General features: G+C 67.8%; 50 protein-coding genes (1 of these 50 running past the window's edge). 23 read left to right on the top strand and 27 right to left on the bottom strand.

Translation table 11 applies throughout. The annotated features are described in order from the left end of the window. From tsaD to AC3DE2_RS08350, 4 genes are all read left to right on the top strand, one after another. Window positions 1–449: the 3' portion of a tRNA (adenosine(37)-N6)-threonylcarbamoyltransferase complex transferase subunit TsaD gene (gene tsaD / locus AC3DE2_RS08365; protein WP_488425819.1), read on the top strand. Its footprint begins 607 nt before the window's first position; 449 of the gene's 1,056 nt are visible here — the last part of the coding sequence; its start codon lies beyond the left edge, outside the window; it ends in the stop codon at window positions 447–449. Window positions 450–518: 69 nt separating this feature from the next. Further along, the gene (folB, locus tag AC3DE2_RS08360) at window positions 519–881 is read left to right on the top strand and encodes a dihydroneopterin aldolase (protein ID WP_295378955.1); all 363 of its coding nucleotides are present in this window, start codon (window positions 519–521) and stop codon (window positions 879–881) included. Further along, window positions 878–2,155 (top strand): mechanosensitive ion channel family protein, encoded by a 1,278-nt coding sequence (locus tag AC3DE2_RS08355; protein ID WP_295378956.1) that lies wholly within the window; start codon window positions 878–880, stop codon window positions 2,153–2,155. Before folB ends, AC3DE2_RS08355 begins: the two co-directional genes overlap by 4 nt. Then, window positions 2,152–2,541: a 2-amino-4-hydroxy-6-hydroxymethyldihydropteridine diphosphokinase gene (locus AC3DE2_RS08350; protein WP_488425818.1), complete on the top strand. Its 390-nt coding sequence runs from the start codon at window positions 2,152–2,154 to the stop codon at window positions 2,539–2,541. The genes AC3DE2_RS08355 and AC3DE2_RS08350 overlap by 4 nt, the downstream gene beginning before the upstream one ends. Here AC3DE2_RS08350 and AC3DE2_RS08345 read toward each other — a convergent pair. After that, window positions 2,534–3,274, bottom strand: coding sequence for a pteridine reductase (locus AC3DE2_RS08345; RefSeq protein ID WP_295378961.1), 741 nt, complete (start codon window positions 3,272–3,274; stop codon window positions 2,534–2,536). The two genes, AC3DE2_RS08350 and AC3DE2_RS08345, sit on opposite strands and share 8 nt — an antisense overlap. Window positions 3,275–3,378: 104 nt before the next feature. Between AC3DE2_RS08345 and AC3DE2_RS08340 the strand changes: the two genes are divergently transcribed. Together AC3DE2_RS08340 and AC3DE2_RS08335 are read left to right on the top strand one after the other, a co-directional pair. After that, window positions 3,379–4,563: a class I SAM-dependent methyltransferase gene (locus AC3DE2_RS08340; RefSeq protein WP_488425817.1), complete on the top strand. Its 1,185-nt coding sequence runs from the start codon at window positions 3,379–3,381 to the stop codon at window positions 4,561–4,563. Window position 4,564: 1 nt separating this feature from the next. Continuing rightward, the gene (locus AC3DE2_RS08335; protein ID WP_488425816.1) at window positions 4,565–4,966 is read left to right on the top strand and encodes a VanZ family protein; all 402 of its coding nucleotides are present in this window, start codon (window positions 4,565–4,567) and stop codon (window positions 4,964–4,966) included. Between the two features lie 92 nt (window positions 4,967–5,058). On the opposite strand, the gene AC3DE2_RS08330 is transcribed toward AC3DE2_RS08335, so the two are convergent. From AC3DE2_RS08330 to AC3DE2_RS08310, 5 genes are all read right to left on the bottom strand, one after another. Then, window positions 5,059–7,377, bottom strand: coding sequence for a family 20 glycosylhydrolase (locus tag AC3DE2_RS08330; protein ID WP_488425815.1), 2,319 nt, complete (start codon window positions 7,375–7,377; stop codon window positions 5,059–5,061). Between the two features lie 90 nt (window positions 7,378–7,467). Further along, window positions 7,468–10,158 (bottom strand): TonB-dependent receptor, encoded by a 2,691-nt coding sequence (locus AC3DE2_RS08325; RefSeq protein ID WP_488425814.1) that lies wholly within the window; start codon window positions 10,156–10,158, stop codon window positions 7,468–7,470. Window positions 10,159–10,259: 101 nt separating this feature from the next. Beyond that, window positions 10,260–11,291 carry a glucokinase family protein gene (locus AC3DE2_RS08320; protein ID WP_488425813.1) on the bottom strand — a complete coding sequence of 344 codons (1,032 nt, stop codon included), beginning with the start codon at window positions 11,289–11,291 and terminating at the stop codon, window positions 10,260–10,262. A 1,087-nt stretch (window positions 11,292–12,378) separates the two neighbouring features. After that, entirely contained in the window at window positions 12,379–15,075 is a 2,697-nt protein-coding gene (locus AC3DE2_RS08315) for a TonB-dependent receptor (protein ID WP_488425812.1), read from the bottom strand. Window positions 15,076–15,223: 148 nt separating this feature from the next. After that, window positions 15,224–16,222: a glucokinase family protein gene (locus AC3DE2_RS08310; protein ID WP_488425811.1), complete on the bottom strand. Its 999-nt coding sequence runs from the start codon at window positions 16,220–16,222 to the stop codon at window positions 15,224–15,226. Window positions 16,223–16,671: 449 nt separating this feature from the next. On the opposite strand from AC3DE2_RS08310, the gene AC3DE2_RS08305 reads away from it, so the two are divergent. The 6 genes from AC3DE2_RS08305 to AC3DE2_RS08280 all read left to right on the top strand — a co-directional run bounded on the left by AC3DE2_RS08305 (window position 16,672) and on the right by AC3DE2_RS08280 (window position 23,706). Then, the gene (locus AC3DE2_RS08305; protein WP_488425810.1) at window positions 16,672–17,943 is read left to right on the top strand and encodes a sugar MFS transporter; all 1,272 of its coding nucleotides are present in this window, start codon (window positions 16,672–16,674) and stop codon (window positions 17,941–17,943) included. A gap of 44 nt (window positions 17,944–17,987) precedes the next feature. Then, window positions 17,988–19,052, top strand: a complete 1,065-nt coding sequence (locus tag AC3DE2_RS08300) for a LacI family DNA-binding transcriptional regulator (RefSeq protein ID WP_488426138.1) — start codon at window positions 17,988–17,990, stop codon at window positions 19,050–19,052. Beyond that, on the top strand, window positions 19,049–20,113 hold the full coding sequence (locus AC3DE2_RS08295; RefSeq protein ID WP_488425809.1) for an SIS domain-containing protein: 1,065 nt from the start codon (window positions 19,049–19,051) through the stop codon (window positions 20,111–20,113). Before AC3DE2_RS08300 ends, AC3DE2_RS08295 begins: the two co-directional genes overlap by 4 nt. Continuing rightward, window positions 20,110–21,258, top strand: a complete 1,149-nt coding sequence (gene nagA, locus AC3DE2_RS08290) for an N-acetylglucosamine-6-phosphate deacetylase (RefSeq protein WP_488425807.1) — start codon at window positions 20,110–20,112, stop codon at window positions 21,256–21,258. Before AC3DE2_RS08295 ends, nagA begins: the two co-directional genes overlap by 4 nt. 31 nt (window positions 21,259–21,289) lie before the next feature. Continuing rightward, complete coding sequence (locus AC3DE2_RS08285; RefSeq protein WP_488425806.1) at window positions 21,290–22,366, top strand: acyltransferase family protein; 1,077 nt, start codon at window positions 21,290–21,292, stop codon at window positions 22,364–22,366. A gap of 83 nt (window positions 22,367–22,449) precedes the next feature. After that, window positions 22,450–23,706, top strand: coding sequence for a PQQ-dependent sugar dehydrogenase (locus AC3DE2_RS08280; RefSeq protein ID WP_488425805.1), 1,257 nt, complete (start codon window positions 22,450–22,452; stop codon window positions 23,704–23,706). A gap of 41 nt (window positions 23,707–23,747) precedes the next feature. On the opposite strand, the gene AC3DE2_RS08275 is transcribed toward AC3DE2_RS08280, so the two are convergent. From AC3DE2_RS08275 to AC3DE2_RS08265, 3 genes are all read right to left on the bottom strand, one after another. Further along, window positions 23,748–24,176, bottom strand: coding sequence for an organic hydroperoxide resistance protein (locus AC3DE2_RS08275; RefSeq protein WP_440472465.1), 429 nt, complete (start codon window positions 24,174–24,176; stop codon window positions 23,748–23,750). A gap of 111 nt (window positions 24,177–24,287) precedes the next feature. Next, a complete protein-coding gene (locus tag AC3DE2_RS08270) occupies window positions 24,288–24,761 on the bottom strand; it encodes a MarR family winged helix-turn-helix transcriptional regulator (protein WP_295378990.1) in 474 nt (157 codons plus the stop codon). A gap of 73 nt (window positions 24,762–24,834) precedes the next feature. Then, window positions 24,835–25,347 (bottom strand): DUF3224 domain-containing protein, encoded by a 513-nt coding sequence (locus tag AC3DE2_RS08265; protein ID WP_488425803.1) that lies wholly within the window; start codon window positions 25,345–25,347, stop codon window positions 24,835–24,837. Between the two features lie 100 nt (window positions 25,348–25,447). Here AC3DE2_RS08265 and AC3DE2_RS08260 point away from each other — a divergent pair, with 100 nt between their 5' ends. Next, window positions 25,448–26,263 (top strand): DUF6597 domain-containing transcriptional factor, encoded by an 816-nt coding sequence (locus AC3DE2_RS08260; protein WP_488425802.1) that lies wholly within the window; start codon window positions 25,448–25,450, stop codon window positions 26,261–26,263. On the opposite strand, the gene AC3DE2_RS08255 is transcribed toward AC3DE2_RS08260, so the two are convergent. Next, entirely contained in the window at window positions 26,260–27,498 is a 1,239-nt protein-coding gene (locus tag AC3DE2_RS08255) for a multifunctional CCA addition/repair protein (protein ID WP_488425800.1), read from the bottom strand. The genes AC3DE2_RS08260 and AC3DE2_RS08255 overlap by 4 nt on opposite strands. 31 nt (window positions 27,499–27,529) lie before the next feature. Further along, window positions 27,530–29,491, bottom strand: a complete 1,962-nt coding sequence (locus AC3DE2_RS08250) for a transglycosylase SLT domain-containing protein (RefSeq protein ID WP_488425799.1) — start codon at window positions 29,489–29,491, stop codon at window positions 27,530–27,532. Window positions 29,492–29,553: 62 nt separating this feature from the next. Between AC3DE2_RS08250 and AC3DE2_RS08245 the strand changes: the two genes are divergently transcribed. Then, window positions 29,554–30,354 (top strand): sulfite exporter TauE/SafE family protein, encoded by an 801-nt coding sequence (locus tag AC3DE2_RS08245; protein WP_295379000.1) that lies wholly within the window; start codon window positions 29,554–29,556, stop codon window positions 30,352–30,354. 27 nt (window positions 30,355–30,381) lie between these two features. Here AC3DE2_RS08245 and AC3DE2_RS08240 read toward each other — a convergent pair whose 3' ends face one another. The 4 genes from AC3DE2_RS08240 to AC3DE2_RS08225 all read right to left on the bottom strand — a co-directional run bounded on the left by AC3DE2_RS08240 (window position 30,382) and on the right by AC3DE2_RS08225 (window position 33,670). Continuing rightward, window positions 30,382–31,152: an endonuclease/exonuclease/phosphatase family protein gene (locus AC3DE2_RS08240; RefSeq protein ID WP_488425797.1), complete on the bottom strand. Its 771-nt coding sequence runs from the start codon at window positions 31,150–31,152 to the stop codon at window positions 30,382–30,384. 28 nt (window positions 31,153–31,180) lie between these two features. Next, on the bottom strand, window positions 31,181–32,014 hold the full coding sequence (locus AC3DE2_RS08235; protein ID WP_488425795.1) for a thiol:disulfide interchange protein DsbA/DsbL: 834 nt from the start codon (window positions 32,012–32,014) through the stop codon (window positions 31,181–31,183). 110 nt (window positions 32,015–32,124) lie between these two features. Further along, on the bottom strand, window positions 32,125–32,778 hold the full coding sequence (locus AC3DE2_RS08230; RefSeq protein WP_488425794.1) for a thiol:disulfide interchange protein DsbA/DsbL: 654 nt from the start codon (window positions 32,776–32,778) through the stop codon (window positions 32,125–32,127). A gap of 100 nt (window positions 32,779–32,878) precedes the next feature. Then, complete coding sequence (locus tag AC3DE2_RS08225; RefSeq protein WP_295379007.1) at window positions 32,879–33,670, bottom strand: c-type cytochrome; 792 nt, start codon at window positions 33,668–33,670, stop codon at window positions 32,879–32,881. Window positions 33,671–33,821: 151 nt separating this feature from the next. On the opposite strand from AC3DE2_RS08225, the gene yihA reads away from it, so the two are divergent. Next, on the top strand, window positions 33,822–34,424 hold the full coding sequence (gene yihA, locus AC3DE2_RS08220) for a ribosome biogenesis GTP-binding protein YihA/YsxC (RefSeq protein WP_295379010.1): 603 nt from the start codon (window positions 33,822–33,824) through the stop codon (window positions 34,422–34,424). A gap of 16 nt (window positions 34,425–34,440) precedes the next feature. On the opposite strand, the gene AC3DE2_RS08215 is transcribed toward yihA, so the two are convergent. The 3 genes from AC3DE2_RS08215 to AC3DE2_RS08205 all read right to left on the bottom strand — a co-directional run bounded on the left by AC3DE2_RS08215 (window position 34,441) and on the right by AC3DE2_RS08205 (window position 37,101). After that, on the bottom strand, window positions 34,441–35,427 hold the full coding sequence (locus AC3DE2_RS08215; RefSeq protein ID WP_488425793.1) for an MBL fold metallo-hydrolase: 987 nt from the start codon (window positions 35,425–35,427) through the stop codon (window positions 34,441–34,443). 107 nt (window positions 35,428–35,534) lie between these two features. Continuing rightward, the gene (locus AC3DE2_RS08210; RefSeq protein WP_488425792.1) at window positions 35,535–36,368 is read right to left on the bottom strand and encodes a helix-turn-helix transcriptional regulator; all 834 of its coding nucleotides are present in this window, start codon (window positions 36,366–36,368) and stop codon (window positions 35,535–35,537) included. A gap of 16 nt (window positions 36,369–36,384) precedes the next feature. Continuing rightward, complete coding sequence (locus AC3DE2_RS08205) at window positions 36,385–37,101, bottom strand: VIT1/CCC1 transporter family protein (protein WP_295379016.1); 717 nt, start codon at window positions 37,099–37,101, stop codon at window positions 36,385–36,387. A gap of 180 nt (window positions 37,102–37,281) precedes the next feature. Between AC3DE2_RS08205 and AC3DE2_RS08200 the strand changes: the two genes are divergently transcribed. Continuing rightward, a complete protein-coding gene (locus AC3DE2_RS08200) occupies window positions 37,282–38,646 on the top strand; it encodes a glutamate--cysteine ligase (RefSeq protein ID WP_488425791.1) in 1,365 nt (454 codons plus the stop codon). A gap of 27 nt (window positions 38,647–38,673) precedes the next feature. On the opposite strand, the gene AC3DE2_RS08195 is transcribed toward AC3DE2_RS08200, so the two are convergent. The 3 genes from AC3DE2_RS08195 to AC3DE2_RS08185 all read right to left on the bottom strand — a co-directional run bounded on the left by AC3DE2_RS08195 (window position 38,674) and on the right by AC3DE2_RS08185 (window position 43,077). After that, entirely contained in the window at window positions 38,674–40,362 is a 1,689-nt protein-coding gene (locus tag AC3DE2_RS08195) for a serine hydrolase domain-containing protein (RefSeq protein WP_488425790.1), read from the bottom strand. An 89-nt stretch (window positions 40,363–40,451) separates the two neighbouring features. Further along, entirely contained in the window at window positions 40,452–41,642 is a 1,191-nt protein-coding gene (locus AC3DE2_RS08190; RefSeq protein ID WP_488425789.1) for a helix-turn-helix domain-containing protein, read from the bottom strand. Between the two features lie 124 nt (window positions 41,643–41,766). Next, on the bottom strand, window positions 41,767–43,077 hold the full coding sequence (locus tag AC3DE2_RS08185) for an alpha/beta fold hydrolase (protein WP_488425788.1): 1,311 nt from the start codon (window positions 43,075–43,077) through the stop codon (window positions 41,767–41,769). A 244-nt stretch (window positions 43,078–43,321) separates the two neighbouring features. Here AC3DE2_RS08185 and AC3DE2_RS08180 point away from each other — a divergent pair, with 244 nt between their 5' ends. From AC3DE2_RS08180 to fghA, 3 genes are all read left to right on the top strand, one after another. Continuing rightward, window positions 43,322–43,597, top strand: coding sequence for a metal/formaldehyde-sensitive transcriptional repressor (locus tag AC3DE2_RS08180; RefSeq protein WP_295379074.1), 276 nt, complete (start codon window positions 43,322–43,324; stop codon window positions 43,595–43,597). 79 nt (window positions 43,598–43,676) lie between these two features. Further along, complete coding sequence (locus AC3DE2_RS08175) at window positions 43,677–44,786, top strand: S-(hydroxymethyl)glutathione dehydrogenase/class III alcohol dehydrogenase (RefSeq protein ID WP_488425787.1); 1,110 nt, start codon at window positions 43,677–43,679, stop codon at window positions 44,784–44,786. 24 nt (window positions 44,787–44,810) lie between these two features. Then, entirely contained in the window at window positions 44,811–45,641 is an 831-nt protein-coding gene (fghA, locus tag AC3DE2_RS08170; RefSeq protein ID WP_488425786.1) for an S-formylglutathione hydrolase, read from the top strand. Between the two features lie 60 nt (window positions 45,642–45,701). On the opposite strand, the gene AC3DE2_RS08165 is transcribed toward fghA, so the two are convergent. Both AC3DE2_RS08165 and AC3DE2_RS08160 read right to left on the bottom strand, forming a co-directional pair. Next, the gene (locus AC3DE2_RS08165; RefSeq protein WP_295379068.1) at window positions 45,702–46,046 is read right to left on the bottom strand and encodes a hypothetical protein; all 345 of its coding nucleotides are present in this window, start codon (window positions 46,044–46,046) and stop codon (window positions 45,702–45,704) included. Between the two features lie 75 nt (window positions 46,047–46,121). Further along, window positions 46,122–47,069 carry a DegV family protein gene (locus AC3DE2_RS08160; RefSeq protein WP_295379066.1) on the bottom strand — a complete coding sequence of 316 codons (948 nt, stop codon included), beginning with the start codon at window positions 47,067–47,069 and terminating at the stop codon, window positions 46,122–46,124. Between the two features lie 262 nt (window positions 47,070–47,331). On the opposite strand from AC3DE2_RS08160, the gene AC3DE2_RS08155 reads away from it, so the two are divergent. Next, window positions 47,332–49,050 carry a sensor domain-containing diguanylate cyclase gene (locus AC3DE2_RS08155; RefSeq protein ID WP_488425785.1) on the top strand — a complete coding sequence of 573 codons (1,719 nt, stop codon included), beginning with the start codon at window positions 47,332–47,334 and terminating at the stop codon, window positions 49,048–49,050. Between the two features lie 34 nt (window positions 49,051–49,084). On the opposite strand, the gene AC3DE2_RS08150 is transcribed toward AC3DE2_RS08155, so the two are convergent. The 3 genes from AC3DE2_RS08150 to AC3DE2_RS08140 form a co-directional block, all read right to left on the bottom strand. After that, entirely contained in the window at window positions 49,085–49,477 is a 393-nt protein-coding gene (locus AC3DE2_RS08150; protein WP_295379060.1) for a DUF1761 domain-containing protein, read from the bottom strand. A 102-nt stretch (window positions 49,478–49,579) separates the two neighbouring features. Then, window positions 49,580–50,848, bottom strand: coding sequence for an amidohydrolase family protein (locus tag AC3DE2_RS08145; protein WP_488425784.1), 1,269 nt, complete (start codon window positions 50,846–50,848; stop codon window positions 49,580–49,582). Further along, the gene (locus AC3DE2_RS08140; RefSeq protein WP_488425783.1) at window positions 50,845–52,266 is read right to left on the bottom strand and encodes an amidohydrolase; all 1,422 of its coding nucleotides are present in this window, start codon (window positions 52,264–52,266) and stop codon (window positions 50,845–50,847) included. The genes AC3DE2_RS08145 and AC3DE2_RS08140 overlap by 4 nt, the downstream gene beginning before the upstream one ends. A 111-nt stretch (window positions 52,267–52,377) precedes the next feature. Between AC3DE2_RS08140 and AC3DE2_RS08135 the strand changes: the two genes are divergently transcribed. The 3 genes from AC3DE2_RS08135 (at window position 52,378) to AC3DE2_RS08125 (ending at window position 54,336) form a co-directional block, all read left to right on the top strand. Next, window positions 52,378–53,154, top strand: a complete 777-nt coding sequence (locus AC3DE2_RS08135; protein WP_295379054.1) for an AMP nucleosidase — start codon at window positions 52,378–52,380, stop codon at window positions 53,152–53,154. After that, window positions 53,151–53,696 (top strand): GNAT family N-acetyltransferase, encoded by a 546-nt coding sequence (locus AC3DE2_RS08130; RefSeq protein ID WP_295379051.1) that lies wholly within the window; start codon window positions 53,151–53,153, stop codon window positions 53,694–53,696. Before AC3DE2_RS08135 ends, AC3DE2_RS08130 begins: the two co-directional genes overlap by 4 nt. Before the next feature lie 100 nt (window positions 53,697–53,796). Beyond that, window positions 53,797–54,336: a DUF924 family protein gene (locus tag AC3DE2_RS08125; protein WP_488425782.1), complete on the top strand. Its 540-nt coding sequence runs from the start codon at window positions 53,797–53,799 to the stop codon at window positions 54,334–54,336. Between the two features lie 181 nt (window positions 54,337–54,517). On the opposite strand, the gene AC3DE2_RS08120 is transcribed toward AC3DE2_RS08125, so the two are convergent. Further along, a complete protein-coding gene (locus AC3DE2_RS08120; protein WP_488425253.1) occupies window positions 54,518–55,045 on the bottom strand; it encodes an IS1595 family transposase in 528 nt (175 codons plus the stop codon). Window positions 55,046–55,346: the final 301 nt, after the last annotated feature.

Raw genomic sequence — 55,346 nt, 5'->3', positions numbered from 1 at the left:
GGCCGATGACCGACCGGCCCGGCCTGGATTTCAGCTTCTCCGGCCTCAAGACCCAGGTGCTGCTGGCCTGGCGCGACAGCGATCAGCAGCCGCAGACCAAGGCCGACATCGCGCGCGGTTTCGAGGACGCGGTGGTCGAAACCCTGGCCATCAAGTGCGGCCGCGCGCTGGATGAAGCCGGTTGCGACACCCTGATCGTGGCTGGCGGCGTGGGCGCCAACAAGCGCCTGCGCGCGCGCCTGCAGGAGATGGCCGCGCGACGCGGCGGCCGTGTGTGCTTCCCGCGCCTGGATCTGTGCACCGACAACGGCGCGATGATCGCCTTCGCCGGCGCGCTGCGGCTGGAAGCCGGGCAGCACGAGAGCGCCGAAGTGAAGGTGACGCCGCGCTGGGACATGGCGACGCTGGCACCGGTGGCGCGCAATCCGGTATCGGCCGGCGCCCAATAACGCGGCACAGGGTAGGTTCCGTCGCGGGCGGGTACCATGCCCGCGTATCCACTTCGATTGTTGTTGCACATGGACAAGGTTTTCATCGAGGGCCTGCGGACCGACGCCGTGATCGGCGTCTACGACTGGGAACGCAGCATCCGCCAGGACCTGCGCCTGGATCTGGAACTGGCGTTCGACAACCGCAAGCCGGCGGCCAGCGACGATGTCGCCGACACGCTCGACTACGATGCGATCAGCCGGCGCCTCACCGCGTTCGTGCAGGCGTCCGAATTCGGTCTGGTCGAAACACTCGCCGAGCGCTGCGCCGCGCTGCTGATCGAGGAGTTCGGCGTGACCTGGCTGCGCCTGCGCCTGACCAAGCCCGGCGCGGTCGCCAATGCCGCCGGAGTGGGCGTGATCATCGAGCGCGGCACGGCGGATCCGGCATGAACCAGCGACTGGAACAACTGCGCGCGTGGCTGGAGCCCTATCCCTGGGCCTACACCACGCTGGTCATCTGCGCGCTGCTGCTGGCGGCGTGGCTGGCCAACTGGGTGACCAAGCGCGTGCTGCTGCGTGGACTGCGGCGGATGCTCAACTCGCTGCCGCTGGGCGAACCGCACGAGGTGCGCCTGCGGGTGATTCCCAGGCTGGCCAACGTCATCCCGGCGATCGTGCTGTCGGCCGGCGTGGTGGCCGTGCCGGATCTGCCGGAACACGTGGTCACCATCGTCCGCAACGTCTGCACTGCCTTCATCATCCTGACCCTGGCGCTGGCGTTCTCCGGCGCGATGGACCTGGTCAACCAGATCTACCAGCGCCGCGCCGACGCGCACAACAAGCCGATCAAGGGCTACCTGCAGCTGCTGAAGATCGTGGTGTTCACGATCGCGGGGGTGCTGATGGTGGCGACCCTGATCGATCGCTCGCCGTTGATCCTGCTGTCCGGGCTGGGCGCGATGATGGCGGTGCTGATCCTGGTGTTCCAGGACACCATCCTGTCGCTGGTCGCCAGCCTGCAGATCAGCTCCAACGACATGGTCCGGGTGGGTGACTGGATCGAGATGCCCCAGCTCAACGCCGATGGCGACGTGATCGACATCGCCCTGCACACGGTGAAGGTGCAGAACTGGGACAAGACCATCACCAACATCCCGACCAAGAAGCTGATCAACGATTCGTTCAAGAACTGGCGCGGCATGAGCGAGGCCGGCGGGCGCCGGATCAAGCGTTCGCTGTACCTGGACCAGCACAGCGTGCGCTTCCTCACCGACGAAGAACTCGGCCGCATGCACGGCTTCACCGTGCTGGATCGCTACCTCAATGAGAAGGGCCGGGAAATTTCCGCCTGGAACAGCGATCTGGAAGCGCGCGGCATCCATCCGGTGAACGCGCGCCGGGTGACCAACCTGGGCACGTTCCGGGCCTATGTCGAGAACTACCTGCGCAACCACCCCGGCATCCACCAGGACATGACCCTGCTGGTACGCCAGCAGCAACCCGGTTCCACCGGCCTGCCGCTGGAGATCTACTGCTTCACCCGCGACATCCGATGGGGCGTGTACGAGAACATCCAGTCGGACATCTTCGACCACCTGCTGGCGATCCTGCCGGAGTTCGGCCTGCGGGTGTTCCAGGAATCCTCCGACGCGGGCATCACCGCCGCGTTGATGGCGACCGCCGCGCTGAAGCGCGCCGAGGATGGCGCGGCGCCATCCGCATGAGTCCGCATCGCTACCTGTTGATCCTCGGCAGTGGCGCAGATGGAGAGGCGCAACTGGCACGCGCGCGCGCCGCGCTGGCGGGCGAAGGGCGGATCCTGGCGTCGTCGCCGGTGGTGACCGGCGCCAGCGTGGTGTCGGGAGACCCGCACCGCTACGCCAACCAGGCGGTGCTGCTGGAAACCGCGCTGGCGCGGACCGCATTCAATGCGCGCCTGAAGGCCCTGGAAACCGAGCTGGGACGACGTCCGGGCGATGCCGCCTGCGCCATCGACCTGGATCTGGTGCGCGAGTACGCCATCGACGGTGAAATGCGCTGGGAAAACCCGGCCAAGCTCGAACATCCGCTGTTCGAGAAGCTTGCGGCGCAGGTCGCGCCGGTCAGATGAACAGCGAACGGCCGCCGTCGATGGCGACCACCTGTCCGGTAATGTAACCGTTGCCGCCCAACAGCCAGCGCACCGCCGAGACGATGTCGTCCGGCGCGCCCTGCCGCTTCAACGCGGTGCGCGCATGCACCAGCTCCAGCGTTTCAGCCTTGACCGGATTCTCCGACCACAGCACGTTGCCCGGCGCCACCGCGTTCACCCGCACTTCCGGCCCCAGTTCACGCGCCAGTGATTTGGTCATCATCACCAGCGCGGCCTTGGCCATGCAGTAGACGGTGTGTCCGCCCAGCGGGCGCTCGGCATAGATGTCCGCGATGCTGACGATCGCGCCGTGGCTGGCTTTCAGGTGTGGTGCCGCTGCCTGCGACAGGAAGAACGGCGCGCGCGCATTGGAAGCGAACAGCTCGTCCCACTGCTGCGGCGTGGCCTGGCCGATCGGAGTGGCGTAGTAGGCGGACGCGTTGTTGACCAGCGCATCCAGCCGGCCGAAATGGCCGACCGCGCGCGCGACCAGCTCCGGCAGCCGATCGAATTCGGCCAGATCCGCATGCAGGGTCAGCACGCTGCCCGGCCGCGCGGCGTCCAGTTCGCTGGCCAATGCCTGCATGGCTTCGCCGGAATGGCGGTAATGCAGGGCCAGGTCGTAGCCGTCGGCATGCAGACCGCGCGCGATGGCCGCGCCCACCCGTTTGGCGCTGCCGGTGATCAGGGCGACTTTGCGTTGCGTGTCCATGCCGGGCTCCGGGGCGAATCGTCTGCCGGCATTGTGCCGCGTCCGTGCGGAACGCGCGCGTACAATGCCGTTCCATCCCGCTGCACCGCCTTCCAGGAACCGCCATGCGCAGTGAACTGCCTCTTCCCGATGCCGACGCGCTGGCGCACAGCCAGCGCCTGGCCGCGCTGCTGCGCGAGGAAATCCGCGCCAACGGCGGCTTCCTGCCGTTCTCGCGCTTCATGGAACGCTGCCTCTATGCGCCCGGCCTGGGTTACTACAGCGCCGGCAGCGCCAAGTTCGGCGAAGCCGGTGATTTCGTCACCGCGCCCGAACTCGGCCCGCTGTTCGCCGCCTGCGTCGCCAGCGCGGTCGCCCCGGTGCTGCAGGAACTGGGGCCGGAGGCCGAGTTCCTCGAACTGGGCGGCGGCAGTGGTGCCTTCGCCGAAGTGATGCTCAAGCGATTGCTGGAACTGGACGCGCTGCCGGCGCGCTACGCCATCCTCGAACCCAGCGCCGACCTGCGCGAGCGCCAGCGCGAGCGGCTGGCGCAACGCCTGATTCCTCCGGTGTTCGCGCTGGTCGAATGGCTGGATGGGCCGCCGGGTGAAAGCTGGAACGGCGTGCTGTTCGCCAACGAGGTAATCGACGCGCTGCCGACGCCGCGTTTCACCCTGCGCGATGGCGAGGTGTTCGAGGAATACGTGGCGCTGGACGAGGCGGACCGGTTCGTGCGCACCGATCGGCCGTCCGACGCGCTGCTGGCGGCGGCGGTCCGCCACGTGGAGCGCTACCTGGAGCAGCCGTTTCCCGATGGCTACCGCTCCGAGCTGCTGCCGCAGCTGCCGTACTGGATCCAGGCGGTGATGGGCGGCCTGCGTTCCGGCGCGATGCTGTTCGTCGACTACGGCTATCCGCGCCGCGAGTACTACCTGCCGGATCGCGACGAGGGCACGCTGCGCGCGTTCTATCGCCAGCAGGTGCATGCCGATCCCTACCTGTGGCCGGGCTTGCAGGATCTGACCGCCTCGGTGGACTTCACCGCGCTGGCCGAGGCCGGCACCCAGGCCGGTTTCGAACTGGCCGGCTACAGCGACCAGGCCAGCTTCCTGCTCGGCAACGGCCTGCCCGAACGCCTGCAGGAGATTGAGGAAAGGGCCGACGAGGCCGCCAAACTGCGTTTCCGCAACGAGGTGAAGAAATTGACCCTGCCCAGCGAGATGGGCGAGCGGTTCCAGGTGATGGGATTCGCGCGCGACGTCGAGTTCGGGCCGGCCTTCCTCGCCAACGACCTGACCTGGCGCCTGTGAGATGACCCTGCTGAAACCGTTGCGCCACCCCCGACTCTGGTTGTGCCTGTGGCTGCTGGCCATCGCGACGGTGGTGGCGCTGTCGCTGGGGCCGCCGCCGCCGTTCCCGGACATGCCCTCGGGGACCGACAAGCTGGAGCATGGCCTGGCCTACTTCCTGCTGGCGGCCGGAGCAGTGCAATTGTTCCGCAGCCGCGGCGGCTGGATGGTCGCCGGGCTTGCGCTGGTGCTGGTGGGCATCGGCGTCGAGTTCGCCCAGGGCGCCTACACCACCGATCGCATGCGCGATCCGTTCGACGCCATCGCCAATACCGTCGGCGTGCTGCTGGGACTGTCCACCGCGCTGACACCGATGCGGGATCTGTTGCTGCGGCTGGAGCGGCGGGTGCGCAAGCCGGCTTGAAGCGCCGTTGCCACGGCTGAAAAAAATCCCCCGCCCGCGAGCGGACGAGGGATGGAGGGCTCCCTCGCTGGACGGGGTGGAACCTGTCTCCGTCAGCGCGGCACCAGCCGCACCTCATCCAGCACCCACATCTCCGGGCGCGTATCGCCGGTGAACACCAGGCACAGGTCCTGCTGGCCGGTCAGCTTGTCGGGCAGCGCGGCCTCCAGGGTCACGAAGCCATCGGCATCGGGCCTGGCGGGCAGCGGTACCGTGGCGAACGGTTCGGCCTTGCAGCTGCCGGCGCGGACCAGCAGTTCACCGTGCGCGGAGCGCGCCGGTTCGAACTTGCGGTTGACCTCGTCGTGCGCCAGCTGGAAGTAGTAGGGGATACGCCCGGCGCGCACCTGCAGTTTCGCGATGCCGGCCAGATCCGCCTGCGGCCACTGCCAGCACGGGTTGAAGATGGTGACGTTGAACATGGCGCGGTCGCCATCGCGCGGACCGTCGTCCTCCAGCCGCAGCAGCAGGCGGCCGCCTTCCGGACAGCTCGCCAGCGCATCGCTGGTCCTGCGCTGCAGCCAGGCGCGATCCACGAGCTGGCCGGTGGAGTCGGCCAGCGGCGTGCCGTCGAAGAAGGCCGCGGCGCGTACCTCCGCCGGCGGCGTCACCGCGAACGGCGCGGTGTAAAGCGGTGAGGTGGCGGACGGCGCGCTGCCATCGACGGTGTAGCGGATGTCGTATCCCAGCGGATTTGCCAGCGTGATCCGCGCCTTGCCGGACTCGCGCTGTTCCTGCGCGGTGACCACCACTTCGAAAGGCGTCTTCGCATAGGCGATGCCGAGCGCCTGGTAGCGCCGCAACTGCGTCGGCAGGCGCTTCAGGAAATCGGCGTAGTCCTTGTGGGCCACGGGCGTCCAGCCCACCTCGGCCAGCGCCGCCAGGCGCGGATACAGATGGTGCTGCAGGCGCGCGTAGTAGCGCGTGTGCTCGGTCCACACATTGGCTTGCAGGCCGAGGATGTGATGGCGCAGCGCGGGCGCGAGCGCTTCGGGCACCGGTTCGAAACCGTAGACCTTCTCCAGCGGCACCTGGGTCGGCCGGCCCGGCGGCTCGTTCGGCGACGTGGTCTGGTGGTAGTCCAGGTACAGGTGCGACTTGGGCGTCATCACCACGTCGTGGCCCTGCGTGGCGGCTTCCAGCCCGCCCTCGGTGCCACGCCAGGACATCACCGTGGCTTCCGGCGGCAATCCGCCCTCGAGGATTTCGTCCCAGCCGATCAGGCGGCGATCATGCGCTTCGAGGAACTTTTCCAGCCGCTTGATGATGTGGCTCTGCATCTCGAACTCGTTCTTCAGGCCGAGTTCGCGGATGCGCGCCTGCGCGCGCGCGGAGTTCTCCCACTGGATCTTCACCGCCTCGTCGGCGCCGACGTGCACATAGCGTCCCGGGAACAGCGCGATGACCTCGGTCAGCACGTCCTCCAGGAACTTCATCGTGCTTTCCTCCGTGTTGAACAGATAGCTGTGCACGCCCCACTGATTGGAGACCGGCGGCCTGCTGCCCAGCACGCCCAGCTCCGGATAGGCGGCAATCGCGGCCTGCGCATGGCCGGGCACGTCGATTTCCGGCAATACGGTGATGTGGCGATCCGCCGCGTACTTCACGATCTCGCGGATCTGATCCTGGGTGTAGAAACCGCAATAGGGCCTGGGCTGGCCATCCGCGCCGATGCCGGCCTCACCAGACGCCACCCGGCAACCGCCGACCTCGGTCAGCTTCGGGTACTTCTTGATCTCGATGCGCCAGCCCTGGTCATCGGTCAGGTGCCAGTGGAAGGTGTTGAGCTTGTGCAGCGCCATCGCATCGAGGATCTGCTTGATCTCGTCGATCGACTGGAAGTGCCGCGCAGAGTCCAGCATGAAGCCGCGCCAGGGGAAGCGTGGGGCGTCCTGGATACTGGCCGCCGGTATCCGTGCCGGCAGCGAAGGCGCTTGTGTCGCCAGTTGCCACAAGGTGACCGCGCCGTAGAACAGCCCGCGCTCGTCGGCGGCGGTGATACGGATCTGCCGGGGCGTCACGTCCAGCCGATAGCCTTCGGGTGAATCCGGCGAGACCGCAGGATCGAGGGCGAACACGATCCCGTCCTCGCCCTTGTCGGCAACGCGCAGGCGCGGGCCGCGCGTCGCAGACAGGAATTCGGCGAACTGGCCCGCCACCCTGCGGGCGACCTCTCCCTCGGCGTGCAAGGCCGTGCCTGCATCCAGGGCGAAGCTGCCCTGGTTCGCCTGCAGGCTGGCGGGCGCCGGAATCAATGCGAATGCCGGCGGGCTGGCTGTGTTGCCGGCGACCGCATGCGGCACAACCAGCGCCACCAGCAGGCCCGCGACCAGGGCGAAACGGCGTGGAAAGGGATGGCTTGGAGACGTCATGGTTTTCCTGGGACTCCCGATGCAAAAAAAACGGGCCCAGAAGTCCTGGACCCGTGGAGAGACAATAATGTCAAAGGCAAAGCGGCGACATCAGAACTGCACGCGCAGCGAGGTCATGAAGCGGCGGCCGGTGCGATACACGCCGCGGGTCAGCTGCTCCACGCCCGAATAGCTGTGGTACTCCTCGTCGAGCAGGTTCATGCCGTCCAGGCTGACGCTCAGGAAATCATTCACGCGATAGCCGACGCTGGCATCCAGCGAGGCGTAATCCTTGACCCAGATTTCGCGTCCGCCACTGACCTGGGTGAAGTACTTGTCGCGCCAGCCGTAGGTGATCCGCGCACTCCAGTTGCCGCTCTCGAAGTAGGGGCTGATGTTGAACTGGTGGCGGGAGTTGAACGGCAGGTCGCGTCCGCTGTTGGCCTGTGCGTCCGAGAACGTGTAGTTGGCCAGCACGCCGAAACCCGCGCCGATATCCTGCTGGTAGGCGATGGCGGCGCCCTTGACCTTGGCGTCGCCGGCGTTGCGCGGCCGGTCAACGTCGTAGGTGCTGACCTCGTTCTGGTTGATGTTCCAGTGCTCTTCCTTGCCCGAGGTCATCAGCACGTAGTCGGAGATGTCCTTGTAGAAGATGGAGCCGGCCAGGATGGAGTTCGGCGAGAAGTACCATTCGGCCGACAGGTCCAGGTTGGTGGAGCGGTATGGCTTCAGGTCCGGATTACCGCCGCCGCCCTTGAGGGTGGCGTCCGCCAGCCATAGGTAGCTGGACATGTCCGCGTAGTTGGGACGTGCCATCACCTGCGCGGCAGAGAAGCGCAGCACGAACTCGTCGCTGACGTCGTAGACCAGGTTCACGTTGGGCAGGGTGTTGTTGTACTTCTTCTTCAGCACCTGCGGCACGTACTGGCTGACCGCGCAGTTGGCCACGTTGACCGAGCACTTCCAGCTGCCGTTCTCCGACTCGGTCCGCACGTGGCGGACACCGACATTGCCGCGCAGCTTGCCGAAGCTGAAGTCGGCCTGCACGTACGCCGCCTGGATGTCTTCGTTGATCGACCAGGTGTTGCGCACGAACTCCGCCGAGTTGAAGGTGGAGATCGGCGTCATGCTCTGGCCGGGCGGCAGCCATTCGCCGCCGAGGATGTAGTCGGACAGCTGCGAACCATCGATGGTGAAGCGCCGGCCCAGATCACCGTAACCGCTGAAGCCATCCAGGTAGTTGCCCGGCAGCCAGCGCGGACTGAAGCGGGAGGCGGCGGTGGTGACGCCGGAAAGAATCACGCCGCGCTGGATCTGGCTGGTCTCGTGATCGCGCTTCTTGTAGCCGAAGCGCAGCAGGTAGACCGGCGAGTCGAGCTTCAGGCCGAAATCGACCTGGCCATACTTCTCCTTGTCCAGGGTCGGCTTCTCCACCACGTTGCCGCCCCAGCCGGCGTCCATCTGGAAGGAAGCCGGATCGAGGAACGGGTTGGCGCCGTGGAAGGTCAGGCTGCCCGGATGCTTGGGCGCGTTGCTGATGTCCCAGGTGTAGTCGGCGCGGGCGAGGAATTCACCGAACACCTGGCGCGGGCCGCCATCGGCCTTGGTTGAACCCAGCTGGGTCGAGGCGAACCAGCGCTCGTCGTTCCAGGTGGCTTTCAGGTCATAGGTTTCCGATTCGACGGAGGCTTCGCGGTTCTGCAGATCGAAGATGACCAGGCCATCGTTCATGGTGCCGCGCGTCATCAGGCCGTTCTGGACGGTGACGTCGGTCAGCCTGCTCAGGCTGTTCCAGGTGTTGCCCTGCATCGCGAACATGGACTGCGTGGAGTGGTCGTAGCTGGAGTCGATCTTCAGTGCGTTGAGCTCGATGTCCAGCTGCTCGACTGGCTTGAACTGCAGCGAGGCCGAATAGGTGCGGCGATCGCGCTCCTGCTCGAAGAAGTGGGCGCTCATCGAGTTCGGGCCGACCGCGGTCATGTTGTTGGTCAGGGTCTGCTCGCAGGCGCCGGTGCAGTTGCCGGAACCAACCGAGCCCGGCGCGCCGCCGGCACCGTCGCGGAACTGGGCGGCGGTGACGGTACCGTAGGACTCGATGCCATCGCGGCGGATCTGTTCCTTGGCCTTTTGCGCCGACACGATGAAACCGAGGGTGCCGGCATCGTTCTTCCAGCCGAACAGGGCAGATGCCTGCGGATCGGTGTCCTCGACGCGATCGTTGCGGACATAGTTGATCTGGCCGGCGATGGTGATGTCGTTGGCCATGTCCAGCGGCTTGCGGGTGCTGATGATCACGGTGCCGCCGATCGAACCTTCGTCGATGCGCGCTTCCGGTGACTTGAACACCTCCACCTTGCCGACCAACTGCGGGGCCAGCAGCGAGTAGTTGAAGGTGCGGGTTGGGAATTCGGACATGTTCCAGTCGCCGGAGGCGATGGACTGGCCGTTGAGCAGGGTACGGTTGAGCGAGGGATCCGTGCCCAGGATGCTGACCTTTTCGCCCTGGCCGAACGCGCGGTCGATGGCCACGCCGGGGATGATGGTCATGGCTTCGGCGACGTTGGTCGCCGGGAACTTGCCGACGTCCTCGGCGGTGATGACGTCGACGATGGCGTCGGCGTTGCGCTTGGTGTCGAGCGATTGCTGCAGGCTGGCGCGGATGCCGGTGACCACGACCTTGTCCAGTTCGACGGCTTCGCCGGTGGTATCGCTGGCCTGGGCCGGGGCGGCGTCCTGCGCCTGCGCGGTGACGCTCAGGCACATCACGATTGCGGCGGATAGTGCGGTCTTGCGGTAACTCATGCTGTCTCTCCCATCATGATTTGTTCTGGTGTGGTTGGCCCGCCTTGTCGGCGGGTCATGCGGCTGCCTGGCTCCCACGGCGGGCAACGCGCCGTCCTGATTCACCGGTGTTCGGGCTGGTCGAGGTACCAACGAGCGGCGCCGAGGACGCCGAGTTGCCCGTGCTCGACCAGCTTCACGGGAATGCGTTCGAGTGCCTGCCGCAGCGGCCCCTTGTTGAGGAAGCGCGCGACGAACCCGCTTTCGAGCAGGAATCCGCCCAGCTGCGGCAGGATGCCGCCGGCCAGGTAGATGCCGCCCTGGATGCCGTAGAACAGCGCCATGTCGCCGACCACGCTGCCGAGCAGGCCGCAGAACGCATGCAGCGCGTCATGGGCGTGTTCGTCGGCGCCGGCCAGCGCGGCGGCGGTGATGTCGCCGGGCGCGGCATGCCGGACCGGCACATCGCGGAGCGCGCACAGCGCGGAATACAGATTGAACAGTCCCGGTCCCGACAACGCGTGCTCGACCGGCACATGGCTGCGTTCGCCCAGCATCCGGCCGAGCAGCGCAAGCTCCAGCGCGTTGCCCGCCGCGAGGGAGGCATGCCCGGCCTCGGTCGGCAGGACGATCGGGCGCGGATGCGCGGGAATCCATACTGCCGCGCCCAGGCCGGTACCCGGCCCTAGGATCAGGCGCGGCCCGTCCACGCCGTGCGCCGGACCGGCGATCTGCAGGACCTGGCTCGCCTCCACGTGCGGCGCGGCATGGGCAACGGCTTCGAAGTCGTTGACCAGGCGCAGATCGGCAAAGCCGAGCCGGGCCTGGATGGCGCGCGGCGACAGCGGCCAGGGCAGGTTGGCGGAGATGACGCTGCCGTCGGGCAGCGGCAGTCCGGCACTGGCGATGACGCCGCACCGGATCGGATGCGCGGGGCGGCCGCCGAGAAAGTCTTCGAGGATTTCTGCCAAGCCGGCGAACCGGGCGCAGGCGTAGGTCTGGTAGTCGAGGACGGTGACCGGCTTGCCCGCCGACGTGGTGGCCTGCACCAGGCCGACCCGGACATGGGTGCCGCCCACGTCCGCGGCCAGGAACAACTCGTGCTCCCGCGGTCGCGAATCGGCCTTCAGTGCTGGATTGGCGATGGCAGCCACACGTCTCCCCACATGTTCCGCAGCCGGAAGCCTCCTCAGGCTTCCTTGGAGGCCGAGTGTGTTGGAGTGCTGACAACGTTGTCAAGCTTTTTGCAAATAATTTTCAGGCAATTTGATGTTGCGATGCGGCGGAAAACTGTTTGTTTTTCAGGTGGTTTCTTTGGGTGGAAGAATTTTGTGTCCGAAAATGCCCCTCCTCGGCGTGGCTGAAAAAACGCGATTCTGCTTTCCATGTAAAAAATTATCCCGCTGTGCCGAGGATTCCTTAAGTGCCCTTCCCGGCTTGTGCCGGCTCGCGGGACGTCCCGACATCCGGTTCCAGTCCATCCACGGCATTGCCCTGGGACAGGTATCGCCGCTGAAGCGCAGTTGCGACCGGGACGCGAGCCGCCTTGGCGATACCCCGCGGTGCGGACAGCGGGCCGGGCTGGCTCGAGCGTGGCTGGCACATCGCCATATCGGCCTGGACATCGCGGCGCGTCCAGCATCGACGGTGAGACATCGCGCACGCGGGCATCCATACGGATGTGTCCCGGGGGCAGTGAGCCGTCGCGTATCGCGCGAAGGCACGGGCGCATTGGCGGGTGCGAACTTCGATGGCGCCAGTGTCCACGAGGGCCGCGCCCATCGAGTCCGGGACCGCGTACCCGCGGCTATGGATGATTGTGGCGCAGCCGCATCCGTTCACCACGCGAGTCGATGCCTGCGGGAGGCCATCGACGGACATGGCTGCAAGCGCCCGCTTCGGCTTGATTCAACAAGAGCATCGGCTCGATGTGGTCTGCGTGACTGGATGGTCAACGGCAGAGACCCGACGCGCGTGACGCCGAGTGCAAACTCGATGATCCATGCGCCTGGATTGTCTGGCCATGGCCGTGTCAACAGCCAATCGGGAAACAGCGGGAAGGTTTTCCGCAGGCCTTGACCTGCCGGCTTCGGTTGGCATGGCGACGCGCCCGGAGCCAGCGCGCATGCTTCATTGCCTTTCCGCCATGGGCGTGCCGGGCCGGCCGGATGCGGGGCAAAAAAAAAGGGGCCTGGACAAGTCCAGGCCCCGGAGAAGGAGCACGCGGTTACATCGCCATCATCAGAACTTCAGGCGGACATTGAAGTAGTACTGTCGGCCATTGCTGTAGAACGAGGTCGGAATGGCCGCGCTCTGGTAGTACTTGATGGTTGGGTCGTTGAGGTTCAGCGCATCCAGCGAGAAGCTCAGGTGATCGTTGAACTTGTAGCTCAGCGCCGCCGACAGGGTGCCGAAGTCATCCTGGTAGTACGGATTGGCGCCGGACAGGCCGATCAGGAACGAGGAGCGGCGGGTATAGCTGACGCGCGCACCGAAGCTCTCGTTCTCGAAGTAGGCACCCACGTTGTAGGTGTTCTTCGAGGTGCCGAGCAGGTTGTCGCTGCCATCCGCCCAGGTGTGCGAGGTGCTGCCGTTGGCGTAGGTGTAGTTGGCCTGCACGCCGAAGTAATCGCCAATCGGCTGCTCGTACGCCACTTCGACACCGGTGACCTTGCCGTTCGAGTTGATCGGGATGGACACCAGGTATTCCTCGAGCTGGTTGGTCAGCTCGCTGAACAGCATCTGCTTCTCGACGCCGAAGGCGACGTAATCCTTCATGTTCATCGAGTAGGCGCCGACGGACAGCAGGCCGCGCGGCATGAAATACCACTCGATGTTGGCATCGAAGTTGGTCGAGACCACCGGGTCCAGCTTCGGGTTGCCGCCGCCGCCGAGCCTGTTCAGATCCGAACCCCAGGACGAGGCGCCCAGGGCGGAGAAGTCCGGCAGGGTCTGCGTCTGCGAGGCGGCGAAACGGAACACCAGGTTGTCGCTCATGTCGAACTTGATGTTCGCGCTGGGCAGCACCCGGCTGTGCTTGTTGTTGGTGAACTCGCGGGCCCAGCGGCCGAACAGGCTGGAGACATCGGCGTTGGCCGGATCCGTGACCGCGCGATAGGTGTTGATGTCCTGATCGATGTCGACGTAGCGCAGGCCGACGTTGCCGCTCCAGTTGTCGCCAACGAAATTGGCCTGGACGTAGGCGGCGAGGTTCTTCTCCTCCACCTTCCATTCCGCGCCGTAGTTGTGGCGGCCGTTCGGACCGTCATCGTTGTACAGCCAAGTGGAGTTGTTGATGATCGCGTTCTTCAGCGCGCCCGGGGTGAAGTACCACAGGTTGCGCGGGAAGTTGCCACCGATGCTGCTGGCGAAACCGCCGGGGTAGGGCGCGGTCGCGCCGTTCTGCAGCGCGCCCCAGATGCCGTCGCCCGGGCTGGCGCCTTCCGGCGACAGGGCTTCGCGGGTGTGATCGGCATAGCGGGCACCGAAGTCGATCGAGGACAGCACGCCGCCGTTGAAGTAGCGGGTGAAGTCGGCGGTGAACCAGTCCTCGTCATCCTTGGCGGTGACCTGCTGGTTGCCCCAGGTGCCGCCCCAGGCGGCAGCGGCCGGGCTCAGATCGCCGCCCACGCTCCAGTCCATCGGAGCGCCGGCACCGTGGCTGGTCCAACTGGCCCCGCCACCATTGGCCATGTTCAGCTCGGCAATGAACTGGCGCGGCGTGGAGCCTTCGCCACTCGTGGTGCCGACCTGGAACTTGGAGCTCAGGTTGTCGTTGATCTGCCAGTCGACATCGAAGGTGACGTATTCGCTCTTGGCCGAGGCCTCGCGGTAGATCATGTCGTAGACCGCGTAGTTCTGCCCGGGCTGGCCGGTGTAGGTAGCGTTGGTCAGCACGCCGTCCTTGACCACATAGCCGGGATCGGGCGCGTGCGCACGGGCGAAATTGCCGCCCCACATCATGAAGTTGCGGTTGTAGTTGTTGGCATCCATGTCCGAACGGAAGCCGCTCAGGCCCAGGGTCAGATCATCGTTGGGCTTGAACTGCAATTCGATCAGGCCGCCCTTGCGCTCGCGGGTCTGTTCGAACAGGGTGGAACCCAGCAGGCCCGGGACCCAGACGCCGACCAGATCCGGATTGCTGATGCCGGCCGGATCGGTGGCGCCGATCTGGAAGAAGCCGCCCGGGATTTCCTGCGCCTCGCGGCGCAGCTCGCGCTTCTGGCTGAATGCCTGGACCATCACGCCGAACGTACCGGACTCGTTCTTGTAGTTGAACAGGCCCGACAGCTGCGGATCGGTGGAATCGGCCTGCTCGGCGTTGACCACGCCCAGCGATGCTTCGGCGGTGATCCGATCGGGGAACTGCAGCGGCTTGCGGGTGATGATGTTGACCGAGCCGGTGGTACCGCCGTCGGGCAGCTTGGCCTGCGAGGACTTGTGCACTTCCACCGAGCTGACCAGTTCGGACGGCAGCAGGGTATAGCTGACGCTGCGGCCGACGTTGTTGCCCTGGCTGAGCACGAACCAGTCGGCCGAGCCGACGGTGTGGCCGTTGATCAGGGTCTGGGTCAGGCTGGGGCTGGTGCCGCGCAGGCTGACGCGGTCGGCTTCGTCGAAGCCGCCTTCATCGGAGGAGGACGAGCTGATGTTCACACCCGGCAGGCGCTGCAGGGTGTCGGCCACGTTGTGGGCCGGCAGCTTGCCGACATCCTCGGCGGTGACCACTTCCACGCGGGAATTGGCTTCGCGCTTGGTATCCAGCGACTTCTCCATCGAACCGCGGATGCCGGTGACGACCACGGTGTCCAGATCGGTGGCCTGCTGCGCGGCGGGCTGGGGCTGTTGCTGGGCGGCGGCGTCCTGTGCCTGCGCGTGCATGGAGACCGCGAGGCCCGTCGCGACGGCGACGGCGAGTAGCGACTTACGGTGATTCATGGTGTCTCTCCCATCATGATTTTTGGTTGTCGGCCGGGGCGTGATCCGGGGCCGTGTTGCTGCCTTTGCTGCCAAGGGTGCGGCTGACAGCTCCGACCCGGTTCCTGTTGCGGACGCCTGTGCCGGCGCCTTCGTTTCTTCTGTTGCTTCAGTTGCTTTCGGTTTGATCGAGGTACCAGCTGGCGGCGCCGATGACGCCCAGTTGCCCGTGCTCGACCAGCTTCACGGGAATGCGTTCGAGCGCCTCGCGCATCGTTCCCTTGTTGAGGAAACGCGGCACGAAACTGCTCTGGAGGAGGAATTCGCGGATGTTCGGCAGGATGCCGCCGGCCAGGTACACGCCGCCCTGCACGCCGTACAGCAGCGCCATGTCGCCGACCACGCTGCCCAGCAGGCCGCAGAACACGTCGAGGGTCTCGCGCGCCAGCGCGTCCTCGCCGGCGAGCGCGGCGGCGGTGATCTGGCCCGGTTGCGAATGCACGGGCGCGCCGGCGCCACGCACCGCGCACAGCGCGGTGTACAGGTTCATCAGCCCGGGACCGGACAGGGCGTGTTCGACCGGAACGTGCGGACGCGCCTTCAGCATCTCGGCCAGCAGCGCCATTTCCAGCGGATTGCCGGCGGTCAGCGCGGCCTGCCCGGCTTCGGTCGCCAGCACTACCGCGCGGCGACCGGCGGGAATCCACACCGCGGCGCCCAGGCCGGTGCCGGGACCCAGGATCAGGATCGGGCCGCGCGGCGGCGCACCGGTCGGGCCGGTGAGTTGCAGCACCTGGCTGGCATCGACCTGGGCCGCGGCATGCGCCACCGCCTCGAAATCGTTGACCAAGCGAAAATCGTCGAAGCCCAGGCGCGCGCGGATCTCGGCCAGCGACAGTCGCCAGGGCAGGTTGTTGGTGATGACGGTACCGTCTTCCAGCGCGTAGCCGGCGCTGGCGATCACGCCGCGATTGACCGGCAATCCACCCAGCCCATCGAGGAAGTCCCGCAGGATGTCCGCCAGGCCGGGGTAGTCGGCGCAGGCGTACTTGCGGTATTCGAGCACGCTGATCGGGGTGGCGGGATCATTGCCGCCGCGGACCAGGCCGACACGGACATGGGTGCCGCCGACATCCGCGGCAATGAAGGCGTCGCCTGTCCGGCTCATCGGATCCACCGGCAATGGATTGGCGATTGCGACCACACGTCTCCCCACATGTTCGCGAAGGGGCGAAAGCCAGCAGCCCCGATGGCGCCGGAGTGTGGGAGGGGTTTGACAACGTTGTCAACACTCTGTCATCAAATAAGGGCAGGGCCGGCGGTGAACGGATCAAATTTGCAAATGATCCGGCAGTCCTACTCCTGTTCAGTTTCAAAACTGAAGAAATACGTTCAGATTTAAGGCGTTGTGGCGTAATTTTGATCGGTGCCGATGCTGCGTCGCCGCATCCCGCGGGAACGCTCCGGGGTGCAGGACCGGCGCCGCCTGGGCCGCCGGCGGGTGGCTTCGCGGACGAATCTGTGACAACGTTGTTTCCAGAGGGAGCCACGCAGCGACAAGGCGTGGACGCCGGTCGCGGACCGGCCATCACAATCAGAGAGGGGAGTTCGCCAGACATGACTGCGGTACAAGGCTCGCGACAGTACACGTCCATCGCCATCATCGGCCTGCTGTTTTTCATCTTCGGTTTCGTCACCTGGCTCAACGGGCCGTTGATCACGTTCGCCAAGCTGGCGTTCAACGTCAGCGAGACCTACGCCTTCCTGATTCCCAGCGCCTTCTACATTTCGTACTTCTGCCTGGCGTTGCCCTCGTCGGTGATCCTGCGCAGGACCGGCATGAAGAAGGGCATGGCGCTGGGCCTGTTCGTGATGGCGATCGGCGCGCTGGTGTTCGGCCAGTTCACCACCCATCGCTGGTATCCGGGCGCGCTCGGCGGCGTGTTCACCATCGGCGCCGGCCTGGCGATCCTGCAGACTGCGGCCAATCCCTACATCAGCATCCTCGGCCCGATCGAGGGCGCGGCGCAACGCATCGCGGTGATGGGTATCTGCAACAAGATCGCCGGCATCCTGGCGCCAATCGCGCTGGCGGCGTTCGTGATGCACGGCATGGGCGATCTGGCCGCGCAGGTGGAAGCCGCCGCGCCGGAGGCGAAGGAACTCCTGCTCAACGAATTCGCCGCCCGTGTCTACGGTCCCTACATGGTGATGGCCGGCCTGCTGGTGCTGCTCGCGGTCGGCATCCTGTTCTCGCCGCTGCCGGAAGTGGACACCGCCGAAGCCAACGCCAACGAGGGCGGCACGGAATCGAACCGCCGCAGCGTGTTCCAGTTCCCGCACCTGCTGCTGGGCGTGATCTGCCTGTTCGTCTACGTCGGCGTGGAAGTGCTGGCCGGCGATGCCATCGGCATTTACGGCGAAGGTTTCGGCCTGCCGCTCGACAAGACCAAGGTGTTCACCTCCTACACCCTGGGCGCGATGCTGGTCGGCTACCTGTTCGGCCTGGTCGCGATTCCGCGCTTCATCTCGCAGGAACGCTACCTGAGCGTATCGGCGGTGCTGGGCATCTTGTTCGCCATCGGCGCGTTCCTGACCCACGGCTACGTGTCGGTCGGCTTCGTCGCCGCGCTCGGCTTCGCCAACGCGATGATGTGGCCGGCCATTTTCCCGCTGGCGATCCAGGGCCTGGGCCGTTTCACCGAAACCGGCTCGGCGCTGCTGATCATGGGCATCGCCGGCGGCGCGGTGATTCCGCAGCTGTTCGCGGTGTTCAAGCAGAGCCATGATTTCCAGCTGGTGTTCACCGCGCTGGCGGTGCCCTGCTACCTGTACATCCTGTTCTTCGCCCTGCGCGGCCACAATGTCGGCCGCGTCAAGGCGGGCTGACCGGCGCATGGACCGCATGGAGATTTCCCATGGCTGAGAACGGCATGCGCAGGCCCACCATCAAGGATGTCGCGGAGCGGGCCAAGGTTTCGCTGAAGACCGTCTCGCGGGTCATCAACAACGAGCCGTCGGTGATGCAGGGCACGCGCGCGCGCGTCCTGCACGCCATCGCCGAACTGGACTACGAGCCGGATCAGTCCGCGCGCAACCTGCGCAGCGGCACGCCGTTCGTGATCGGGCTGGTCTACGACAACCCCAACCCGTACCACATCATCGGCGTGCAGAACGGCGTGCTGGCGGCCTGCCGGGAAACCGGCTTCGGCCTGCAGATCCATCCCTGCGATTCGACCTCGCCGCTGCTGGCCGAGGAACTGGCCGAGTTCGTGCAGCGTTCGCGATTGGCCGGACTGGTGCTGACCGCGCCGATGTCCGAGCGGATGGAACTGGTGAACGCGTTGGCTTCGCGCGGGGTCAAGATGGTGCGGATCATCGCCGCCACCGAGGATCCGCAGGATGGCCAGCCCTGCGTGTATGTGGACGACCACGATGCCGCCTACGAGATCACCGAGCACCTGATCCAGCTGGGCCACCAGCGCATCGGCTTCCTCTGGGGCGGATTGGCGCACCGTTCCTCGATCGAACGCTACAACGGCTACGAGAAGGCGCTGAAGGACTACGGCATCCCGCTCGACAAGCACCTGGTGGTGCCGGGCGACTACACCTTCGATGACGGTTTCCGCGGCGCCCGCCGCCTGCTGGCGCTGCGCGAACCGCCGACCGCGATTTTCGGTTCCAATGACGAAATCGCCGCCGGCGTGCTGGCAGCCGCCAAGTCCGCGGGCATGAACGTGCCCTACGATCTGTCCATCGCCGGTTTCGAGGACAGCCCGTTCTCGCGCCAGTCCTGGCCGCCGCTGACCACCGCCAAGCAGGCCACCGAGGACATCGCCAAGCAGGCCGCGCGCCTGCTGATCGCGACGCTGCGGCAGGATGCCTACGACGACAACCCCTCTCCCGTGCACAACCAGGGCTTCGTGCCGCAACTGGTGGTGCGCGGTTCCACCGCGCCGGTCCGCCTGCGCACCGAACGCCCCGATACGACGACATGACCGACGCTTCCTCCCTTCCCGCCCCTGCCGACACCCTGATGTTCCAGGAGGCGCAGCAGACCGCCGACGTGGTCACCGCGCAGTACCAGCGCAACGAGTCCGTCATCCGCAACCTTGCCGCCGACCTGCGCGCCAATCCGCCGCCGTTCGTGGTGACCTGCGCGCGCGGCAGTTCGGATCACGCGGCGACCTACGCCAAGTACCTGTTCGAGACCCAGCTGGGTTTCGTCACCGCATCCGCCTCGCCCTCGGTGGGTTCGGTCTACGAGGCGAGGCAGAAACTCAGGGATGCGCTGTACATCGTCATCTCGCAGTCGGGCAAGAGCCCCGACCTGCTGCACAACGCCCGCGCGGCCGCCGAGGCGGGCGCGCGGGTGGTGGCGATCGTCAACGTCGAGGACTCGCCGCTGGCCGGCCTGGCCGACACCGTGATTCCGCTGCACGCCGGTCCTGAGCGCAGTGTCGCGGCGACCAAGAGCTACCTGAGCTCGCTGGCCGCGATCCTGCAGCTGGGCGCGTACTGGAAGGACGAGTCGACCCTGCGCGACGCGCTGCCGTTGTTGCCCGACGCGCTGCGCCAGGCATGGGCGGCGGACTGGTCGCCGGTCACCGACGGCCTGGTCGATGCGCACAACCTGTTCGTGCTCGGCCGTGGCCTGGGCCTGGCCGCCGCGCAGGAAGCCGCGCTCAAGTTCAAGGAAACCTGCGGCCTGCACGCCGAGGCCTACAGTTCGGCCGAAGTGAAGCACGGCCCGATGGCGCTGGTCGGCCCGGGTTTCCCGGTGCTGGGCTTTGCCCAGCCGGACGAGACCGGCGCCGGCACGCTGGCGCTGGCGCGCGAGTTCCGTGGCCGTGGCGCGCAGGTGTGGGTGGCGTCCGAGGAAGCCGACCCCACCGCTGGCCCGGGCGAATCATTGCCGCTGGTGCACGCGCCGCATCCGGCCTGCTCGCCGCTGCTGACCATCCAGAGCTACTACCGCGCGATCAACGCGCTGGCGCTGCGTCGCGGCTACAACCCCGACGTGCCGCCGCATCTGAACAAGGTCACCGAAACCGTATGAGCACCGCGCTGGTCAATGGTCGCGTACTGGCCGCGCAGGGCTTCGCCGAGGGCGTGGCCGTCGTCATCGACGGGCGCGACATCGTCTCCATACTCCCGGAGGCGGATCTGCCCGGGGCGTTGCCACGCCATGATCTGCAGGGCGCCTGGCTGGTGCCCGGCTTCATCGACGCGCAGGTCAACGGCGGCGGCGGGGTACTGTTCAACAATGCGCCCACGGTCGATGCGATCCGCCAAATCGGCGAGGCGCATCGCCGGTTCGGCACCACCGGCTTCATGCCCACCCTGATCAGCGACGACCTCGCGGTGATGCGCGAGGCGATCGCCGCGACCCGCCAGGCCATCGCAGAAGGCGTGCCCGGCGTGCTCGGCATCCACCTGGAAGGTCCGTACCTGGCGCCCGCACGCAAGGGCACCCATGACGCCGGCAAGTTCCGCGTGCCGGATGCACGGGAAATCGAACTCGCTGCCTCGCTGGACAACGGCGTCACCCTGATCACGCTCGCACCCGAGCGCGTGCCGGCCGAGTCGATCCGCGCCCTGGTCGCGCGTGGCGCGATCGTCGCCGCCGGCCACACCGCCGGCAGTTACGAGGAAATCGGCGCCGGCCTGGTCGCGGGCGTGCGTGGATTCACCCACCTGTACAACGCGATGTCGCCGTTGCAGGGACGCGAGCCCGGCGCGGTCGGTGCCGCGCTGGAGGATCCGCACAGCTGGGTCGGCATCATCGCCGACGGCCATCACGTGCATCCGGGCAGCCTGCGCGTCGCCCTGGCGGCCAAGCCGCAGGGCAAGGTATTCCTGGTGACCGATGCGATGCCGCCGGTGGGTTCGGACGATCCCAGCTATGCGTTGTACGGCGAGATCATCACGGTTCAGGACGGCGTGGTCCGCAACGCCGCCGGTTCGCTGGCCGGTTCCGCGCTGGACATGGCCACCGCGGTGCGCAACGCGGTGAACCTGCTGGGCCTGCCGCTGGCCGAAGCGGCGCGCATGGCGTCGAGCTATCCGGCCGACTTCCTCGGCCTGTCCGCCAGCCACGGCCGCATCGCCACCGGCTACCGCGCGGATCTGGTGGCGCTGGACGAGCGGTTGCAGGTGACCACGACCTGGATCGACGGCATGCCCGCCGCGCACGCCGGCTGAGCGCTGGCACGATCATCCGGAGAAACCGCGAATGAGCAAGACCGCGCCGTTGCGTTTCGCCTCGGTCGACGCCCTGCGCGGCATCACCGTCGCGGCGATGCTGCTGGTCAACGATCCCGGTGACTGGGGCCATGTCTATGCCCCGCTGCTGCATTCCGAATGGCACGGCTGCACGCCGACGGATCTGATCTTCCCGTTCTTCCTGTTCATCGTCGGCGTCTCGATATCGCTCGGCATCGCACCGCGTCGGGAAGCTGGTGGCGATCGCGGCGCCCTGTTGCGCGCGGTGCTCTGGCGCGGCACGAAGATTGTCGCCATCGGCCTGCTGCTGCACCTGCTGGCGTTCTGGTGGCTGGACAAGCCGTGGTTCCGGCCTTGGGGCGTGTTGCAGCGGGTCGGCCTGTGCTTCATCGCCGCCGGCACGATGGTCCTGTACCTGCGTCCGCGTGGACAGTGGTGGATGGTGGCCATCCTGCTGCTGGGATACTGGGCATTGCTGGCGGTCGGCGGCACGTATGCACCGCTGGACAACCTGGCCAGCCGTGTCGACACCACGCTGTTCGGGCCGTTGCTCTACCAGTTCGATCCCGCCACCGGGCGCGGCCATGATCCCGAAGGCCTGCTCAGCACGCTGCCGGCCATCGCCACGACGCTGCTCGGCGTGCGCGCCGGTGACTGGCTGCGGCGGGGCGAAACCCGGCGCCTGCTGCCTGCCGCCGCACTGGCGCTGGCGCTCGGCGGACTGTGGTCGCTGTGGCTGCCGTTGAACAAGAACCTGTGGACGTCTTCCTACGTGGTGTGGACGGCGGGTTGGGCGCTGCTGGCGTTGTGGTGCGCGCACCTGCTGGTCGACCGCAAGGGCCTGCATCCCTGGGGCCGCAGCTTCGGCGTCAACGCGATCGCCGCCTATGCCGGTTCGGCGGTAATGGTCTATGCGTTCTCCGCGCTGGGCTGGATGCAGGCGATCTATCGCCACGGCTTCGCCGACTGGATGACGCCCCGGTTCGGCCCCTACCTGCCGTCGCTGGCGTTCGCCCTGGCTTTCGTGCTGGTCTGGTGGCTGGTCGTCCGCCTGATGGACCGCCAGCGCTGGTACCTGAAGGTCTGACGGTCGCGCGCCCCGCGCGCGGGATCACGACTTCCTTCGCCGGACCGGAGTAAAAGGGCTCATTCCCCGACTGGAACCCGGCCATGAACCTGTCCGCCTGGAGCGTCACCTGCCTGGCCCTGTCGCTGATCGCCTGCGACGGCAACGCGGTCGTCGTCACCACGACCGACGACAAGCCGAATGAATCCGCGTCACCGATTGCGCTCGCCGGCCACGTGCCATCCCTGCCGGTCGCGAGCGCTGCCCAGGCGGCGCCGCAGGTGACCGGCGGTCCGCAGCCCGCGTTGCGGATTCCCGATCCGCCCTTCATCAGCACCGAGGTGGCGCGTTTCGATCAGCCCTGGGCGATGACCTTCTTGCCGGATGGTCGCCTGCTGGTGACCGAGAAGCCCGGGCGCCTGCGCCTGCTGAATCCCGCCACCGGGCAGGGCGGTGAAATCACCGGGGTCCCCACCGTCGCCTATGGCGGCCAGGGCGGGTTCGGCGACGTGATGCTGCATCCGCGCTTCGCCGAGAACGGAATCGTCTACGTGAGCTATGCCGAACCCGGCGCCAACAGCACGCGTGGCGCGGCGGTGGCGCGGGCGCGGCTGGTGATCGACGCTGGCGCCAACAGCGGTCATCTGGAAGGACTGCAGGTGATCTGGCGGCAGGTGCCCAAGGTCACCGGCGATGCCCACTACAGCCATCGCATGCTGTTCGATGCGCAGGGCAAGTTGTGGATCAGTTCCGGCGAGCGCCAGAAGGCCTCGCCCGCGCAGGACATGCAGAGCAATCTCGGCAAGATCATCCGGCTCAACGACGACGGCAGCGTGCCGCCCGACAACCCCTTCGCCAATCAGGGGGGCGTGGCCGCGCAGGTCTGGTCGCTCGGGCACCGCAATGTATTGGGACTGGCCTTCGATCCCGCCGGCCGGCTGTGGGCGCACGAGATGGGGCCGGCCGGGGGCGACGAACTGAACCTGATCGAACGCGGTTCCAACTACGGCTGGCCGATCGTCTCCAACGGCGACAACTACGACGGCAGCCCGATTCCGGATCATTCGACCCGCCCTGAATTCAATGCGCCGGAGATTTCATGGACGCCGGTGATCGCGCCGGCCGGATTCATCATCTACCAGGCGGATCTGTTCCCCTATTTCCGCGGGCGCGGGTTCATCGGCGGCCTGGCCTCGCAGGCGCTGATCCAGGTCGAGTTCGGGGACGCACCGCGCGAAGTGAAGCGCTATCCGATGGGGCGCCGCATCCGTGAAGTGGAGCAGGGGCCCGACGGTGCGATCTGGTTGCTGGAGGACGGCGCGGACGCGCGCCTGCTGAAGCTCACCCCCAATCGCGGTTGACGTCCGCCGGGCGCAACGCCCCCGGCGGACATCCGCGCGCGTCAGTCGACGACCACCAGCCGCACGTCGATGTTGCCGCGGGTGGCGTTGGAGTACGGGCACACCTGGTGCGCCTGCTGCACCAGCGCCTCGGCCTGCTCGCGCGGCAGGCCCGGCAGGTGGATGCGCAGCTCGGCCTCGATGCCGAAACCGCCCGGGATCTGGCCGATGCCGACGCTGCCGTCGATGCGGGTATCCGCCGGCAGCGCGACCTTGGCCTGGCCGGCGACGAACTTCAGCGCGCCGATGAAGCAGGCCGAATAGCCCGCGGCGAACAACTGCTCCGGATTGGTGCCGTCGCCGCCGGCGCCGCCGAGTTCGCGCGGGGTGGTGAGCTTCACGTCCAGCACGTTGTCCGAGGAAACGGCGCGGCCGTCGCGGCCGCCGGTGGCGGTGGCGTGGGCGGTGTAGAGGACTTTCTCGATCGACATGGGAATCTCCGTGGGGGAAAGTGGCGGCGGATCCGGGCGCCACGACCGGTAATGAATTTGTCGCGATTCAATCGCACGATAGATATTGGGTGAAAGCTGATCCGGCATCCTTCAGGCGTTCGCCCCCAGGTTGTCGCGCAGGGCCTCCAGCTGCTTCTTCAACCCGGCAACCTCGCGCGCGTCGCAGCCGGACGCGCACAGCAGCGCTTCGGGAATGGCCTTGGCTTTCTGCTTGAGGGCGCGACCCTGCGCGGTCAATTGGATGATCACCTGGCGTTCGTCCTCGCGGGCGCGGGTGCGGGTGATCAGGCCACCCGCCTCCAGCCGCTTCAGCAGGGGCGTCAGCGTGGCCGAATCCAGGAACAACCGCTCCCCGACCTGCGACACCGTCAGCGCATCGCCTTCCCACAACACCAGCATCACCAGGTACTGCGGATAGGTCAGTCCGAGCTTGCCCAGCAACTGCCGATACACCTTGTTGAGCGCCAGCTGCGCCGAATACAGGGCAAAGCAGAGCTGGTTGTCCAGCGCCAGGGGATTGGCGGCGGAACCGGCAGGGGCGGTGGACGTGGCGCGTGGACTCATGGCGTGCAATATAAATAGCGCGCTATTTAATTGCAAGCATCCCGATGGAACACTGTATCACCCGGCGTCGGGCTCAGGGTTCGGGCAACCGGTAGTCGAATCCGTAGAAATGGCGGCCACCCTCGATGCGGATGGTCATCTGCCCGCTCAGGCCGGCCAGTTCACCGGTGCCGGAGTCGGGGACCACCCGCACGCTCAGTTCCGGCTGGCCGCGGTCCATGAAGGCGAAATGCTGCAGCACGAAGGTACCGCGCCGGCCATGCAGGAGGCCATCGACGCGTTCCATCGCGACATAACCGGCCGAGCCGCGCACTTCCGTCATCACCGCCAGCATCTCGCCCAGGCTGCCCGCCTCCAGATCGCCCCGGAAAGTCTTGTCGATGGTCTGCCGGCCCAACCGGGCGGCCTCGATGCCGGCAGCGGCGGGCTGCGGGCTCAGCTTCACGTCGAATTCGCCCTGTGCGTGTCGGGTCATGGCGGTGTCCTCGGGGATGATCCGGAAATCGGAAGGGTGAGGGGGCAACGCGGTGGACGCGGCGCTCCACAAGGTCGCCATGATGGCGGTGCGGATGAGATGTCGCCACATGGCAGGCTCCCGTCGCGCCGGACTCGTCGCCGGCGGAGCCATTGCAGTACATTGCGGCGCCGGAGGATTGGACAAACGCGATCGCATGACAGGCCCAGGCATGCCCCCGCCACCGCGTGATCCCGGCAAGCCGCGCGGCGTGCTCCGGCAACGCCTGGATGCGGGCGCGTTCGCGCATCAGCGCCGGTTGCCGATCTCCGGGTTGAGCGCCTGGGTCGAGCACTTCTGGCAGGTGGATTGGCACCTGTCCGGATGCCCGCCACAGCAGCAGGAAACCCTGCCGCATCCCAGCGTGCACCTGGTGATTGAGCCTGGAGAGGCGGGCATACACGGCGTGCACACCGGACGTTATGTGCGCCAGCTGGCCGGGGACGGCTACGCCTTCGGCATCAAGTTCCGCCCCGGTGGATTCCAGCCCTTCCTGCGCGGCGAGGTATCGACACTCACCAATCGAAGCGTGTCGATCACGTCCGTGCTGGGCGGGACGAGTGCGACATGGGTGGAAGCGATCCGCGCCGCGCCGGACTTTCCCGCGCGCGTGCTGCTGGCCGAACGGTTCCTGGACGAGCGCCGCCCCGCGATGGATGCGAAGGTGATGCAGGCGGGAGCCTGCGTGGCGAGGATCGCCGCGGAGCCGGGGATCACTTCGGTAGACCAGCTCATCGGGGAGGGCGACACCGGCAAGCGCGCCCTGCAACGCCTGTTCAAGCACTACGTCGGCGTGGGACCGAAATGGGTCATCAACCGCTATCGGCTGCACGAGGCGGTCGCGCGCATCCAGGCCGGTGAGGTCATGGATTGGGCGCGCATGGCGCTGGAACTGGGTTATTTCGATCAGGCCCATTTCATCCGCGACTTCCGCGCCCTGGTGGGCATGACGCCAGGCGATTTCGCCCGCCGCGAAACGCCGGACTAGCCGGCCGCACCCGCCGACTGCCGGGCCGAGGCAATCGCCTGGATGCGCGCGCGCTTGAGTGCTTCGCCGATCTCCGGGCCGCTCAGGCCAGCCGCCGCGAACCCGCGCGCGTTCACCGCCATCGCCGCCGCATGCAGCCGCACCAGCGCCGGACCCTGCGGATAGGCGGCGGCTTCGCTGCCCAACCTGCCGCGTTTGTCGGCTTCGCATACCCGCGCCAGCCGGGGAATGCGTTCGGGACGGCGGAAGGCATCGCAGCGCGACAGCACCTCGTGGATGGTCGCGTCGCGGAGCTCGTCCAGGCGGTGCACGTTGAGATGTTCGCGACAGGCCATGACCGCCAGGTCGCGATGCTCCAATGGCACCTTCAGCCGTTCGCACAATGCCAGCACCGGCGCGACGCCACGCTGTTCGTGCATGACGTGGCGCGGCAGTTCCTCCGCCGGCGTGAGCGCCTTGCCCAGGTCGTGGCACAACGCGGCAAAACCGATCAGATCGTCACCCGGCGCCAGTCGCGCGGCCATGTCGCTGACCATCTGCTGATGCACGCCGGTGTCCACTTCGGGATGGAACTCCGCGCGCTGCGGCACGCCGTAGAGCGCATCCACCTCGGGCAGCACGCTGGCCAGCGCGCCGGCTTCGCGCAGGGTGGAGAGAAAGGCCGAGGGCTGCGCCGAGGCCAGCGCCCGGCGCAGTTCCTGCCACACCCGTTCCGGCACCAGCGTGTCCAGTTCGCCGCTGGCCGCCATCTCGCGCATCAGCGCCATGGTCTCCGGCGCGACGGTGAAACCCAGCGGCGCGAAGCGGGCCATGAAGCGTGCCGCGCGCAGCACCCGCAGCGGATCCTCGACGAAAGCCGGGCCGACATGGCGCAACACGCGTGCTTCCAGATCCTTCGCGCCGCCGTAAGGATCGACGAAGCGGCCGCCCTCATCCTCGGCGATGGCATTGATGGTGAAGTCGCGACGCTGCAGATCCTCCTCCAGCGTGACCGAGGGATCGGCATCGACTTCGAAACCGCGATATCCGCGTCCACGCTTGCGCTCGGTCCGCGCCAGCGCGTACTCCTCGGCGCTGTCCGGGTGCAGGAACACCGGGAAATCCTGGCCGACCTGCTTGTAGCCCAGGGCGAGCATCTGCGCGGGCGTGGCGCCGACCACGACATGGTCGCGATCGCCGGGTTCCATGCCCAGCAACCGGTCGCGCACCGCGCCGCCGACGAGATAGCTCTTCATCCGTGCATGATGCCGGATAGTGGCGAGGGGATCAGCTCTTGGGCATCCGCGCGTCCGGGCAGGTGAATTCCCGGCGCTTGCCGTCGAGCTTGCCGAGCATGCGGTCGCTGACCGGTAGGGCATTGCCGTTGAGGCGCCAGTCGTAGATCACGCTGAAGGCGAGGATGCGGGCGACGTACTCGCGGGTTTCCTTGTAGCTGATGGTTTCGATCCAGATGTCCGGATCGTAGCCGGGACGCTGCGACTGCCAGCGCGCGGTCGGGGTGGGGCCGGCGTTGTAGGCGGCGATGGCGATGTAGGGGACGCCGTACTTGTTTTCCATCTCGCGCAGATAGGCGGTGCCCAGCGCGATGTTGGTGTCCGAGTCATACAGGCTGGCGGCGCCGCCCCAGGGCAGGCCCAGGCGCTTGGCGGTGGCCGCGCCGGTGGCGGGTACCACCTGCATCAGGCCCATCGCGTTGGCGCCGGAGCGGGCGCGCGGATTGAACACGCTCTCGGCGCGGATTTCGGCCGCGACCCAGGCCGGATCCAGCGCGTGCCGGGCGGCCTCGCGGCGGATGGTCTCGCCGTGGTGCAGCGGGAAGCGCAACTGGTACAGGCGCTGTTCGTCCGGGCGCTTGCCCAGCGAGAACACCGCGCGATCGAACCAGCCGTTGTCCTGCGCCACTTCCACCGCGATGCGGCGCTGGTTGTCGTCGAACCGCGCCAGCGCGCTATTCCATTCGGCCACCGCCCAGCCCGAGCGATCCAGTTTCCACAGTTCCATTGCCCGCACGATCGCCGGATCCCGGGCGATGGCGTCCTTGGCCGCCTTGCCGTCGTTGGGAATCCACGGGCACAACGCGTAGGGCTGGTTGAGGCGATCGGCGGCGAGGAAGCCATGGAAGGTCGGCGCGCGCGCGGCTTCGCGCAGCAGCAACTGCGCGGTGGCGTTGTCACCGGTCTTTTCAGCCATGCGCGCCTCGAAGTAGCGCCAGCGCGAATCCTCCCGCTGGGAGGCCGGCATCTTGCGCAGCGCGACCAGCGCGGCGCGCCAGTCGCCGCGCGCCATCGCTTCGCGCACCCGCCACTCGTGCAGGCGTTGGTCGTAGGCCGATTCCGGTACCTCGTTCAATCGCCGCGCCGAATCCGCTTCGTAGGACGCCACCGTCCACAGGGCGATCTGGTAAAGCACGCGACCACGATCGGCTTCGGTCATGCCCAGCGCGCTGGCGTACTGCGGCAATTGCGCCTCGGCGGCGCCGGGATTGCGGCTGGCCAGCCTGGCCAGGCCGTAGCTGGCCATGCGCCGGCTGCGATCGGTCTTCGGCCAGTTCAGCGCGCGCGCGTGCACGGCGTCGATGAAGGCGGCGTAGTCGTTGGCCAGCGCGGCCTCGTCGGTGGGCAGGCCGCGCGCGGCGGTACGCATCACCGCGGTCTGGCTCTCGGCGGCGGCGGCATCGATGCGTTCCCAGCGCAATGCCGGCGACAGGCCACCCTTGTTGGCGAGAATGGCGAACACCGGATCGCAGCCGTCCGGCAGTGATTTGGCCGCGCCGCGCCACAAGGCCTGGGCATCCTTCGTCCACTGCGCGTCCGCGCGACCGGTGGCCTGGCGCGCATCCAGTTCCGCGCAGCGCAGGGTGGCGCCGTCGCTGGGCTTCCATGCGGTGAGGAAGGTCGGCCAGTCCTGGCGACGCGCCAGCGACGCCAGCCACAGGGAGCGGAAGTTGTCCGCCACGGCCTGGCCTTCGTAGCGCTTGAGGAAGGCCTGTGCCCGGGCAGTGGGGAGATTGTCGATGTCGCGGCGGAGCGCGGCCAGTTCCACCCAGCCGTAGATCGGATGCGATGCCAGCCCCGCGTATTGCGCGGCATTGAACTGGCCGCGTTCGGCGGCTTCCAGCGCGGCGCGCAGCTGCGGTCGTTGCGCATCCAGGTTCTGTGCGCGCGCACTGGTCAGGGGCAGGAGGACGAGTGCGGCAGCGAGTACGATGAGCGAGGTGGGACGGTTCATGGCCGGAATATACCCGAGCCGGATGAATGGTCCTGTGCGTGGCGCGCGTGAGGAGATTGCGTTTGGATCATTTCTGGATATTCCCGCTGCTGGGCGTGGTGGCGGGCGTACTCGCCGGCCTGCTCGGCATTGGCGGCGGCCTGGTGCTGGTGGCGGCGCTGGTGTGGGTGCTGCCCGGATTCGGCATCCCGGCGGAGGCGGCCATGCACGCGGCGTTGGCGAGTTCCCTGGCCAGCATCGTGCTGACCGCGACGTCGTCGGCGTACGCGCACCACCGGCGCGGCAGCGTGATGTGGCCGACGGTGGCCTGGATGGTGCCGGGCCTGTTGCTGGGCGGTTGGCTGGGCAGCGGGCTGGCGGTGTACCTGGACGACGACGTGTTGCGCTGGGTGGTGGCGATCTATTGCCTGATCGCGGGCGCGCAGATGGCATTCGGCGGCACCCGCAAGGGCGGGGCCGGCGACAGCGCCGCGCCGCCTCGCGGCTGGCCGATGACCGCGGCCGGCACCGGTATCGGTGCGATGTCGGCGGTGGTCGGCATCGGCGGCGGCAGCATGACCGTGCCGTTGCTGGTGTGGCGGGGCGTCACGCCGGTGCGCGCGGTCGGAACGTCGAGTGCCTGCGGCGTGGCCATCGCCATCGGCAGCGCGTTGGGCTATGCCTTGCACGCGCCGGCCGGCGCGCTGCCCGAGCATGCGGTCGGCTACGTGTACCTGCCCGCGGCGATCGGCGTGGCGGTGGCATCGGTGCTGGCCGCGCCCTGGGGGACACGACTGGCGCACGCCATCGGCGGCACCGCGCTGAAGCGGGTGTTCGCGATTTTCATGGTGGTGATGGGCATCAGCATCCTGCTCGCGGGCTGATCGCGGGCGGCGGGCGGATGCGGCCGCTCAACGCAGGGCTTCGGCGGGAACGTCGATGCTCATTGCCAGGGCCAGGTGATCCGAATTGGCGGCGGGAACCGCGCGCGCGTCCTCGGCCACCAGCGCCTCGCTGATCAGGATGTGATCGATGGCGCGCTGCGGGCGCCAGCTGGGGAAGGTCGGAATCCGGTGCTGCGGCGGGCGCAGCCGGGTATGCCGGTACAGCACGTCCATTTCCGGCGTGTCGGGCATGCAGTTGAAGTCGCCCATCAGCACCGCGTGCGGATGATCCGACAACAGTTCGGCGATGAACGACAGTTGCGCGCGGCGGGAATTCGCGCCGAGCGAGAGATGGGCCACCGCCACGGTCAGGCCTTCATCGCCATCGCCGAAACGCGCCACCAGTACGCCGCGGCCGCTGATGCGGCCGGGGAGCGCGTGATCGGAAACCTCGACCGGCTCCAGCCGGCTCAACAGGCCGTTGGCGCTGGACGCCACCCGCCCGACGTTGCGGTTGGGCTGGTGGGTCCAGTAGTCGAAACCGGCGCGCTCGGCCAGATAGTGGGTCTGGTTGGTGAAACCCGAGCGCAGGCTGCCGGGATCCGCTTCCTGCAGGCCGACGATGTCGTGCTCGCCAGCCAACTGCGCGATGACGTCGAGGCTGCCGCGCTTGTTGCCGGCCGGCAGCGCGTGCGACCAGCTGCGGGTCACGTAGTCGCTGTAGCGGCGGGTGCTGGAGCCAGCCTGGATGTTGGCGCTGAGCACCCGCAGCCGGCGCTTGCCGGGCATTGTCGTCATGGAGAGGCGGAACGGTCGGGATTGCGGCTTACTTGGCGGCGCGTTCCTGCGCGATCAAGTGATCGGTGATGCGCAGCATGTCCTCGAAGCTGCGACCCTTCACCTTGTATTTGCCGTTGACCACCAGGCTGGGCGTGCTGTTGACGCCGGACTGGATGGCGAACTGCTTGCCGCGGTTGACCTTGGCATTGATGCCGAAGCTGTTCATCAGGCCGAGGAATTCCTTGGCGTCCACGCCATAGCCGGCGTAGAACGCGGCGACCTTGGCCGGATCCGGCTTCTTGCCTTCGCCCGGCAGGCTGCGCTCGGCGTGGATCTTGGTGAACACCGCGTCATGGGTGCGCTCGACCAGGCCCTTGCTCTCGGCGGCGTAGTAGGCCTGCGCGTACGGCAGCCATTCTGGACCGAACGCGACCGGGACATAGGTCAGGCGCACGTCGGCCGGCAGCGTCCGGCGCCACGGCATGATCTGGGTCTGGAAGCTGGCGCAGGCGGGGCAGACGTAGCCGAACACTTCCACCACTTCGATCTTGCCGTTGAGCGGCGCATACGGCTGGCCATTGGGAATCAGGTCGTAGTCGACGCCGGCCACCGGTGCCGGACCGGCGGGCGCGGTCGGCACGGCGGCGTTCGCCGGAGCCGGGGTTTCGGTGGCCGCCGGCGCGGCGCCTTCCGCGGGCGCGGTGGGGGTTTCCGCAGGTGTGGCGTCGTCGGTGGCCGGTGCCGCCGGTGTTTCCGCAGCCGGCGCGGTGGCCGGGGCGGCGTCGGTGGCCGGCGGGGTCGCGCCGGGGGCGTTGGTCTGGCCGCAGGCCGCCAGCAGCGGCAGCAGGGCGAGCGTCATCAGGAGCGGACGAAGTTTCATGGCACTGACTCCAGCATGGAAAAAGTTCGTGGGCGGACGATGACGTCCGCGAAGGGACTGCACATTCTCTGCCGCGGGCGAAGTGGTGTCACCCATCGTCCGCGATGGATTTACTTGCGCGTACCGCGTTCGCGCGCGACCAGCCAATCGGTGATGCGCAGCACGTCGTCGTAGCTCTCGCCGCCGGTCACGCGGTACTTGCCGTTGACGATCAGGGTCGGGGTGCCGCGCACGCCGCTGGCGATGGCGAACGCGCGCGCCTTCTCCAGGCGGGCGTCCACTTCGGGGCCGCGCAGCAGGGTGTTGAAGCGCGTCCGGTCCACGCCGTAGCCGGCGTAGAACGCGACCAGTTCGTCCGCCGAGACGTTATGCAGGGGCAGCGCGCCGTCCTTGTGCAGGGCATCGAACACGGCGGCGTGGGTCTTGCCCAGCACGCCGCTCAGCTCGGCCGCGTAGTAGGCGCGGGCGTAGGGAATCCAGGAGGAGGACAGCGCCGCCGGCACCTGCACCACCTGTACGCCCGGACCCTGCTTGCGCTTCCAGGCCTGCAGGCTGGGTTCGAAATGGGCGCAGTGGACGCAGGCGTAGGAGAACACTTCCGCCACTTCGACCTTGCCCTTGACCGGCGCGAAGGGCTTGCCGTCCGGGATGACCTCGTAGTCCACGCCTTCCTTCGGCGCGGGCGCGTCGGCGGCCAGCGCCAGCATCGGCAGCAGCGAGAACAACGCCGTCAACATCAGGCGCAGGGTCGGGCGGGTCTTCATGTGTTTCCTCCGCGGGCGCTGGAAAAAGAAACGCCGGCCATGGTGGGGCCGGCGCAATGAACAGGAGCTGTGAATCAGGACCGCGGCGAAGCGGCGAAGTTCACGACTTCTTGGCAGTCGTGGTCTTCGCGGCGGCTTCGTCGTCGGCACGGTCGTGCAGGCCCTGCAGGTAGCTGCCCAGCGCCTGGATTTCCTGCTCGGTCAGCGAGTGCACGACCTGTGCCATGGTGTTGAAGTGGGTCGGATCCTTCTCGGTGGTCGTGCCGGCCTGGTATTCCTGCAGGCGACGCACCACGTAGGCCTGCTGCTGGCCGCCCACGTGGGGATAGGCCGGACCCGGGTTGCCGGCGCCGGTGGGGCCGTGGCACGCCATGCACGCCGGGACGCCGCGGCTGGCATCGCCGGAGCGATACAGCTTCTGGCCGATTTCGTAGAACTTCATGTCCTTGTAGGTGCCCTCGGCGACGACCGAATCGTCAGCCAGGCCGGCACCGGCCTTCTGGGTGGCGAAGTAGGCGCCGACGTCGCGCATGTCCTGCGCGCTCAGGGTCTGGGCGAACGGCACCATCACCGCGGCCAGGCCGCCGGTGCGCTGGCCATCGGCGAACAGCGCCAGCTGGCGGGAAATGTAGCGCTCGCTCTGGCCGGCGATGCGCGGGTACTGCGGATCGGTCGGGTTGCCGTCGGCGCCATGGCAGGCGGCGCAGGCGGCGGCCTTGGTCTGGCCGGCCTTGGCGTCACCCCAGGTGGTCTTGGTCAGGTCGATATCCAGCGAGGCGGTCTGCACCGGGGCATTGTCCGGTACCGGTACGACGGTGGTCTGTGCATAGGCAACCGCCCCAACGGCCGCAATGGCCAGTCCAGCAAGTCCCCAAACGCGAGCGTGGCGCATGCTAAAGCTCCGAAAAACCTCAAGAAGCGGTGCCCCATGGCAGCCGCGAAACCCCGGAATTATCCCTGCGGGGGGGCTCCGCGGTCAATTCGGCCCTGTCAGCGGGGCGAAGCTGGCCGCGATCGGCCCCCGCCCATGCCATCCTAGTGGCATGTCGAACCTGCTCAATTCCGCCCGATACCTGCTCTCGGCGCACAATTTCCGCCAGCTTCCGGCCGATGTCGGCCGCGAAGTGGCCTTTGCCGGGCGCTCCAACGCCGGCAAGTCCAGCGCGCTGAACGCGCTGACCCGCCACAACGCGCTGGCCCGGGTGTCCAAGACGCCCGGCCGGACCCAGCAACTGGTGTTTTTCGAGGTCCGGCCGGATCGCCACCTGGTCGATCTGCCCGGTTACGGTTACGCCAAGGTGCCGCAGGAGCTGCAGGCGCACTGGCAGGCCTTCATCCAGGACTACTTCCAGCGCCGCGAGGCGCTCAAGGGGCTGGTGGTGGTGATGGACATCCGCCACCCCCTCAAGGACTACGACCGGCAGATGCTGGGCTACGCGGTCCAGCGCGGGCTGCCGGCGCACGCGCTGCTGACCAAGGCCGACAAGCTCGGCCGTGGCCAGCAGTCGCAGACCCTGCAGGCGGTGAAGAAGGAATTGTTCTCCGCCTTCGGCGACAGCGTGGGCGTGCAGGTGTTCTCGTCCGAGTCCAAGCAGGGCGTGGACGAGGCGCGCCAGGTGGTGACGGACTGGCTGGAGCTCGCCTGAGCAACCGCCAGCGCGCTTACTGCTCGCCCGGCAGCGGCGAGAATTCGGCGGGCACCCAGGCGAAGGCGTCGTCGTCGCGGCGGACATGGCCCAGGCCGGGAAACGGCAGATGCGCGCCGGCCAGCCACCAGCCGCCATCGGCCACCTGCGCCATGAGCGCGCGGCGGCTGGCGATCGCCTGGCCGCGATCCAGATCGGCCTCGAACGAGGCATCCGGGCGGGCGAACTGCACCGCGTGGTAGTGGACGATGTCGCCCCAGACCAGCAATGCCTGGCCGGCACCGGCGTCGAAGAGGAACGAGGTATGGCCGGGCGTGTGGCCGGGTGAAGCCAGGCCGCGCACGCCTTCGGGCAGGCGCTCGCCGTCGGTGAACAGCCGCAGCCGCCCCGCCGCCCGGTAGGGCGCCACCGCATCGCGCGCCATCTTGAACAGCGGGCGGAACATGGCCCGCGTGTCGGCACGGGTTTCGGTGGCCGGATCCAGCCAGTAGTCGGCGTCCGCGCGCGCCAGCCACACCGTCGCCTTCGGGAACGCCTCGCGGCCCTGCGCATCGAGCAGGCCGCACAGGTGATCCGGATGCGCGTGGGTGATCAGCACCTGGTCGACCTGTTCGGGCGTGTAGCCGGCGCTGCGCAGGTTCTCCAGCACGTGGCCCAGGCCCGGACCGAAGCAGCGCGCGGTGCCGGCATCCACCAGGGTCAGCACGTCGCCGCGCTGCACCAGGTAGGCGTTGACCGCGGTCTGCAGGCCCTGCGCGGTTTCCGGAACGTGGCGCGAGGCCAGCAGCGCTTGTTTGCCGGCCTCGTCGATGCCGGACAGCTCGGCGCGCGCCAACGGCACGAGGCCGTCGAACAACGCGGTGACGCGAAGGTCGCCAATCGCCTGGTGATGGACGCCCGCGACTTGGCGGGTGGGGGCGGTCTGCGCGACGGCGGGCAGGGCCACGGGCGCCAGCGCCATCAGCGCGGCCAGGGAGAAGGAACGAAGAGGCGCGAAAGACATGAGGGTTCGGGAAGGACGCGGCACCGCCGCGGAGCCGTCATCGTAGACAGGCGCGATCGAGCGCAACGCTCAATCCACGGCGTCAAACGCTCACGTTCGCGCGGGGCTCAGGCGTTGCCGATGCGGGCCGGATCCAGGCCGTAGCGCGCGCTGAAGCGGCGGCTGAAGCTGGCGACGGAGCGATAGCCGACCCGCGCGGCCACCGTCTTCACCGGCCAGTGGGTGGTGTAGAGCAGATCCATCGCGCAGGCCAGCCGGGCCGCCGCGATTACCTCGCGCAGGCCGGTGCCTTCGGCGGCCAGGCGCCGGCGCAGGGTGGCGCCGCTCACGCCCAGCGCGGTTTCGACGAGCCGGGACTGCCAGTCGCGCGCGGGATCGGCGCGGATCAGATCGCGGATCCGCATCGCCAGGCTGGGCGGCGGCGGCACCAGCAGGGTGGTATGGCCGCGACGGCACAGCGCCACCGTCAGCGCGGCCAGCGCCAGCCGCGCCTCGATGTACTGGCCGGCCTGCAGCGCGGCCAGCCAGCGTTGCAGATCGAATGCGAATTCGGCGCTGTCCAGGCGCGCGAGATCGTCGCCCTGGCCGGTGACCGGTTCGGTCCACAGCAGGCGGGCGGCGGCGAGCACTTCCTCGCACAGCGGGATGGTGACGGTCAGATAGAGGCCGCCGTCGGGATCGGGAATGTTGACCACGTCCATGCGGCAGCGGCGCGCGATCAGGAACAGATCGCCCGGCATGAATTCGAGTGCCTGCGCATGCGTGCGCGCCTGCTTGCGCCCGCGCAGGACGATCGCGATGCAGGGATGATCGATGTCGACCGCATGCGCACCGTGCTCATGGCGCGCGGTGATGCAGGCATAGCCTTCGGCACGGGTGCAGTCGATCAGCGAACCCAGGCGGGCGAGCAGCAGCGAACGGGGATCCTGCGGTGCGTTCATCCGGAATGCGGGTGATTCAGACCGAGACGTTGAACAGCCTGCCCACCAGCGCCGCCGCGGCCATCGCCGCCGCGCCCCAGAAGCCGACGCGCCACGCGCCGCGCAGCACCGGCGCGCCGCCGATCCGCGCGGCGAGGCCACCCGAGATCAGCAGGCCGACGAGGGTGACCGCGGTGGTCACGGCGACCACCCGGTTCACCGGGGCCAGCACCGAAGCGGCGATCGGCAATGCCGCGCCGACGGTGAACGCGGCCGCCGAGGCGAGCGCCGCCTGCAGCGGGCGCGCGCGCAGTTCCTCGGTGAGGCCGAGTTCGTCGCGCGCGTGCGCGGCCAGCGCATCGTGGGCGGTGAGCTGTTCGGCAACCTGGCGCGCGAGCGCGGGTTCGAGTCCGCGTTGCACGTAGATCTGGGTGAGCTCGGCAAGTTCCAGGTCGGGGGCGGCGCGCAGTTCGCGCTTCTCGATCGCCAGATCCGCCGCCTCGGTGTCTGCCTGTGATTGAACTGACACATATTCGCCGGCGGCCATCGACATCGCGCCGGCGACCACGCCGGCCACGCCGGTCAGCAGGATGGTCTCGGAAGTCGCGCCGCTGGCGGCCACGCCGACCACGATGCCGGCCACCGAGACGATGCCGTCATTGGCGCCCAGCACCGCCGCGCGCAACCAGCCGACCCGGTTGGTGCGGTGCAGTTCGGGATGGCGACTGGTCGGAGGTGGGCGATGGCGCGGCATGCCGGGCAGGGTAGCGTCCGCACCACGCGGGGTCGAGCCCGGGGCGGCCAGCACAGGCGCGGAACACTGCGATGTGGGCGGTGGCGATGATGCGGGGACGGGCGGCACGCTATATTGCCGCCCTTGTGGCGCCTGCGCCGCAGCCCCACATCGTCGTTCCCCAGCCGTGCGAGCCCGCCTTTGTCCAGCCCCAGCCACGTCGCCGATACGCTCGTCACCGATCGCACGCAGCTCGTGCAGTACGTCGCCAGCGGCGAGAAGGCGCGCGCCGACTGGCGCATCGGCACCGAGCACGAGAAGTTCGGTTTCCGCCTGGACGATCTGCGTCCGCCGGAGTTCGATGGCGATCGCGGCATCGAGGCGCTGCTGAAGGGACTGGTCCGTTTCGGCTGGGAAGCGGTCGAGGAGAAGGACCGGGTGATCGCGCTGACCCGCGATGGCGCTTCGGTGACGCTGGAACCGGCGGGACAACTGGAGCTTTCCGGCGCGGCGCTGGAAACCATCCACCAGACCTGCGTCGAAGTCGGCACCCACCTGAAGGAAGTCAAGGAAGTCGCCGACGAACTGCGATTGGGTTTCCTCGGCATGGGTTTCCAGCCCAAATGGCGGCGCGACGAGATGCCGTGGATGCCCAAGGGCCGCTACAAGATCATGAAGGCGTACATGCCGAAGGTCGGCTCGCTCGGCCTGGACATGATGACCCGCACCTGCACCGTCCAGGTCAACCTGGACTACGCCAGCGAAGCGGACATGGTGAAGAAGTTCCGCGTGTCGCTGGCGCTGCAGCCGATCGCCACCGCGCTGTTCGCCGATTCACCGTTCACCGAAGGCAAGCCGAACGGTTACCAGAGCTACCGCTCGCATATCTGGACCGATACCGATCCGGATCGCACCGGCATGCTCGACTTCGTGTTCGAGGATGGCTTCGGCTACGAGCGCTACGTCGATTACCTGCTCGACGTGCCGATGTACTTCAGCTACCGCGACGGCATCTACCATGACGCCAGCGGACAGAGTTTCCGCGACTTCCTCAGGGGCGAGCTGCCGGTGCTGCCGGGGGAACTGCCGACGTTGCGCGACTGGTCGGATCACATGACCACCGCGTTTCCCGAAGTGCGCCTGAAGAAGTTCCTGGAAATGCGTGGCGCCGATGGCGGCCCGTGGAATCGGCTGTGCGCGCTGCCGGCGTTCTGGGTCGGCCTGCTGTACGACGACGCGGCGCTGGACGCGGCCTGGGACCTGGTCAAGGACTTCAGCCTCGAAGAGCGCCACGCCCTGCGCGACGGCGTGCCGAAGCACGCGCTGAAGCTGCCGTTCCGCGGCGGCACGGTGCGCGACGTCGCCGCCGAGGCGCTGAAGATCGCCGTGGCCGGCCTGCGCCGCCGCGCGCGCCTGAACAGCAAGGGCGTGGACGAAAGCGGCTTCCTCGACGCGCTGATCGAGATCGTCGAGTCCAACGAGACCCCGGCCGAGCGCAAGCTCAAGCTGTTCCAGACCGAATGGAACGGCAGCGTGGATCCGGTGTTCCGCGAGTTCGCCTACTGAAGCCCGTTTTCCGGATTGCCGATTGATTCAGTGATCGGCGACCCGTTCGAAGACGATGTTCTCCGCGACCGGGCCCGACAGCAGGAAACCGGTCACCCGCCCGGCGTCGTCGCGCCGGAACGCGATCTTCTGCAGGAACCACGCCGAGCTGCGGAACAGATCGCGCTGGTAGGGGCGCAGCGTGGCGGTTGGCCAGCGTGGGTGATGGAGGCGCAGTTGGCCGTCCTCGCCCGTCAGCACATAGTCCGTGTCCAGTTCATCGCTGTGGTAGCGGCCGATGAATTCGTCGGCACGCGCGCTGGCGGGATCGAACGCCGCCAGCTTCACCCGCAGGGCGTCGATGCGGCCGTACTGGCCGATGACGAAGTGCAGCCGATCCGGCGGGTTCCGCGCGTCCTCCGGAAATTCCAGCACCTGGTTGAACGCATCGCTGAGCAGGAAACGGCGTGCCGACAGCGTCGGCAACGCGGTGGGCTTGGCATCATCCAGGGTCGACAGCAGCAGCTGGCGGCCGTCCGTGCCGACACGGAAGAAGTAGCCCGGGAACAACTCGTAGTCGCCCGCGTAGCTTGCCAGCTGCCGGGGGCTCGGCCGGCTGCTGTCCGGCGCCGGTGCGCGGTAGCCGGGACGATGCGACAGGTAGTGCTCGGCGATGCCGTAGGCGATTTCGGAAGTGTCGACGTTGTTGGCGTTGGCCACCACCGCCACGCTGAAGCGCTCGCCGGGCACGCGCAGCAGGAACGCGCGGTAGCCCGCGTCGCGGCCGCCATGGCTCCAGGTGTCCAGTCCGCGCCAGGCGTGGCGCTCCTGGCCGAGCGCGTAGAAGTTGACCGTGCCGTCGGCCAGCCGGCCCTGTTCCTGCATGCGCGCGAACAGCGCGGCGTTGCCGACGGTATGGGTCTCGAAGTTCAGCGCCCAGCGGCTGAGATCGGCGGCGGTGGTGAGCAGGCCGGTCGAGCCGGTGGTGGTGCTGCTCAGCACGGCGCGGACGTACCCCTTCCCGGAGGACTGCCAGGAGGGGACCCGGTGCGGCACGAAGGTGCCAATCTCATCGTCGAAGCGGGTGTCGCGCATGCCGAGCGGCTGGAAGATGCGCTCGTCGCAGAACACCCGCAGCGACTTGCCGGATACCCGCCGCACGATCTCGCCCAGCAGCGCGTAGTCGGTGTTGTTGTACTGGTAGGCGGTCCCCGGCGCGAAGTTGCCGCCGCGCTGGCGCAGCACCACCCGCAGGACCTGCTCGTCGGTGAGCAGGTCCTCGTCGCGCCAGCCGGCGGCGGGCATCAGGGTGCCGAAATCGCGCACGCCGGCCGTGTGGTCCAGCAACTGCCGCAGGGTCATCGGCGGCCAGCGGGTGGCTTCCGGCAGGTAACGCGAGAGCGGGTCGTCGATGGACAGCTTGCCGTCCTGTTCCAGCAGCAGGATCGCGAAGGCGGTGAACTGCTTGGACACCGAGGCGATGTGGAAGACCGACTCCGCGGTGATGGGCGTGCCCTGCTCCAGGTCGGCGGCGCCGGCCTGCGCCTGTTGCACCACCTGTCCATCCAGGGTGATCGAGACCGCCGCGCCGGGCAGGCCGGGGCGATCCCAGCGCGCCAGCAGCGCCTGCACGGCGGCGGCCGGCGAGGCCGGTTCCGGGAGTGTGGACTGCGCCTGCGCGCGGTGCGGCACCAGTGCCAGCAAGGCCAGCAGGGACAGGAAGAAAAGACGGCGCATCGCGTGCTCCTTGGGCGAGGGAGCGGCAGGATGCGCCGCCCCGGCACCGGCCATCGACCGATTTCGCGAAGTCGGACGCGGATTCGTTCCTATCCGTCCGCCCGGGACAGGGGAGCGCGGCTTGCCCGTGCGTCCTCGTCTTCCTGTCGGCGGTAGGCGCTGGGCGTGGTGCCCTGGTGGCGATGGAAGGCGGTGTTGAAGGAGGACTTGGTGTTGAAACCGGAGCGGTGGGCGATTTCCAGCACGGTCAGATCGGCCAGGGCCGGATCCCGCAGCAGCGCCGCCGCCTTCCGCACCCGGTAGCGATTCACGAAGTCGAAGAAGTGCATGCCCAACGCCTGGTTGATGAGCTGCGAAAGCTCGCGCTGGCCCCAGCCCAGCCGCCGGGACAGGCCGCGGATGGTCAGGGACGGATCGAGGAAGGGTTCGTGTTCGCTCATGAACGCGGCGAGCCGGGCGAGCGCGGCCGGGTCGTGGGCCAGCGACGCTTCCTCGGGGACCGGGCCCGGCGCCTGGGCCGCGACGACCGGCGGGATGGCGGGGGGTGTCGCGTCTTCCGGCGACGGCGTGTCGGCCTCGGTGACGACGCCCAGGAACAGGTGCTGGCGGGTCAGCGCGGTCAGGGTCAGGGCCGTGGTGATGAGCGCGGCGATCGCCGCCACCAGCGGGTCCAGTGTCCGGTAGAGCGTGACCTGCCCACTCCACCAGGCCAGCGATTTCAGCAGCACGAAGGTGCTGGCGAACAGCGAGACCGACAACAGGGTGACCAGCCAAGCGAAGGTGGCGCTGTCGGGATTGGAGCAATGGTCGCGATAGGCGCGCCGATAGGCCAGCAGCACGCGCGCCATCAGCGCCATGTAGGCGTAGTACTGCAGGTGGAGCAGCGCGCTCTCCACACGCCGGAAAGCCACGAGGGCGGCGTCACCCGCGAATGCCGGCAAGCCGGCATGCATGGCCGATGCCGCCAGCACGGTGATCACGCCCGCCAGCAGATGCCCACGGGGTCGTCGCGCGGGGAAACACAGGGCGACCACGTAAGCGTGCAGAAATGGCATCTGCAGGAAGGCCAGCGGTGTCCGCCAGGGCAGCAGGGCCGGCAGCGGGTCGGGCAGCAGCGGGGACGCCCAGCCGATCACGTCCACCGCGGTCAGCAGCAGGAAACCGGCCAGATAGCGGTTGGCCCGCGCCAGCGGCCCCGGAGTGAGCCACAGGAACGCCGCCATCAGCGCGCACAGGCAGGTGGTCAACAGGCCGAGTGCGGGAAGGAACGGCGACTCCATCGTGGCGTGGGAACGGTGCTGAAACGGATGCGCATAGACAAGCACGGCAGACCCCGCGGATGGAAGCGGCGACCGTCATGGGCGCGTCAACCGCCGCGTCATCCGGCACCGCAGGGAACCCGCTTCATTCGCGCCAGCGCAGCGCCTCGGCGGCCGACTCGACGGCGCGGTACGCGGCCGAGCCGGCGCCGTGCGCCAGGAACGCGCGCAGCAGCCGGGTGGCATGCCCCCGCCGGTTCATCGCCTCGAACACATGGGTGTCGTCGGCGATGAACAGGTATCCCCGCGGGTAGAGGGCGGACAGCGCGATCGACGCGCGGTAGTCGGCGGTGTGATCGTGCCGGCCCGCGAGCACCAATACCTCGGCATCGAGACGATGCAGGGGTGCGGGATCGAACGCGACGGGCGCGATGAGGCCCTGTTCCGCCAGCCGCCGCAGGGGGCGCACCTGGTCGCGGAAGGTTTCCTCCCCCGGGTGGATGCCGTCGTTCCCCGGTCGCGCGCGCGTGATGAACGGCGCCTCGAACTCGTACAGGCGGACCAGGATCGCCACGCCTTCCGGCGCGGCCATCATGCGCGCGACCTCGTCCACCTGGTAGGCCTTGCCGGCCGCTTCGATGACGGCGGTGTCACCGGCGGCCATCGCGCGGATCAGCCGGGCGCGTTCCTCGTCGCGCCGTGCCAGCGGCACGAAGAAATTCTGCCGTTGCAGGATCCGCAGCCATCGCGCGCGTTCGCCGGGCGCCCGCGCCAGGGCCTGCCGGAGCAGCTCCTGCGATGCCGGATCGTAGGCGCCGATCTCTTCCCAGAAATGATCCGAGCGCAGGCCCAGCCGGGCGGCGATGTACGGGTTGAGCGGCGCCTGGGTCCAGGCGCGTTCCACATGTTCGCCGTGGAGCGCCAGATACTGATGGATCAGGAATGCGCCGCCGGAGCGTCCATACAGCAGCACCTTGCCATGTTCGCCGAGCAGCTGCCGCCGCACGGCCTCGATGTCCTCCACCCATTGCGCGCTGTTGAAGACATGCCAGGCGGCGCGCCAGTCCGTGCGCCCGTCGGCATCTTGGCTGGCGCGGAGGAACGCGGGGGTCGTGGCCCGTCCTGGGATCCCCACGACGTTGAAGCCGTCGCCGAACAGCGACGCCTGCAAGGCCGGCATCGCGTCGGCGCGCACGTAGAACTGCTGGGCGTCGGCGATGACGAAGACGGTCGGCTTGGCGGCGTCGAACGCCGCGCCCAGTTCATAGCGCAGGGACGCGGAAGGTCCCGCGGGCGCCCGGTGATCCAGCGGCACCGTCACTTCGCCGCCCATCGGAACGACGTGCGCATCCTGCGCGCCGGATGCGCCGGACGGCGCCGATAGCAGGCAGGCGACGATCGCGATGCGGGACAGCATGCGATGGAGGGCAACGGGAACGGCGGTGCGGGATGGCATGGGCGGGCCTTTCATCGTCGCGGTCCACGGCGGCGCTTCCTGACGATCAAGGATGCGGTGACGGGAGAAATCGTCGCGCGGAGGGTGGGCTCGACCGGGGCAAAAGTCCGACGGGGCGAAATCGCGCCCGCGGACGACGGCCACGCCTGTCAACTGAGATGAGGCTGTCCGCGGGATCCGGACCCGTGGTTTCAATGATCGCGCCAGCTCGGATACCATACCCCAGTATTGGATAGGAGGCGCCATGCCCCACACCGAGATCGAGAAGAAGCGGGTACTGGCCCGGGTGCGCCGCATCCGCGGGCAGACCGAGGCGCTGGAGCGCGCGCTGGAAGCCGGCGTGGACTGCGGCGCGGTGCTGCAGCAGATCGCCGCCATCCGTGGCGCGGTCAACGGGCTGATGTCGGAAGTGATGGAAGCCCACATCCGCGAGGAGTTCGGCCAGCCGGCCAGGTCCGACGCGCAGCGCCAGGCCCGGGTCCGCGAGATGGCCGGACTGGTGCGTTCCTATCTGAAATAAACGCCCTCGCGGCACCCCTTGTCGCGGTCGCTTTCGCGCCGCCTTGTCGTCATCCCAGGAATCACGCAGGAGAATCCCCATGAAAAGCCGTGCCGCCGTCGCCTTCGCCCCCGGCAAGCCGCTGGAAATCGTCGAGATCGACGTCGCCCCGCCGCAGAAGGGCGAAGTGCTGATCAGGATCACCCACACCGGTGTCTGCCACACCGATGCGTTCACCCTGTCCGGCGATGATCCGGAAGGCCTGTTCCCGGTGGTGCTGGGCCATGAGGGCGCCGGCATCGTGGTGGAAGTGGGCGAGGGCGTGACCAGCGTCAAGCCGGGCGACCACGTGATTCCGCTGTATACCGCCGAGTGCGGCGAGTGCCTGTTCTGCAAGAGCGGCAAGACCAACCTGTGCGTGTCGGTGCGCGCGACCCAGGGCAAGGGCGTGATGCCCGACGGCACCAGCCGCTTCAGCTACAACGGCGAACCGATCCATCACTACATGGGCTGCTCGACTTTCAGCGAGTACACCGTGGTGGCCGAAGTCTCGCTGGCGAAGATCAATCCGGAGGCCAATCCGGAGCACGTCTGCCTGCTCGGCTGCGGCGTGACCACCGGGATAGGCGCGGTGCACAACACCGCCAAGGTGCAGGCCGGCGATTCGGTCGCGGTGTTCGGGCTCGGCGGCATCGGCCTGGCGGTGATCCAGGGCGCGCGCCAGGCCAAGGCCGGCCGCGTCATCGCGATCGACACCAACCCGTCCAAGTTCGAGCTGGCGCGCGAATTCGGCGCCACCGACTGCATCAACCCGAAGGATTTCGACAAGCCGATCCAGCAGGTGATCGTCGAGATGACCGGCTGGGGCGTGGACCACAGCTTCGAGTGCATCGGCAACGTCAACGTGATGCGTGCCGCGCTGGAATGCGCGCATCGTGGTTGGGGCCAGTCGGTGATCATCGGCGTGGCCGGCGCGGGCCAGGAAATTTCCACCCGTCCGTTCCAACTGGTCACCGGCCGCAAGTGGATGGGCACCGCCTTCGGTGGCGTGAAGGGCCGCAGCCAGCTGCCGGGCATGGTCGAGGATGCGATGAAGGGTGATATCGAACTCGCGCCGTTCGTCACCCATACCATGGACCTGGACGGGATCAACGAAGCCTTCGACCTGATGCACGAAGGCAAGTCGATCCGTTCGGTGGTCCACTACTGATCGCCCGCGCGGGGAACCGGACACATGCAACGCATCGAACAACGCGCCTGCTTCGGCGGCACGCAGGAAGTCTGGGTACACCGCTCGGCCGTGCTGGACTGCGACATGCGCTTCGCGGTCTACCTGCCGCCGCAGGCGAAGGCGCGGCGTCTGCCGGTGTTGTACTGGCTGTCCGGCCTGACCTGCACCGAGCAGAACTTCATCACCAAGGCCGGCGCGCAGCGCTACGCGGCCGAGCACGGCGTGATCCTGGTGGCGCCGGACACCAGCCCGCGCGGCGATGACGTCGCCGACGCGGATGGCTATGACCTCGGCAAGGGGGCGGGCTTCTACCTCAATGCCACGCAGTCTCCGTGGTCGTCCCACTACCGCATGTACGACTATGTCGTCGACGAACTGCCGGTGCTGATCGAGGCGAACTTCCCGGCGAACGAGGCGCGTGCCGTCAGCGGACATTCGATGGGTGGACACGGCGCGTTGATCGTGGCGCTGAAGAATCCGGGCCGTTATCGCAGCGTGTCGGCATTCTCGCCGATCGTCGCGCCGATGCGGGTGCCGTGGGGCGAGAAGGCCTTCTCCGCCTACCTGGGAGCCGACCGCGAGGCCTGGAAGGCGTGGGATGCCAGTGAACTGGTGGCCACCGCGGGCGAGCGCCTGCCGTTGTTGATCGAACAGGGCGAGGCGGACGAATTCCTGGACAGCCAGCTGAAACCGGAGTGGCTGCGCGAGGCCTGCGAGCGGACCGGCCATCCGCTGCGATTGCAGCTGCGCCCCGGCTACGATCACAGCTATTACTTCATGGCCAGCTTCATCGGCGAGCACATCGCCCACCACGCGGCGGCCTTGCGGGGCTGAGGGCGGCCAGGCGGCCCGAGCCAACCGGCGGGATACCCGCCGGGCCTGGACCGGCCGCGCTCAGGCGGCCGAGACGTCGCGCAGTTCCCAGGCGCTGCCGGACAGCAGGCGCAGGCGATGCTTCAGGACCTGGCCGGGAATCGAGGTGGTCGCCACCAGCACGATCCGCAGATCGTCCTGCTGGCCGGAAACGCGGGCACCGGGATCGGTCAGGCCCAGCCCGGGATCGACGTCGTCGGGGTCATCCTGTTGCAGCCGCCAGCGCTGGAACAAGCCGTCGCTCTGCAGCGCGGCCTGCAACTGCGCCGCGAATTCATCGGCGCCATGGGCGGTGAAACTGAGTGCGGGATCGCCGCCGCGGGCGCGGTCGGGATCCGGCAGGCTGATGTAGTAACGCACGGCCATACAAGCCTCTCGTCCTTGGGTGGCTAAGGTTAGCGATACGGAGTGTTATCTGTCCGTTACGGCGGCCGTGCTGGCTTAAGCCGGCTTGAACACGTGCGGCTCGGAGGCGAATCCCACCACCATCGCGCCCTTGCCGACGTTGACCATGCCGGTCAGGCTCATCACGCTCTCGAACACCTCGACGTTGTGGTTGGCGCAGACGTCGCGCAGGCGCTGGTAGCCGGGCAACGCGCGCATCTCGGACAACTCGCCGCCATAGCCCAGGCAGACGGTGGGGGTCATCAGGCCGTCCATCACCCGGTGGCTGGTGAAGCGGAACAACTGTTCCACCGCGTTCTCGAATCCCTTGATCTTGGCGACCGGCTCGGTGTTGCCGGCATGACCGTGCAGCACCGGCTTGATGTCCAGCGCGCTGCCCAACGCGGCGCTGAGCAGGCCCACGCTGCGATCGCCCTTGGTGCGTGCGCGGGCACGCAGATAATAGAGATCGCGGGGAATCATGTAGCCATGGGTGTGGTTGGCCAGTTCCTCCAGGCGTACCCGGATCTGCTGCACGCTGGCGCCGGCCGCGCGCATGCGCACCGCCTCCACCGCGGTGACGCCCTGGGCGGCGAACAGGTTCTGGGTGTCGATCACCCGCAGCGCGAACGGCGAGTTGAACCCGGCGGCCTGGCGCACCGGCTTGTAGTCGTTGAGGATGGCGAAGCTGGCCTGCATCGCGTTGTCGTGGATCGGACTGCGGGTGCGGGTGATGGTCAGGCAGAACACGTGGTCGTAGTCCATCACCAGCTTGCCCAGGAACAGATCCCGGATCTGGGCGACCGAGAACGGCGTGGTCTCGGCCTCGTGGCCGCGCGTGGCCACGTGCGCATGGAGGAAGCTCAGGGTGGCTTCCTCGTCGCGGTGATCGGTCAACACCGCATCGCCGATACGCACGGTGATCGGCAGCAGGATGATGTTGTTGTTCTGGAGAAAATCCTGTGGCAGATCACAGGCGGAGTCGACGACGATTCCAATGCGCATCTTTGCCCCTCCCGGCAGCGGTCGCATCTGTAATGTCCGGCACGCTAGCGCAAGCTATCGGCGGCGTCGCGTCCCGGAAGCGGTAATGTACGGGGGAACGCCATAAAGCGGGGTTCGTCACGCCAGAAACGGGGATTACGGCTCAGTTCGCTAGCGATATATAGCCAAATATTAGTGTGATTGCCATCACAAAATAAGCGTATTTCCTCTTGTGGCCCCCGGAACCCGCGCCCCACACTTCCGCCCGCAGGAAGGGAGCGGCATGAGACTGGGGTGGTGGTGGATTCTGCTGGGGACGGTGCTGACGCAGCCGGTGGTGGCGCAGGAGAGCGGCATCGTGCGCGTCGATCGGATCCTGCCCGTGGTTGCCGCGCAGCAGGCCGACCAGAGCGCCGGCCTGTTTTCCGAGCGGGAGTTCCAAGTCCGCGACGGCCGAACCGGAAGCACGGACTTCGCGCCCATGCCCGGCCCGCATGTGCTGGGCAATGGCGAATGGCGGCTGCAGCCGGCCGACGGTCTCGAATCTCCCTTGCTGGTGGTCTACCACCCGTACAGCGCGCGGGTCACCGTGTTGACCCGGCCCGGTGGCACGCCGGTGAGCCATCGCCTGTTCGATCCGGATCTGGATCCGCGCTATTCGCGGCATGCCCTGGTGTTTCCGTTGCGGGGCGATGATCCGATCTACGTGAAAGTGGAGGATGCGCGCTATCCGCTGCATGTGCGGGTCGAATCGCGCGCGGAGCATGCGGCTTCCGATCTCCACCACACCCGGCTGTTGATGATGGCGATGGGCGTGGCGCTGGGCGTGTCGCTGACCGTGCTGCTGTTCTGGGTGATGCTGCGCGAGCGGGTGTACCTGCTGTATGCCGGCAGCATGCTGGCGCAGATGCTGTACGTGCTGTGCTCCTACGGAGAAGCCTATGCGCTGCCGGGCGTGCGCGTGCTTTGGCATTTCGGCGCCGTGGGCATCTGGTACATCGCCACCCTGGCGACCATGCTCACCACCACCTTGATGATCGAGTACGCGGATCTGCGCCAGCAGACCCCGCGGCTGACCCGCTGGCTGCGCTGGTCGGGCATCCGCCTGCCGGCGGTGGCGCTGATGGCCCTGTTGCTGCCGTGGCCGGCGCGCAAGGAATGGTTTCCCGATGTCGGCAACGTCCTGTTCCTGCTGACCCATGCGCTGAGCGTGCTCAGCCTCGCCCTGGCCTGGCGCAAGGGCAGCCGCCACGCGGCCTACTTCCTCGCCGCCTGGGTGCCGCTGATGGTGTTCGGCACCTGGCGGGCGGTGCAGATCAGTTTGGGCATGCCGGTCGAGGATTGGCTCGATTATGGCTATCCCTTCGTCCTGGGCTACGCCTCGGTGGTGATGGCGCTGGGCCTGGCCGATCGCATGCTTACCTTCCGGCGCGAGCGCGATACCGCCAAGGAACACGCCGAGCGCGATGCGCTGACCGGCGTGCTCAATCGCGGCGGCATCGAGTACCGGCTGGACTGGGCCATCCTCGAACGGCGGCGTGAACACATTCCGCTGTCGCTGCTGTTCATCGATCTGGACGTGTTCAAGCAGATCAACGATCGCCATGGGCATGCCTTCGGCGATCACTGCCTGCGCGCGGTGACCCGGGTGATCAGCGAGGAATTCCAGTACGGCGACCAGTTGGGCCGGCTGGGGGGCGAGGAGTTCGTGCTGGTGCTGACCGGCGTGGACGGCGTGGCGGCCGCGGCCTTGGCCGAGCGGGTGCGCCTGAAGATCGAACGCCGTTGCGCGCGGGTGGACGGGATCGAGGTCGACCTGACCGTCAGCATCGGCGTGGCCGAATGCACCGCCGAGGACACCGTCGCCAGCCTGATCAAGCGGGCCGACGAGGCGATGTATCGCGCCAAGCGCGCCGGCGGTAATCAGGTCGTGGTCGAAGACGCGGCCGGAGTCGGCCCGGCGCCGATGACCACCCGCTGGGTTGCCGATACCGACACCTGAGCCGGCGCGCCCGCCACGTCTCGGGTTTCCGCACTCAATGCCAGAGACCCAGGATCACGCCATACAGGGTGAATTGCAGGGTGTGGTAGCCGCCGTCGATCAGCCACAGTTTCAGCGAGCGGCCTGCGAACAGGTAGTTGATGCCGAAGCTGGCCGCGACCCAGCACACACCGGCCATCGCGCCGGTGGCAATCGCGGTCGCCGGTGCGGGACGGGGGCCGAGGAAATACGCGAACGCGCCCGCCGCGATCAGGCTCAGCACGAACGCACCGCCGAAGATCCGCGCCGGGTGGCCGTTGGAGGCGTCCGGATCCACGCCCGCCTCGCGGCACCAGGCCTGCTTGAACAGCGGGCCATACCACAGCCCTCCCAGCAGGAAGGCCGATGCCGCGGCGGCCAGCACCGCCAGAAAGTTGATCTGTCCCATGCGCCGCTCCCCCGGTTGGATGACGCCGCCAGTGTAGGCCTGGCGGCGATGCGTGCACAGCGGAAGCGATCCGGCCCGCGCGGTGCGCAGCCCGGGTTTCCCTCAGCGGCTGTAGGCTCGCGGCAGGGTGCCGCTGTCGCGCAGGTAGCGATCCCGCAGTTCGGTCTGGCGCGAGCGCATCGGCATGGCCTTGCCGCCCAGCCAGATCCGTTCGGCGGTGTTGATCACGTCCAGCGGGTCGCCGCTCCACAGCACCAGATCGGCCAGTTTGCCCGGCGCGATGCTGCCCAGCCGATCGTCAACGCCGAGCGCCTGCGCCGGCACCCGGGTCAATCCCGCCAGGCCCTGTTCCCAGGGCAGGCCGTTGGCGACCGCGTTGCCGGCGTGCTGGCGGATCTTGCGCGCGTTGTGGGAGGCGTCGCCGGACTGGGTGAAACCCACGCTGACACCAGCCGCGTCCAGGCGCTTGGCGTTCTCCAGGGTGGCGCCGATCTGATCGAAGTCCGACGGCAGCGCGGCCAGTCCGTCGACGAACACCGGCACCTTTGCCTGCGCCAGCTCCGCCGCGACCTTCCAGGCCTCGGCGGCGCCGGAGATCGCGATGCGCACGTTTTCCTTCTTCGACCAGCGCAGCAACTGGCGGATGTCGGCGGCGCGGTTGACGCCGATCACCAGGCGGCCGTTGCCGGCCAGGTATCTGGCCAGCGTGGCGCGACCGGCCGGGGTCAGCAGGGCGTGCGGCGAGTCGGCGGGAACGCGGCCGCGGGCTTCGGCGACCAGTTGATCCAGCAGCATCCACTGCGCGGCGCGCGAGTTGCCGCTCAGGCCGGACGCGCCGCCGCCGAGGCGGATGAACAGCGCGCGCGGACCGACCGGATCGGCACTGCCATCCAGCCGCATCACCCCGCCCTGGCCGGCGATGAAGGACGCGCCGGTGCCGGCGCCCAGCAGGGTGAAGCCGAGGCCCTCCACGCGCGCGACCGGCACCAGGATCGAGGCCGGGTTGTAGGCCAGGGTGACGTCGAACTCGGGGCGCATCGGCTGCAGGTTGCCCAGCGAGACCGAACTGTCGTCGGTGGCCTGCTCGCCGGACACCTCCTCCACGCCGATCTCGGTGATGCCGGCGAAGAACGCGGGCGTCAGCGGCTTGCCGCCGGCGTCGATCACCTCCACGCCCGCGGGCGCGGCCAGGCCGGCGCCGACGGACTGGATCACGCCGTTGTGGATCAGCACGTCGGCATTCTTCAGCGTGCCCTGCGCGGCGGCGGTATGCACGGTGGCGTTGCGGATCAGCACGTCCTGCGCGAAGGCCGGCACCACCGCGACGGCGGCGGCCAGCAGGCACAGGCGTCCCAGCAGACGGCGGCTCATCGTGCCACCTCCTGGCCGAGCAGGAAGTCCGAGACGGGCTGGCGGCTCCGGTCGTGGCGGTCGTACACGCGCGCGCCATCGATGTAGACCTGTTCGGCCTGCGCGTAGACGCTGAAGGGATTCTGGTTCCAGATCACCACGTCGCCCATCTTCCCCGCCTCCAGGGTGCCGGTCTGTCCGGCCACCCCGAGTGCCTTGGCCGGATTGGCGGTGAGCCAGCGGATCGCGTGTTCGGGCGTGATGTCGCCCATGCCGGCGCGGCGTGCGCTGGCGATCACCTTGGCCGCTTCCTGGTTGAGGCGCTGGATGCCCTCGTCCGAATCCGAGTGCACGATCGCGCAACTGTTGGCGGGACGATCCACCAGCGCGATGTTCTCCTGGATGCCGTCGAAGGCTTCCATCTTGAAGCCCCACCAGTCGGCCCACAATGCGCCGCAGACGCCTTCGGCGGCCAGCCGGTCGGCCAGCTTGTAGGCTTCCACGCCGTGGTGGAACGCGGCCACCTTGAAGCCGAACTCCTTGGCGAGATCGAGCATGGTCGCCATCTCGTCGGCGCGGTAGCAATGGATGTGCACCAGGATGTCGCCGTGGATGGCACCGGCAAGGGTGTCCAGCTTCAGATCGCGCTTGCCGCCACTGTCGCCGCTGCTGTCCTGGCCTTCGCCCTCGTCGCGCTGCCACCAGCGCTTCTTCTTCGGCTCCGATTCCTTGGGCGCGTTCTTCTTCAGGTACTCGGCCGCATCGATGAAGGCGGCGCGGTAACCGGCCACGTTGCCCATCCGGGTCATCGGCGGCACGCCCTTGCCGCCGTACACGCGCTTGGGATTCTCGCCGCAGGCCATCTTCAGGCCCCATGGCGCACCGGGGAATTTCATGCCCTGGTAGGTGGTGGCGGAGACGTTCTTGAGGGTGACGCCGCGGCCACCGACCAGATTGGCCGATCCCGGCAGCACCTGCAGGGTGGTGACGCCGCCGGCCAGCGCGGCATGGAAACCGGGATCCTGCGGCCACACCGAGTGCTCGGCCCAGACGTTGGCGGTGACCGAACCGGTCATCTCGTTGCCATCCTGGTGCGCGCGCGCGCCGGGGCTGGGATACACGCCCAGGTGCGAATGCACATCGATGATGCCGGGGGTGACCCACTTGCCGCGCGCATCCACGCGGGTGGCGCCCTCGGGCGCCTCCAAGCCGCGCCCGACCGCGGCGATGCGGCCGTCCTGGACCAGCACGTCGGCGTCGTCCAGGCGTTCGCCGGTGCCGGTCAGCACGGTGGCGTGCTCGATCAGCACCGGGCCGGACGCGATCGCGCGGTAGGTGCTGGGATAGGGATCTTGGATGAAGCGCGCGGCCGGCGTCGCCGCCTGGACCGTGGTGCAGAGCAAAGCCAGGCCGATCCCGGCCATCAAGGTCAGTCGCATGGTGTTTTCCCCGGAAGGTGGCTGGACCCTAACCCGGCGCGCGCCGGCTTGCCAAGTGCGGGAGGCCGTGCGTGCGAGAATGCCCTGATAACAACGAGAACGAGGACGCCCATGAAGGACAAGAACGAGATCGTCGACAACTGGCTGCCGCGCTATACCGGCGTGCCGCTGGACCAATTCGGCGAACACATCCTGCTGACCAATTTCGGCGGCTACCTCAACACGTTCTCGCAGCTGACCGGCGCGCCCATCGTCGGCCTGGATCGGCCGATGGCCAGCGCCACCGCCGACGGCATCACCATGATCAACTTCGGCATGGGCAGTCCCAACGCGGCGACGATGATGGATCTGCTGTCGGCGATCATGCCCAAGGCGGTGCTGTTCCTGGGCAAGTGCGGCGGTCTGAAGAAGAAGAACCAGCTGGGTGATCTGGTGCTGCCGATCGCGGCCATCCGCGGCGAGGGCACCAGCAACGACTACCTGCCGCCGGAGGTGCCGGCACTTCCGGCCTTCGCGCTGCAGCGCGCGGTGTCCACGATGATCCGCGATCTTGGCCACGACTACTGGACCGGCACCGTCTACACCACCAACCGCCGGGTATGGGAACACGACGATGCCTTCAAGGAGCGCCTGCGGGTGATGCGCTGCATGGCCATCGACATGGAGACCGCGACGGTGTTCGCGGCCGGCTTCGCCAACCGCATTCCGTGTGGCGCGCTGCTGCTGGTCTCGGATCAGCCGATGATCCCGGAAGGGGTCAAGACCGAAGCCTCCGACGCCAAGGTCAGTTCCGAATACGTGCAGAACCACATCACCGTCGGCATCGAGGCGCTGAAGCTGATCCGCCGCAACGGCAAGTCGGTCCGGCACCTGAGGTTCGACGAATGAGCCAGGCGACGGAACGGCCGGTGATCCGGATCCGGCGCGCCGGGCCGGGCGACGAGCAGGCGCTGGCCGCGGTCGGCGCGGCCAGCTTCCTGGAAACCTTCGCCGGCGTGCTGGAAGGCGCGGACATCCTGGGTCATTGCCAGGACCAGCACGCCGCGACGCTCTACGCGCGCTGGCTGGTCGACCCCGGACTGCGCATCTGGCTGGCCGAGGTCGAACCCGGCGCCGCGCCGGTGGGCTACCTGGTGCTGTCGCCGGCGGCCCTGCCGGTCTCCGATCCCCAGCCCGGTGATCGCGAGGTCAAGCGCATCTATCTATTGCACCGCTTCCAGGGCCATGGCATCGGCGCGGCGCTGATGCGCGCGGCCATCGACGAGGCGATCGCGCTGGGCGCGCCGCGCCTGCTGCTCGGCGTCTACGCGCACAACCATGCGGCCATCGCGTTCTATCGCAAGGCGGGCTACCTGCCTGTCGGCGAGCGCCGGTTCCAGGTCGGCGGGCGCGAGTACGACGATCAGCTGCTGGCGTTGTCGCTGGCCTGAGCGATGGGCCAGCGGCGGAACGCTGCGTGTGGCCGCCGATGCGCCACCTTTGCGTCGCACGGGTTAGCCTTGCCGCCGGACAAGAAGGGAGACTTTTGAGATGAGCGACGCATTCCGCGTGGTCGAGTTCTGGCGCGACGCCGGCTATGAAAAATGGTTCGCGCGCGACGAGGCATTCGATACGCGCTTCCACGATACGTTCCGCGAGCTGCATTTCCTGGCCGCCCGCCGCGAGCGGGAAGACTGGCTGGCCGATGCGCAGGGCGCGCTGGCGCTGGTCCTGCTGCTGGATCAATTCCCGCGCAACTGCTTCCGTGGCAGCGCGCATTCCTACGCCACCGACGGGTTGGCGCGGCACTACGCGGCGCGTGCGGTGGATGCCGGCTTCGATCGACAGATCGATCCCGCGCTGCGGATCTTCTTCTACATGCCGTTCGAGCATTCGGAAGCACTGGCCGATCAGCAGCGCGCGCTGGATCTGTTCAACGCCACCGGCGACGCCAACTACATCCGCTACGCACAGTTGCACTACGACATCATCGCCCGCTTCGGCCGCTTCCCGCACCGCAATCCGGCGCTGGGACGCGACTCCACCGACGCCGAACTGGCCTACCTGGCCGAGGGTGGTTTCAGCGGATAGGGCCGACGGTTCCTGGCAAAAGAAGTGGTTTGTTCGTACCCGGGCCGCCCCCATCCGCCCCCGGATCAGGTCCGGGGCAGGCTCTTCGGGCCCCTTCCCCCGCATGCGGGGGAAGGGGGCGTCCGGCCGGAATCCGGATCGGGGACGGCGGTAGGCACCCGCGGAAAAAAAAGGGTAATTCCTAAGCTTTCCGGACCAGAATGGGCCGTAGTTCCTGGATTGAAGTGGTCTTCAAAAGCCTGAAAAGCAAGGGTTTAAGGTCCCGCTCGCGATGGTTGAAGCGGTAGCAAACTTCGGCCAGGTACAGATGGAAGTATTGGGAGGGCACGCCCCGGTAGGGATACAACCAGTTCTTGGCATAGCTCCAGAAGCCCTCGATGCCGTTGATGTGGTCACGTCCGACCGGTCGCCCCTTCTCCTTGCGGATCATCACATGCTCGCCCCGCAAGCGTAAGGTGGCATAGGCTTGCCACTCGTCCGTGTAGTACAGCGAGCCTTCCCGACTGTGCGCATCGATCTGTTGCATGACCGAAGCCTGGTCATGAGCGGCGATCGGCATCGCCTTGACCTGGCCGTTGCGCTTGATCAGTCCGAAGACGATCACCTTGCCAGCAGAACCCCAGCCGCGTTTGCCCTTCCTGGCGCCGCCAAACGTGGTTTCGTCCAGTTCCAGTGCACCCTCGAATGGTTCCCGCAGTTGCTCGGCCATTGCGCAGCACGCGCGCGCCAGGCGGTAGAACCGCTCACGTGTGGCGGCCGTGGTATCACTGCGGAAACGTTGCCGATAGGACGGCACCCCGAGGACGAACAACTCCAGCAGGCGCTGTTTGCTGGCGCCCGGCAAGCGCACCGAATCCCACACTGACGTCCACGTGAAGCGCTTGCCGCAGGCGCGGCACTTGAGTCGTCCATCCGACAGGCTGTAGTGCCGGCTACCAGCGCAAGCAGGACATTGCTTCATGACCAAATCCTCTCAGATTTGGTCCGGTTTGCTTGGGAATTACCAAAAA

Source organism: Pseudoxanthomonas sp. 68-E7 (genome assembly GCF_057773145.1).
Note: the sequence above shows the minus strand (reverse complement) of the source record. Positions and strands in the feature narration are given on the sequence as shown.

Coding starts and splice junctions, on each gene's coding strand:
- AC3DE2_RS08155 (WP_488425785.1), top strand. CDS start 47,332: ATGAGACTGGGGTGGTGGTGGATTCTGCTGGGGACGGTGCTGACGCAG.
- AC3DE2_RS08340 (WP_488425817.1), top strand. CDS start 3,379: ATGCGCAGTGAACTGCCTCTTCCCGATGCCGACGCGCTGGCGCACAGC.
- AC3DE2_RS08325 (WP_488425814.1), bottom strand. CDS start 10,158: ATGAGTTACCGCAAGACCGCACTATCCGCCGCAATCGTGATGTGCCTG.
- AC3DE2_RS08175 (WP_488425787.1), top strand. CDS start 43,677: ATGAAAAGCCGTGCCGCCGTCGCCTTCGCCCCCGGCAAGCCGCTGGAA.
- AC3DE2_RS08315 (WP_488425812.1), bottom strand. CDS start 15,075: ATGAATCACCGTAAGTCGCTACTCGCCGTCGCCGTCGCGACGGGCCTC.
- nagA (WP_488425807.1), top strand. CDS start 20,110: ATGAGCACCGCGCTGGTCAATGGTCGCGTACTGGCCGCGCAGGGCTTC.
- AC3DE2_RS08210 (WP_488425792.1), bottom strand. CDS start 36,368: ATGAACGCACCGCAGGATCCCCGTTCGCTGCTGCTCGCCCGCCTGGGT.
- AC3DE2_RS08350 (WP_488425818.1), top strand. CDS start 2,152: ATGAGTCCGCATCGCTACCTGTTGATCCTCGGCAGTGGCGCAGATGGA.
- AC3DE2_RS08190 (WP_488425789.1), bottom strand. CDS start 41,642: ATGGAGTCGCCGTTCCTTCCCGCACTCGGCCTGTTGACCACCTGCCTG.
- AC3DE2_RS08195 (WP_488425790.1), bottom strand. CDS start 40,362: ATGCGCCGTCTTTTCTTCCTGTCCCTGCTGGCCTTGCTGGCACTGGTG.
- AC3DE2_RS08255 (WP_488425800.1), bottom strand. CDS start 27,498: ATGAAGAGCTATCTCGTCGGCGGCGCGGTGCGCGACCGGTTGCTGGGC.
- AC3DE2_RS08305 (WP_488425810.1), top strand. CDS start 16,672: ATGACTGCGGTACAAGGCTCGCGACAGTACACGTCCATCGCCATCATC.
- AC3DE2_RS08280 (WP_488425805.1), top strand. CDS start 22,450: ATGAACCTGTCCGCCTGGAGCGTCACCTGCCTGGCCCTGTCGCTGATC.
- AC3DE2_RS08120 (WP_488425253.1), bottom strand. CDS start 55,045: ATGGCCGAGCAACTGCGGGAACCATTCGAGGGTGCACTGGAACTGGAC.
- fghA (WP_488425786.1), top strand. CDS start 44,811: ATGCAACGCATCGAACAACGCGCCTGCTTCGGCGGCACGCAGGAAGTC.
- yihA (WP_295379010.1), top strand. CDS start 33,822: ATGTCGAACCTGCTCAATTCCGCCCGATACCTGCTCTCGGCGCACAAT.
- AC3DE2_RS08270 (WP_295378990.1), bottom strand. CDS start 24,761: ATGAGTCCACGCGCCACGTCCACCGCCCCTGCCGGTTCCGCCGCCAAT.
- AC3DE2_RS08165 (WP_295379068.1), bottom strand. CDS start 46,046: ATGGCCGTGCGTTACTACATCAGCCTGCCGGATCCCGACCGCGCCCGC.
- AC3DE2_RS08345 (WP_295378961.1), bottom strand. CDS start 3,274: ATGGACACGCAACGCAAAGTCGCCCTGATCACCGGCAGCGCCAAACGG.
- AC3DE2_RS08205 (WP_295379016.1), bottom strand. CDS start 37,101: ATGCCGCGCCATCGCCCACCTCCGACCAGTCGCCATCCCGAACTGCAC.
- AC3DE2_RS08285 (WP_488425806.1), top strand. CDS start 21,290: ATGAGCAAGACCGCGCCGTTGCGTTTCGCCTCGGTCGACGCCCTGCGC.
- AC3DE2_RS08235 (WP_488425795.1), bottom strand. CDS start 32,014: ATGAAACTTCGTCCGCTCCTGATGACGCTCGCCCTGCTGCCGCTGCTG.
- AC3DE2_RS08260 (WP_488425802.1), top strand. CDS start 25,448: ATGCCCCCGCCACCGCGTGATCCCGGCAAGCCGCGCGGCGTGCTCCGG.
- AC3DE2_RS08180 (WP_295379074.1), top strand. CDS start 43,322: ATGCCCCACACCGAGATCGAGAAGAAGCGGGTACTGGCCCGGGTGCGC.
- AC3DE2_RS08130 (WP_295379051.1), top strand. CDS start 53,151: ATGAGCCAGGCGACGGAACGGCCGGTGATCCGGATCCGGCGCGCCGGG.
- AC3DE2_RS08215 (WP_488425793.1), bottom strand. CDS start 35,427: ATGTCTTTCGCGCCTCTTCGTTCCTTCTCCCTGGCCGCGCTGATGGCG.
- AC3DE2_RS08230 (WP_488425794.1), bottom strand. CDS start 32,778: ATGAAGACCCGCCCGACCCTGCGCCTGATGTTGACGGCGTTGTTCTCG.
- AC3DE2_RS08185 (WP_488425788.1), bottom strand. CDS start 43,077: ATGCCATCCCGCACCGCCGTTCCCGTTGCCCTCCATCGCATGCTGTCC.
- AC3DE2_RS08225 (WP_295379007.1), bottom strand. CDS start 33,670: ATGCGCCACGCTCGCGTTTGGGGACTTGCTGGACTGGCCATTGCGGCC.
- AC3DE2_RS08150 (WP_295379060.1), bottom strand. CDS start 49,477: ATGGGACAGATCAACTTTCTGGCGGTGCTGGCCGCCGCGGCATCGGCC.
- AC3DE2_RS08275 (WP_440472465.1), bottom strand. CDS start 24,176: ATGTCGATCGAGAAAGTCCTCTACACCGCCCACGCCACCGCCACCGGC.
- AC3DE2_RS08295 (WP_488425809.1), top strand. CDS start 19,049: ATGACCGACGCTTCCTCCCTTCCCGCCCCTGCCGACACCCTGATGTTC.
- AC3DE2_RS08145 (WP_488425784.1), bottom strand. CDS start 50,848: ATGAGCCGCCGTCTGCTGGGACGCCTGTGCCTGCTGGCCGCCGCCGTC.
- AC3DE2_RS08310 (WP_488425811.1), bottom strand. CDS start 16,222: ATGAGCCGGACAGGCGACGCCTTCATTGCCGCGGATGTCGGCGGCACC.
- AC3DE2_RS08355 (WP_295378956.1), top strand. CDS start 878: ATGAACCAGCGACTGGAACAACTGCGCGCGTGGCTGGAGCCCTATCCC.
- AC3DE2_RS08250 (WP_488425799.1), bottom strand. CDS start 29,491: ATGAACCGTCCCACCTCGCTCATCGTACTCGCTGCCGCACTCGTCCTC.
- AC3DE2_RS08160 (WP_295379066.1), bottom strand. CDS start 47,069: ATGCGCATTGGAATCGTCGTCGACTCCGCCTGTGATCTGCCACAGGAT.
- AC3DE2_RS08335 (WP_488425816.1), top strand. CDS start 4,565: ATGACCCTGCTGAAACCGTTGCGCCACCCCCGACTCTGGTTGTGCCTG.
- AC3DE2_RS08135 (WP_295379054.1), top strand. CDS start 52,378: ATGAAGGACAAGAACGAGATCGTCGACAACTGGCTGCCGCGCTATACC.
- AC3DE2_RS08265 (WP_488425803.1), bottom strand. CDS start 25,347: ATGTGGCGACATCTCATCCGCACCGCCATCATGGCGACCTTGTGGAGC.
- folB (WP_295378955.1), top strand. CDS start 519: ATGGACAAGGTTTTCATCGAGGGCCTGCGGACCGACGCCGTGATCGGC.
- AC3DE2_RS08300 (WP_488426138.1), top strand. CDS start 17,988: ATGCGCAGGCCCACCATCAAGGATGTCGCGGAGCGGGCCAAGGTTTCG.
- AC3DE2_RS08330 (WP_488425815.1), bottom strand. CDS start 7,377: ATGACGTCTCCAAGCCATCCCTTTCCACGCCGTTTCGCCCTGGTCGCG.
- AC3DE2_RS08140 (WP_488425783.1), bottom strand. CDS start 52,266: ATGCGACTGACCTTGATGGCCGGGATCGGCCTGGCTTTGCTCTGCACC.
- AC3DE2_RS08125 (WP_488425782.1), top strand. CDS start 53,797: ATGAGCGACGCATTCCGCGTGGTCGAGTTCTGGCGCGACGCCGGCTAT.
- AC3DE2_RS08240 (WP_488425797.1), bottom strand. CDS start 31,152: ATGACGACAATGCCCGGCAAGCGCCGGCTGCGGGTGCTCAGCGCCAAC.